Below are 56,088 nucleotides of genomic sequence, written 5' to 3'. Positions count from 1 at the left end.
GGAGACGTAGCAGCGGCGGGTGTTCGTCATCACCAACACCTCGGCGACGGCTGCCTGGTCGATGTCGGGAAACTCGAACAACCGCAACTCGCCCGGGGTCAACAGGGCTCGTTGAGATCGGTCGTTGCCGGCCTTCGTCCGGACCAGAACGGTCACGGGCGCGGTGTCGTCGCTCCAATGCGTCACGAGGATGCCTGTGCCGAACGGGTTCTTGCCCCAGGCATCGGCGATCGGGCACTGGGGGTCGCCGTCGGCGTTGGGCAGCGCCGCGGGCGCGGCGGGCGCGGCGGGCGCGGCGGGCGCGGCAATGGGTGCGGCAACCGCGACGGAGCTGGGTTTCGATGCTTTGGTCGCGACAGTCGGCGCGGACTCCTGCGCCACCCCGCAGGCCACTGCGGCGGCGGTGGCAGCGCCTGCCGCGAACGCAGATATCCAGACGTGCACAAGGCCCCCCTCGCATCCGTCCCCGACACGAGCTAGTTACCCTTTTACACCGCCGTCAACCCGCTCAGCCCTATTTTTCGCCACGAGTTTCGATGACGCGTTCCGCGACGTCGATCAGCCGGGTATTGCTGTCCTGTGAGAGCCTGCGCAGCATCTCGAAAGCCTGCAAGTCGTCGACGTTGAACCGCTCCATGATGATGCCCTTGGCCTGGCCGATGCGGTCCCTGGTGGACAGCGCCGACTGCAGCTGCTCGCCGTGGCTGCTGGCCATGATCGCCGCCGCCGCGTGCGCGGCGAGGACGACGCCCGTGGTCTCGTCATCGGCGGTGAACGCGTGTGCGCTCTTGGCGAACAAGTTCAGGGCGCCCGCGGTGCGCTCGGTGGTGTAGAGCTTGAGCGACAAGCCGCTCAACACCCCGAGTTCCACCGCCGCGACGGAGTACTTCGGCCAGCGTTCCTCGCTGCGGAAATCCCCCGTCCGCACGATCACTTCCTCGAGAGCCGCGTCCCTGCACGGTCCCTCGTTGAACCTCATCTGCAACTCGTCCAGCTGAACGGGCAGCTCAGAGGTGTCGGCGACGGATCGGAACGTGCCACCCTTTCCGATCAGCAGGATCCCGGCGGCGTCCGCCCCTGGCATCAATTCCAACGCCGTGGCCGTCACGCCGTTGAGCACCTCGTCGACGCTTCGTGGCGCCGCGGACGCACGCGCGAGCTCAGCCATCCGGTGGGCCAGGTCGTAGTTTCGCGGCGTACTCATTCGTTCAGTGTTCCCGTTGCCTACTTGGCCTACGCATTCACGTTTGTCATGCCGCCCAGTGGGCAATGTCCCAGTGCAGGCGGGCGCAATGGTCGACCATGGTGCTCGCTGAGGTCTCGTCGGTTCAGACCGGAGCCGGCGGGGCCGCCTCGCTGCCAGAAGTGGTGCAGTCACTCTCTTAGTTGTAGTACGGTCCGGGTATGGGTACTCCCGACGTCTGGATCCTTGGCGGCCACCAAACCGACTTCGCCCGCAATTGGACACGCGAAGGGCGCGACTTCGCCGATCTGACCACCGACGTCGTGGAGCACACGCTCGCCTCGGCCAAGATCGACGCCGGTGATATCGAAGTCGTCCATGTCGCCAACGCATTCGGCGAGATGTTCGCCCGGCAGGGCCACCTCGGCGCGATGCCCGCCAGCGTCAACGACGCCTTGTGGGACACGCCGGCGTCCCGTCACGAGGCGGCATGCGCGTCCGGGAGTGTCGCGACCCTGGCCGCGATGGCGGATCTGCGGTCCGGCGCCTACCGCACCGCACTCGTGGTCGGCGTCGAACTGGAGAAGACCGTGCCCGGTGACACCGCAGCCCAACATCTCGGCGCCGCCGCGTGGACCAATCATGAGGGTGGCGACGCAAAGTTCATGTGGCCGTTCATGTTCGACCGCGTCGCCGACGAATACGACCGTCGGTACGGCCTCGACGACGCGCATCTGCGCGCCATCGCGACGCTGAACTGCGGCAACGCGCGCACCAACCCCAATGCGCAGACGCGCGATTGGACGGGGCCGCCCCCGTTGGCCGCCGACGACGCCACCCCGCCGGTGGAGGGGCGCCTGCGCCGGTTCGACTGCAGTCAGATGACCGACGGTGGGGCTGGCATCGTCCTGGTCACCGACGACTACCTGCGCGACCATCCCGATGCGCGGCCGATCGGCCGGATCGACGGTTGGGGGCACCGCACCGTGGGACTCGGCCTGCAGCAAAAACTCGACCGCGCGGCCGATGACCCCTACGTCCTTCCCCACGTGCGGGCGGCGGTGCTCGACGCGTTCCGCCGCGCTCACGTCACGCTCGACGACGTCGACGGTTTCGAGGTGCACGACTGCTTCACGCCCAGCGAGTACCTGGCCATCGACCACATCGGGCTGACCGGGCCCGGTGAATCGTGGAAAGCCATCGAGAACAACGAGATCGAACTGGGCGGGCGACTGCCGATCAACCCGAGCGGCGGCCTGATCGGCGGCGGGCATCCGGTCGGCGCATCCGGGATACGCATGCTCGTCGACGCGGCCAAACAGGTCAGCGGCGGCGCCGGCGACTACCAAGTCGAGGGCGCAAAGACGTTCGGCACTCTGAACTTCGGCGGCAGCACCGCAACCACCGTCAGCTTCGTCGTGACCGGAGGCCCGCGATGAACACGGAGATCGTCGGCAAGTTCCTGTCGACGTTGCCGGAGGACGACGACCACCCCTACCGCACCGGCCCCTGGCGCCCGCAGACCACCGAATGGGACGCCGACGATCTGAGGGTGGTCCAGGGCGAACTCCCGGCGGACCTCGACGGGGTCTACCTGCGCAACACCGAGAACCCGCTGCATCCCGCTCTGAAGGCATATCACCCATTCGACGGCGACGGCATGCTGCACGTCGTCGGGTTCCGCGACGGAAAGGCGTTCTACCGCAACCGGTTTGTCCGCACCGACGGCTTCATCGCGGAGAACGAGGCGGGCGGCCCGCTGTGGCCCGGCCTGGCCGAGCCGGTGTCCCTGTCGAAGCGCGATCAAGGCTGGGGCGCGCGCGGGTTGATGAAGGACGCGTCGAGCACCGACGTCACCGTGCACCGCGGCGTCGCATTGACGAGCTTCTATCAATGCGGCGATCTGTACCGCCTCGACCCGTACACCGGCGACACGCTCGGCAAGGAGCAGTGGAACGGCGCGTTCCCGTTCGATTGGGGCGTGTCGGCGCATCCCAAGGTCGACGACGCCACCGGCGAACTGCTGTTCTTCAACTACAGCAAGCAGGCGCCGTACATGCACTACGGCGTTGTCGACGAGAACAACGACCTCGTGCACTACGTCGACGTGCCACTGCCAGGCCCACGACTCCCCCACGACATGGCGTTCACCGAGAACTACGTGATACTTAACGACTTTCCGTTGTTCTGGGATCCCGCCCTGCTGGAGCGCAACGCGCACGTGGCGCGGTTCCACCGCGACATGCCGTCGCGGTTCGCGATCGTTCCCCGTCGCGGCGACACTATCCGGTGGTTCGAGGCGGAGCCGACGTTCGTGCTGCACTTCACCAACGCCTACGAGGACGGCGACTGGGTCGTGCTGGACGGCTTCTTCCAGGGCGACCCGGAACCGACCGACAACGGCATGGGCAACAATTCCCCGCAAGCGGGAGGTGCCCCCAGGGAGCGGGCGTTTCGCTTCCTCGCGCTGGACCGGCTGCAGGCGCGGCTGCACCGGTGGCGCTTCAACCTCGTCACAGGGCAGGTGTCCGAAGAGCAACTCTCGGACAGCATCACCGAGTTCGGCATGATCAACTCCGGTTACGCCGGAACGCCGTATCGCTACGCGTATGCGGCGACCGGCAAGCCGTCCTGGTTCCTGTTCGACGGCCTGGTCAAACACGATCTGCACACCGGCGCCGAAGAGCGGTTCGCGTTCGACGACGGCGTCTACGGCAGCGAAACCGCGATGGCGCCTCGACTCGGCAGCACAGGTGAGGACGACGGCTACCTGGTCACGCTGACCACCGACATGACCGCCGACGCCTCGTACTGCCTGGTGTTCGACGCCGCCAGGGTCAGCGACGGCCCGGTGTGCAAACTGGCGCTGCCGGAGCGCATTTCGAGTGGCACGCACTCCACGTGGGTGGCCGGTTCGGAGTTGCGGCGATGGCGGGACACCGACACGGCGGCGGCCGCGATCGGGCTGTAGTGACGGAGCCCAATGCGGTCGCCCGCATGCTCGGGCTGCTCGGCGACGAGTGGACGCTGCTGGTGGTTCAGCAGGCGTTGCTCGGTGCGACACGGTTCGCGGAATTCAAGGCGCGGCTCCCGATCTCTAATTCGGTGCTGACGCGCCGACTGCAGGCGCTCACCCGCGACGGCCTGCTGGACCGCCGCGAGTACCAAACCAATCCCACCCGCGCCGAGTACCTGGTCACGCCGCGTAGCCGTTCGCTGTGGCCGGTGCTGGTGTCGATCTGGGAGTGGGAGCGCCGCTGGGTACCCGATCACGCCGACACGCTGCCCAGCATGCGGCACCTGGCCTGCGGAGCAGACTTCAGCCCGCTGATCGTCTGCCGCGCATGCGGTCAGGGCGTCAGCGACAAAGACGTTGTCGCGCAATGGGGTCCGAGCGGTTCATGGCCGCGGTCGATCCCCGTCGCGTCGACACGGCGCCGGTCCGATCAGCGCGACGCCGCAGGCTTGTTTCCACAGACGATGAGCGTGCTGGGCAACCGCTGGGGGTTCGCGCTTCTGGTCGCGGCGTTCGTCGGGATGAGCCGGTTCACGGACTTCCAGAGCCAACTCGGCGCCCCGCCGGGATCGATCGCCGACCGGCTGTCGATCTTCACGGCGAACGGCGTGCTGGTCGGCGCACAGGGCCGCTACCGGCTCACCGAAAAGGGCCGCGCGTTGTTTGCTGTGCTGGTGCTGGCGCTGCAGTGGGCGCAACGGTGGTTCCCGTCGCAAGAGGGTCCGGCGGTGGTGGTGACGCACACCGGCTGCGGCGGCCGGTTCACCGGGGTGCTCGTCTGCGACCAGTGTGCGGAGCGATTGACAGGTGCGCAGGTCGAAGCCATTTAGGTGCTAGCACTCTCGCACTGAGAGTGCTAGTCTGGGAGTGCACAGTGATTTGGCTGCCCGCCAGGGTGGCGGGCTCTGAGGCGACATAGGAGGTGAATTACTGTGCTCCGCTTCGATCCTTTCAGTGACCTTGATGCCTTGACCCGAGGCTTGCTGACGAACCAGGCCGGGTCAACTCGTACCCCACGGTTCATGCCGATGGATCTGTGCAAGATCGACGATCACTACCTGCTGACGGCCGACCTGCCCGGCGTTGACCCCGGTTCGGTCGACGTGAGCGTCGACAACGGCACGCTGACCATCACCGCACACCGCACCGCCCGATCCGAGGACTCCGTGCAGTGGCTGGCCAACGAGAGGTTCTTCGGCTCGTACCGCAGGCAGTTGTCCCTCGGTGAAGGCATCGACGCCTCAGCGATCTCGGCGACCTACGAGAACGGCGTGCTGAGCGTCACGATCCCGCTGGCCGAACGCGCCAAGCCGCGCAAGATCGAGGTCGCCCACGGTGCCGACCAGAAGTCGATCGAGCCGACCACCGTCGAATCCGAATAGTCAACGGCCGCCTCGAGACTGCGGACAGATCGCGATTCAGCGCCCGACTGCGATCTGTCCGCAGTTTCGGCGCGTCCGCCTGATCTACGCACGCCTCCGCCCGGATCTACGCGCTTGCGCTGATGTTTGCCGCCCGCGGCCCCCGCAGGCTGGTTAACATGAGCGAACTTGACGCGCCCGCATTGAACTGGAGCGATCTTGGCGTGAGTGAGCTGGTACCCACCGGGACGGTGACGTTGCTGTTGGCTGACGTCGAGGGGTCGACGCGGCTGTGGGAGACCCAGCCCGCCGACATGACAGCGGCGTTCGCCACCTTGGATCGCACCCTCGCCGAAGTGGTCGCCGCGCACGGCGGTGTGCGGCCGGTCGAACAAGGCGAAGGAGACAGCTTTGTCATCGCGTTCGGCCGAGCCAGTGATGCAGTGGCGTGCGCGCTAGCTTTGCAACGGGCGCCGCTGGCCCCGATCCGGCTGCGAATCGGGGTGCACACCGGTGAAGTCCAATTGCGTGACGAGTCGAACTACATCGGCCCCACGATCAACCGCACCGCACGCCTGCGTGATCTCGGGCATGGCGGACAGACGGTATTGTCCGGCACGACCACGGATCTGGTGTGCGACAGGCTGCCGGACGGCGCGTGGCTGGCCGACCTCGGCACGCACCCTGTCCGCGACTTGCCGCGACCAGAGCGTGTCGTACAACTCTGCCACCCTGACGTCCGCAACGAATTCCCGCCGCTGCGCACCGCGAAAACCGGTAGCACTCAGAACCTTCCAGCTCAATTCACCACGTTTGTCGGCCGCGTCGGACAGGTCGACGAGGTACGTCGGCTGGTGCGCCAGAACCGTCTCGTAACGCTGACCGGAGCCGGCGGCGCAGGCAAGACCCGTCTCGCGGTGGAGGCCGCGGCCGAACTGCCCGACGACTTCGAAGATGGCGTTTGGTGGATCGACCTGGCCCCAGTCGCCGACCCCGCCGTCGTCACGCTGACGGTGGCCCGCACTCTCGATCTGCCCGACCAGCCAGGACGATCTCCGCTGGAGACGATCCAGCGATTCATCGCCGATCGGAAAATACTTCTGCTGCTGGACAATTGTGAGCATCTTCTGGACGCGTGCGGGGACGCCATCACCCAGCTGTTGAGTGCATGTGCGTACTTGACGATCTTGACCACCAGCCGTGAACCGATCGCCGTCTCCGGCGAGGTGACGTGGCGCGTTCCCTCGCTGTCGTTGCAGGACGAGGCCATCGCGCTGTTCACCGACAGAGCCCAGCGCGCGCGGCCCACCTTTCACGCCGCGGGCGGCGACGAAGAACTGGTCGCCGACATCTGCCGACGGCTCGACGGGATGCCGCTGGCCATCGAGCTGGCTGCAGCGCGGGTGCGGGCGCTGTCGCTGGCCCAGATCGCCGACAGCCTCAACGACAGATTCCGCCTGCTGACCGGCGGCGCTCGGAACGCATTGCGCCGCCAGCAGACCCTGCGCGCCTCGGTGGACTGGTCACACGCCCTGCTGACGGACGCCGAACAAACACTGTTCCGCAGACTCGGCGTCTTCATGGACGGGTTCGATCTCGACGCCGCGCGCGCCGTCGCCGCCGCCAACGAGGTCGAGCAGTTCCAGAGTCTCGATCAACTCACCCTCCTCGTGGACAAGTCGCTGGTCATCGCCGACGAAGAGGAAGGCGCCATGCGTTACCGCCTCCTGGAGACGGTCCGCCAGTACGCGCTCGAAAAACTGGCAGAGTCCGGCGAGGCCAACCAGACACGCGATCGACATCGCGATCACTACATCGCCACAGCGGAGGCACTCGAGGGCGATGAGCGACTCGTCGACTGGGCTGAGAGGGAAACCGGAAATCTTCGTGCCGCGCACACGTGGAGCATCGACTGCGGCGACTTCGAGTCCGCTCTTCGTCTGATGTCATCGCTGCAGCGGGTATGGGAAACACGCGGCAGGATGGGCGAGGGAATCGCAGGATTCGATCTCGTTTTCCAGGACAAGCGTTATCGGGACGACGGCGTTTCGCCGGACGTCTGGGTGCGAGCGGTCGCCGACATGAGCATCTTGGCGGCGTGGACCGCCACGCCGGCCAGCCTGGAACGGGGCGAACAGGCACTGACCGCTGCCAGGGAACTGGGCGACCCGACGCTGATCGCGTCGTGTCTCGCGGCTTGCGGTGCACTCGCCTACTACAGCCCCGAGGTCTCCAAGACGTATCTGGCCGACGCCATCGATCTCCTGCGGGCGACCGGCAATCTGTCCAGGCTGTGCCACATCCTCAGTTATCTGGCTTTCGCGAACAACGTTGCAGGTCAACCGATTGCATCACGAGCCGCCGCTGAAGAGGGGCGAAAAGTCGCCGAGGCTGTGGGTGACGGATTCGTGTCGCGCCATTGCCGGGTGTGGGCCGCCATCGCCGTCGGATGGCGCGGCGGTGTGACGGCGGCCGAACCGGTGCTGCGGGACCTGACGGCAGAGGCACACGCGGCGGGCGAACGCATGCTCGAGTTGTTGGCACTCATCTGCGAGACCAACCTGTTGGCCAACGCGGGGGATTTCGAATCGGCTCGCGCCAGCGTGAAGGAAGCCCGTGAAGTCTCGGCAGCCATGGGCGGATTCCACGAGGACGCGGTGTACACGGTGTCTGCTTACGCGTCGCTGTCCGCCGGTGATGGCGCCGAAGCAAGAGAGGCATGCGAATCGGCGGTAGCGCATACCGTTCCGCAGCGGATGCCATATGTTCGTGCCACGGCTCCGATGATCGAGGCGTTGTTGTCGTGCGGCGAAGTCACCGCAGCGCGCCGGTGGGCCGATGACGGCATCCTCACGGCGGTGGGCAACTATCGGATGCTTGCGTTGGTCGGGCGCGCTTACGTCGCGCTGGCACAGGATGAAAGCGAACAGGCCGAACGCGACGCTCACGACGCATTGGCACTCGCAACTGAGACAGGTGCATTCCTGCGTGCGCCCGAGGCGCTCGAAGTGGTCGCGCGGACGGCGTGCGCAAGCGGTGAGTTCCGTCACGCCGCGCGGCTGTTCGGAGCGGCTGTTGCCATGCGCGCCACGCTGGGCATCGTCCGCTGGCCGGTCTACTCGGTCGGTTACGAGGCATCGGTTGACGCCACCCGAGAAGCGTTGGGAGACACGGATTTCGATGCGTCTTGGCAGGAGGGGGCCACGCTATCGCCCGAAGAGGCCATTGCTTACGCGCAGCGCGGACGCGGGGAACGCAGACGACCTGCCAGCGGGTGGGAGTCGTTGACCCCGACCGAATTGGACGTCGTGCGGCACGCCACCGAGGGGCTGGGCAACAGAGACATCGCGGCACGGCTGTTCATCTCACCGCGCACCGTACAAACCCATCTCACACACGTGTACGCCAAGCTCGGACTGACGTCCAGGATCCAGCTCATCCAGGAGGCCGGTCGTCACGTGTAGCGGTCCAAGCGGTATCGCAGGTTGTTGCGTACCGCGGGCCATTCGATGTCGAGGATCGAATACACCACGGTGTCGCGGCGTGAGCCGTCGGGCAGCACCTGATGGCTGCGCAGCACGCCGTCGAGCTTCGCACCCAGCCGCTCGATGGCCGCACGGCTGGTGAAGTTGAAGAAGTGCGTGCGGAATTCGACTGCGACACAGTTCAATTCGTCGAAGGCGTGGCCGAGCATGAGCAGCTTGGTTTCGGAGTTCACCCCGCTTCGCCGCGCCGAAGCCACGTACCACGTGTTGCCGATCTCCAACCGCCGGTTCGACGCGTCGACGTTGAGGTAGCTCGACGACCCGAGGAGGCTGCCGTCGAGGCCACGCACCACGAACGTCAACCCGGTATCGGGCCGCTGCGCCGCCAACCGCATCTCGAGCCACTGCTCGGCGATCCCCGCCTTCGGCGCCGAAGTGAACCACAGCCGACCCAACTCGCCGTCGGCGGCGGCTGCGGCGATCTCCGGAAGATGTTCGCGGGCAAGCGGTTCCAGCGTCACCCACCGCTGGCCGGCCAACGAGACCGGTTCGACGAACCCGCTCAAGACGCCGCCGCCGACCACGACGCGACCATCGCCCACACCGACAACACCATCGCGCACACCGCAGCCGCCCCGCCCAGGTACAAGCCATAGCCCGCCGACACCGGCGCGTACACGTACAACCGGTAGTACCACGCGGTCAGCACCACCAGTAGCACGGAGATGGTCAGCGCCGCGGACGACGCCAGTCGGCCGAACAACCCGCGCGCGGCCATCGCGCCCGCGACGATCAACGTCGACGCCAACAGCACGATCAGCTGACCGACACCGAATCCCGGCGGAGGCACCGGCATGCTGCCGACAATGCCGCCGATCGCATTCGCCCGCCCACCGCCGTCGGCTCGGCTGGTCAACCACGGCAACCAGACACTGACCGCCAGCACCGCCGCACACAACACCACCAGCCAACCGGGGCGCAGGCGTGCCATTCGCTCAGACTATCGGCTGCGGGCCGCCGTCCACGTCAACGCGTAGTCGGCCACGTCGCTCCAACCGTCCAGCGCTGCTGTCAAATGCGGCCGGTGCTCGAACAACTTGAAATCGGTCGCCGCGGGTGACCGGCGATAGCGGTTGAAGTTCTCGTACACCACCGACGCGGGCACGATGTGATCACGGCCGCCGGCGATCAGCAACAACGGTGCCCGGTCTCTACGGAAGTCGACCGTCGTCGCCGCCTTGTCCCTGGCGGTGAAGTTGGCCATCGCCGCCTGGAACAGCGGCCGGCCCGGCGCCGGGATCGCCAGCTTCTCGCGCCAGGAGTCCGACTCCTCGCGCGACACGGTGTTCGCGAACGCATAGTGGAACTGCGCGGGGGTGAGAGGCACTGCGCGACGGATGTTTCCCGGGCTGCGGAACACCGGGAACGTCGATCGCAATACCGACAGCGGCAACCGGTACACGCCGCGGGGCGCGGCGGGATGAATCGCCACGCCCGCCACGCCCAACCCCTCGCAGAGCAACATCTGGGTGATCAGTCCGCCGAAGGAATGACCCATCAGAATCGGCGGTTCGGGCAGTCCGCGCACGAATGCGGCATAGTGCTTGACCACCTCAGCGACACCGATATCGGCGGGCGCCTTGGTGTGGTCGAGTGGCTCGTCGTATGCGGACACCCCTGGCCATGCAGGTGCATGCACCGTGTGTCCTGCCGCTGTGTAACGCTCGATCCATCCCCGCCAACTGTGCGGCGACATCCACAAGCCGTGGATCAGGACGATAGGTGCCGTGTCGGTTGCCATCGTCTCTATTGTGGAGTGCCTGCACCTATTAATGGGGGAATTGCATGAGCGACCTTCCGGAGTGGGCTCGCCGGCTTGACCTGTCCCCTCACCCCGAGGGCGGCTGGTTCAAGGAAACCTGGCGCAGCGAACTGGCGATGCCGCAGTCCGCGCTGCCACCCGACTACACCGGACCGCGCAGCGCAGGCACGGCAATCTTGTTCCTGCTCATGCCCGGTCAGCAGTCCGCATGGCACACCGTGCGCAGCGCGGAACTGTGGCTCTATCACCTCGGCGGTCCGCTGGTGTTGCAGATCGGCGCCGAACAAGAAACGGCCACAACGCATCTGCTCGGCACCGACATCGTCGCCGGAGAGCAGCCGCAGATCATCGTGCCGCCGGGACACTGGCAGCGGGCCCGGCCTCAAGGCGACCAGCCGTGCCTGGTCAGCTGTGTGGTGGTTCCGGGGTTCGACTTCGCCGACTTCGCGATGGCCGCGCCTACCGACTGAGCAGCTGCACCGCGGCAGACACCAGCGCCTCGTTGTCGGGCGCGGTCGAACCGTCGGGCAGCCGCAGCGTGTCCTCCAATCCGATCCGGGTTTGCACGCCGCATTTCCCCGCGTGTTCCAGTAGCGGCCAACAACTTTCGTCTAGTCCGTGTAATAGCACCGGCGCGGGCGACCCAGCCGCCGCCACCTGGCTGAGCAACTCGTCGGCGGTGGCAGTATCGCCGTCGCCCTGCAGTTCGATCATCACCCGCATGCAATGCCCGGCGATCTCGGAGGCCGCCCATGATTCGGCCGCCTCCGCGTGGAAGATGCCGACCTCGACGCCGAGCCCCTTGCTCAGCAGCAGCCCAGCGAGGTCTGCTGAGCCCGGCTCGTGCCAGTTGACCGATGCGAAGTCGGGAAGCACGGTCCATCCGTCGACCGCGCGCAGTCGCGCCTCGACGTCGGGCAGCGCCCAGTATCCCGTCGTCACGCCCAACGGCAGGCCTGGCACCGCGTGCCGGACCGCGGCCACCGCGGCGTCGACATGCTCGGGCGCCAGCGAGTCGACGCCGTCGGCGTTCTTGGGGTGCATGTGCACCGCCTTGGCGCCCGCGCCGTGTGCCGCGAGCGCGGCGCTCGCCAGCTGTTCGGGCGTCACCGGCAGGTTCGGATGCGCGTCCGGTGTGCGGGCACCGTTGATACAGGCCTTGACGTAGATCTTGGTGGGCATGTGACCATCTTCGCCCCTCGACCACTACCTTATCGTTACCTTATCTTCGCCTTATTTTTCTTAAGAACTGGTGTACTGTGAGGGCTCGCAGCGACAGAAGGAAGCCGATATGCATCACTCACCCGCACGGATAGTCCTGGTCACCGGTGGTTCCAGGGGCATCGGCGCCGACGTCGCGCTGCAACTCGCCGGCTCCGACACGCACGTCATCGTCAACTACCGGGAGAACGCCGCGGATGCCGAGACCACGGCGCGGACCATCCGCTTCGCGGGCGGCCACGCGTCGACGTGGCGCGCCGATCTGTCCGACGAGGGCGAGTGCGCGGCGATGATCGACGCCGTGCGGGCCGACTTCGGGCGGCTGGACGCGCTGATCCTCAACGCGTCGGTCGGCGCCGAGCCTGGCGCCAATCCCGGTTACGCGCAGCGTCGCAACCGGGACGCCCAGCGCCGCCTCGCGTTGATGGCGCTTCCGCTGATGCCCGCCGGCGGCCGCATCGTCTTCGTCACCAGCCACCAGGCCCACTTCTACCCGTACAAGGCGGTGCCGAAGGGGTACACCGCCGTCGCGGCGAGCAAGCGCGCCGGCGAGGCCACCCTGAACGCGATGCGGCCCGAATTCCGGCGTGCGGGTGTGCATTTGACGGTCGTCGCCGGCAGGGACGATGACTTCGCCGGCGCGATCGTCAACGCGGCCAACACCGCGAACCCGTCCGGAATCGTCTACGTCGCGGCCTGATTCACTGCAGCGATGACAGGTTGAAGCCCGCCCCTGTCGGGTCGGCGACAGCGGCGAGCCGGCCGTAGGGGGTGTCCTCGGCGTCGCGGATCACACTGCCGCCGTTGTCCTTGATCAACTGGACGGTCTTGTCGACGTCGTCGGCGCCGAGGAAGAAGGACCAGGTCGCCGCGTCTTCTGACATCACGCCCAACAACGCTTCACCGTCGAAATTAGCTGTGCTGTAGCGGAATTCGTCGGTATCGGAGACGACCTCGGTCTGCCAGCCGAACACCTCGCGGTAGAAGTCGAGAGCCTTGACGTAGTCGCGGGTGGTCAGCTGGTGATAGACCGGCGCGCCCGCCTCGTTGACGACGGTGTAGCCGCGGTGATCGATCGGCTGCCACAGCCCGATAGCGGCGCCGGTGGGATCGGTGAGCATGGCCATGTGGCCTTTGGCCGGCACTTCCATCGGCGGGACTGAGGTGGTGGCGCCCGCGGCGGTGGCGGCGCGCACCGTTGCCGCGATGTCCGAAGTGTGCAGATAGGTGGTCCAGCCGTCGGGCGACCGGAATTGCGGATCGTTGGCCATCAGCCCTGCCACCGGCTGGCCGCCCTTGGTTGCGTTGACGTAGCCGCCGTACTCCGGGCCTGCCGATTCGAACGTCCAACCGAACACGTTGCCGTAGAACTCTTTGGCTCGCTCGAGGTCAGATGTGAGCAGGTCGATCCAGCATGGGGCGCCGAGCGGTGCGCGATGGCGGATGGGCACGGTGGTCTCCTTCAGGTGGTGAGGTTCGGTCGTCAGTGCAGACCGCGGCCGCGCGCAGAACTCATCGCCTGACCCCCAGCACCCGTAGCGCGTTGTCCTTGAAGATCAGCGGCGCCAGCGCCGGGTCGATGTTCAACTCCGCGAAATCTCTGCGCCAGCGGTCGATCTTGATGTAGGGGTAGTCGGTCCCGAACAGCACCTTGGTGCGCAGTTGGCGGCTGATCGCGTGCACGAGTTGCGGCGGGAAGTACTTGGGCGACCAACCGCTCAAGTCGACGTAGACGTTGGTCTTGTGCGACGCGATCGCGATCTGCGAGTCCACCCACGGCACGGCCGGATGCGCCATCACGATGGTCAACTCGGGGAAGTCGGCCGCCACATCGTCGAGCAGCATCGGGTCGGAGTAGCGCAGCTTGATCCGGTGACCGCCGGGCAGCCCCGACCCGAGGCCCGTCTGCCCGGTGTGGAACAACGCGGGCACGCCCGCCTCGGTGATGGCCTCGTAAATCGGATAGAAGCGACGGTCGTTGGGCTCGAACGCCTGGATGCTGGGGTGGAACTTGAAGCCTTTGACGCCGTAGTCGCGGACCAGTTCGTGCACGCGGTGTACCGCGCGCCGCTCATGCCAAGGGTCGACGCTGCCGAACGGGATCAGCACGTCGTTGTTGCGGATCGTGCCTGCGATCAGGTCCTCGATCGAATTCGGCGCGTGCCGCGCACCTGTCCGCGCGTCGATGGTGAACACCACCGCGGCCGTGTTGTGCCTGCGGTATTCGTCGGCCAGCGCATCCACGCTCGACAGCGCCTCTGGCCCCCGCCTGAAGTACTTGCCGACGGCGTCGACCAGTTCGTCGTCGTAGGCCTTGTGGCCGTGGCCGTCGACCTCCACGTGGGTGTGGATGTCGACGGCCGCGACGCGCTCGAAATCGATACCGTATTCGTACTTTTCGCTGGGCATTGCCGCAGTGTATTGCGGCTACTCCGGCGCGTAGCCCAGGGCCGCCTTGGTCTCCAGATACTCGTCGAACGCGAACTGGCCCCACTCGCGCCCGTTTCCGCTGCGCTTGTAGCCGCCGAACGGCGCGTTCATGTCGAAGCCGTGGTTGATCGCGACGGACCCCGCGCGGATCTTGCGGGCGACCGCGCGGGCCTGGTCGAGGTCGGCGCCCGAAACATAACCGGCCAGACCGTATTCGGTGTCGTTGGCGATCTCCAGCGCCTGATCGAGATCGTCGTAGCCGAGGATGCACAGCACCGGCCCGAAGATCTCCTCGCGTGCGATGGTCATGTCGTTGCGGACATCCGCGAACACCGTGGGCTTGACGTAGTAGCCGGTGTCGATGCCGTCCGGCCTGCCGAGGCCGCCGACGACGACCGTCGCACCCTCGTCGATGCCCTTCTGGATCAGGCCCTGGATCTTGTCGAACTGCGCCTTGGACGCCACCGGGCCGATCGCCGTCTTCTCGCTGGGGTCGCCGACCTTCACCTGTTCGGCGACGGCCTTGGCCACGGCGACGGCTTCGTCCTTGCGCGAGTTCGGCACCAGCATGCGCGACGGGGCGTTGCAGCTCTGCCCGCTGTTCATCATCATCACCGTCACGCCCGCGGTCACGCTCTTGGCGAAGGCGTCGTCGTCGAGCACGATGTTCGGGCTTTTACCGCCGAGTTCCTGGCTGACCCGCTTCACGGTCGGGGCCGCGTTCCGCGCGACCTCGATGCCCGCGCGGGTGGACCCGGTGAACGACACCATGTCGACGTCGGAATGGCTGGACAGCGCGGCGCCGACGCCGGGGCCGTCGCCGTAGACCAGGTTGTACACCCCGGCGGGAACGCCTGCCGCGTCGAGGATTTCGGTGAAGATCTGCGCCGAGTACGGCGCCACCTCCGACGGCTTGAGCACCATCGTGCATCCGGTCGCCAGGGCGGGGTACACCTTGACCGCGATCTGGTTGATCGGCCAGTTCCACGGCGTGATCAGCCCGCACACCCCGATCGGCTCCTTGACCACAAGTGTGCTGCCGTGCTGCTCTTCGAACTCGTAGTTCTTCAGCACATCGATGGCCGTCGCCAGATGCCCGAGGCCCAGGTTGACCTGTGGGCCTGCCGCCAACGACGGTGGCGCACCCATCTCCTCACTCACCGCTGCGGCCAGATCGGACGCGCGCTTCTGGTATTCGGCCAGCATCGCCTGCAGCACGTCGAGGCGCTCCTCGCGGGTGCTCTGCGACCAACTGGCGAAGGCCTTGCGTGCGGCCTTGACCGCTTTGTCGACGTCGGCGGCCGCGCCGAGTGCGATCCTGCCGGAGACCTGCTCGGTGGTCGGGTTGTCGACGTCCAGCGTGTTCGCCTCGACCGGGTCGACCCACTTGCCGTCGATGTAGAACTTCAGATATTCGCGCATACCTGCACCTTTCCTCATTCGCGGTTCGACCGCGGTCGCTTACTGCGTGCCTTCGGCGTACCAAGTTCTGAATTCGTCGTACTTCGGCATCTCCTCGGAGTTGGCCTTCGGGTCGATGCAGACGTGCACGACGGCCGTCTTACCACTGGCGTACGCCCTTTCGATGGCCGGACCGATCTCGTCTTCCTTCTCCACATATTCACCGTGGCAGCCGAAGCCCTCGGCGATCTTGTCGAACCGCACGTCCTTGCTCCAGTGCACACCGGGCTGCGGTGACGGTTGCTCGAACGTGCGCTTGTACACGCCGACCTCGAGGCCCCACTGGTGATCGACGCCGACCACGCACACCAGCGGCAAGTTGTGCCTGGCCGCGGTCTCGAGTTCGGCGATGTGGAACAGGAAGGCGGAGTCGCTGGTGAGCAGCATGACCGGGCGCTTGCCGCCGTCGGCCACCGATGCCCCGACCGCGTACGGCAACCCGGTGCCGAGGTGGCCGAAGTTCTGGTTCCAGATCACGTCGCGCGGTTTGGCCTGCGAGTAGGTCCACTGGAAGATCACGGTGGCACCGCCGTCGCGAACCAGGATGCCATCCTGCGGGAACGCCTTGGTCGCTTCCACGACGTAGCGGGCGGGATGTATCGGGGTCCTGCCGGTCGGCGCGTTCTCGGCGAGCTGCGCGAGTTCCTCGGCGTCCTTCCTGATCAGCTCGTCGAGGGTCGGTGACGGCTGGCGCGGAGTGTCCTTCAGCGCCTCGACCAATTGTGGCACCACGCCGCGCAGGTCCCCGACCAGCGGCACGTCGATCGGCCGGTTGACGCCGATGGCGAACGGGTCCTGTTCGACCAGGATCCACTTGCGAATGTCGTTGCGCTGCACCCAATGTCGCGTCTTGCCGTAGTGCACCGGCTCGCCGAGTTCGGTGCCAAGCGCGACGCACAGATCCGAATTGACCACCGCCTCGACCGCCGACGGCGAGAAGCCGTAGGCGAACGTCCGGTCTTCCAGGCCAGGAATGAACGACGTACCACCGGACGTCTGGATCACTGGGCAGGCCATCAGGTCGGCCAGTTCTTTGACCGCCGCCTGGCTGCGCGACGTGTGAACGGCGTGGCCCACCAACAGGATCGGGCTCTCGGCCGCGCGGATCAGCTTCGCGGCCTCGGCCACCTCAGGCGCGCCCGCGCCCTGGTTGACCAGCCGGTACCGATGCGGCGGCAGCGGGTCACCGACGTCGAGTTCCGCGAGCAGCACATGCGCCGGGTACTCGACGTAGGACGGGCCCGGGGTGCCCGACATCGAGCGGCGAATCGCCTCACGGATGATCTCATCGGTCTGATCGGGATATTCGATCGACGCGCTGTACTTCACCGACGGCGCGAAAAGCGGTTCCTGACGCACGAATTGGATGCGGCCGCGACGAACCCGGCGTTCGGTGATGCGGGCCCGCTGGCCGCCGAGGAAGATCACCGGCGAGTTCTCGACCTTCGCGCATTGGATCGCACCCGCGATGTTGGCCATCCCCGGGCCCAGGGTGCCGATGCACAGGCCGGGCCCGCCGGTCATCCGGGAGACCGCCTCTGCCATGAAACCGGCGCTCAGTTCGTGGTGTGGCGCCACGACCGACCATCCGCGCGCATCGGCCTCGGCGAACATGTGCACGAAGTTTGGATCGGGTATGCCGAACAGGGTTTTGACACCCTCCGCCTCGAACAGGTCGAGGATGCGCTTGTAGACGGGGACAGCCATTTATCGAAACTCCTTCTACCGATACCGTTTAGCGAGTTGCCTGCGGTGCTCCGCCGGTGAGCCGAACAGCGACCGATTCAGCGCGGCGCGTTTGAGATAGACGTGGATGCCGCTTTCCCACGTGTAGCCGATACCGCCGTGCAGTTGCATGGCCTTACCTGCGACGTCGACGGCGGTGCTGCAGACGTAGGACTTCGCCATGGCGGCGGCCACGCCTGCATCCGTTTGGTCGTCGACGATCGCCTGCACCGCCGCGTCGACGAGTTGGCGTGCGACCGCGATGTCGACCGCCATATCCGCGCAGGCATGCTTGACGGCCTGGAAAGACCCGATGGGACGGCCGAACTGGTGACGCACCTTCGCATAGCCGACGGTGGCGGAGAGCATTGCCTCGGAAAGTCCGAGGCTGTCGCAGGCAACGGCGACGGCGGCGCGCTGGCGCAACCGCTGGATGTCCCCGGCGAGCCTGAGTCGCTCCGAGATCTCCGTGTCACCGATGGAGGCAAGGCGTCGCGTCTCGTCGAGGACCGGTTGCGGTGTGACCGTCGCGGTCGCCACGGCGACGCACTCGTCTGCGATCAGCAGGATGTGATCGGCACCTTCGGCGTCCGGCACGAACTCCGATTCGAATGCCACCGCGACCCGGACGGCGCCGGACGCCACATCCACCAGCAACCGGTCACGAGTGGTGCTGGGCTGCAGGGAGTTCAGCACGCCCACCGCCAACACCGCGCTGCCAAGGTAGTTGTTGGCGCTGGCGGCCCGACCCATCTCCTCGCAGACGACCGCAACCTCGGCGAACGTCGCACCCGCACCGCCGAACTGTTCCGGCACCTCCAGCCCGACCCAGCCCGCGTCGACCAGCGACGCCCAGTCGACGGTCCGATCCTTCGCGAGCAGATCGCCTGCCACCGAACGCAATTCAGCGTGGAACTCCGCGAACTCGTGTGCCGTCACAGCACGCTCGGTTCCCGCGGCAGTCCCAGCCCGCGCTCACCGATGATCGTGCGCTGGATCTCGCTCGAACCACCGGGGATCGTCCACTCCCACGACCCGATGAAGTCCAGCATCCACGAACCGGATTCCCAGCCACTGGACATCGGTTTCGTCAGTCGGGTATGCGCGGCCATCCCGCCGATCTCTGCCCCGAAGTCGGTGAGCCGCTGTAGCAGTTCGCTGTAGTACAGCTTGACGATCGAGGCTTCCGCGGGGCCGGCGGTACCGTTCTCGTTGTCGTCGACCACCTTTCGGCACAGCGCACGCAGCCCGGTGATCTCGATTTCGAACTGCGCCAACCGGTCGGCCACAATCGGATCGTCGACCGGGGCAGCCTGCACCAGCCAGCGGAAGCCCGCATTGCCGAGACGCTCGGCCAGCTCGAGCATGGTCAGGCCACGCTCGGCTCCCAGGGTCGCCTGCGCCACCTGCCATCCGGCGTTCTCTTCGCCGACGAGGTTGGCTGCCGGAATCTCGACGTCGTTGAGGAAGATCTCGCAGAAGTGGGAGTCGCCGATGGCGTTGCGGATCGGTCGTACTTCGACGCCAGGGGTGGTCATGTCGAGCAGGAAGTACGAAATGCCTTTGCGTTTGGCCGCATGCGGGTCGGTGCGGGCGAGCAGCAGGCACCAGTCGGCGTGCTTGCCGCCGCTGGCCCACAGCTTCTGCCCGTTGACGATGTACAAGTCGCCGACGCGCCGCGCCGACGTTCTCAGGCTGGCGAGGTCGGAACCGGCCTCCGGTTCGGAGAACCCCTGCACCCAGATCTCGCCGTCCAGGATCGCAGGCAGGTGGCGCTGACGTTGCTCCTCGGTGCCCGCCGCGAGCAGCGTCGCCGCGGCGTGGTGTATGCCGACGAAAGCCAACACCAGTCGCGGTGCGTCGTGCGCGGCGAGTTCCTGGTACAGCACCACCTGCTCGAAAACCGAGAGCCCACCGCCCCATTCGCGCGGCCAGTGCGGCACCGCGTAGCCGGCGCTGTGCAGTTCGGCGAACCAGAATTTCTGGAAGCGGACGAACTCCTCGTCGTCGACGCCGGTCTGGTTCTGCCGCCAGTCGGGCGGGATGTGCTGTTCACACCAGGTGCGGACGGTCGCGCGGAATCCGTCGAGATCGGCGGTCACGTGAACAAGCCCGTCAGACCGGTGCGTCCGGCGCGGTGGGTCAGTTCGTCGCGGGTGGCCGACAGGCCGAGCGGCAGCCTGCGCAGTGGTTGACTGTAGCGGGACAGCCACGACAGCGTCGTCTCGTCGCAGAACCCGACCGCACCGTGCAATTGGTGGCAGACGCGGAAGACGACCTCGGCGGCCTCTAATGCCGACATCCGCAGCGCCAGCGCATCATCCAGGGCTTCCGGACGGTCGGCGCCGATGCTCCACAGCGCATACTTGGCCAGCATGTCCAGGCCGCTGCGCTCGACCTCGGCGTCGGTCAACTGGAACTGCACACCTTGGAACGCCGACAACGTCTGACCGAACTGCTTGCGCAGGCTGACATGGGAGATGGTGAGCTCGAGAGCCCGGTCCAGCATGCCGAGCAGCGTCCAGCACGGCAACACGAGGCCAAGCGCGAGGTCGCCCGCGCCCTCGGTGTCGATCGCCGACAGGTCCAGCTCGACCACGAACCCGGCGCCGGTAGGCCGTTGACCAGTGACCCGGCTGCGGGTGCCGCCCAATGAAACTGCCGCCCAATTCAATTCCACCCCCGCCAGCGCACCCGACGGCCGGTTCTCGGCCACAACGAGCAGCCCGTCGACGTCCAGGTCGGTCGGCTTGGCCAGCCGCTCGGCGACCGGGTACGGCAACGCCCAGTATCCGGCGCTGCGACACAAGGCCGCGGCCGCCTCGAGGCCGTCGGCGTCGGTGTGGGGATCAAGCTCCCATGCGCCGAGTTCGTTGAGCACCGGACCCGCGAGCGATTCCCGCAGAGCCGGATTGGCTTCGGCTTGCTGCACCAGTTGGTCGCCACCCGCGGCTTCGAACGCCCGAAGCGCTTCTCGGCCATATCCTTTGGCGTCGTCGCCGAGGTCGAGGATCACTTCGCACCCGCCAGTAGGGCCCGCGACAACAGGATCCGCTGCATCTCGATACTGCCGGACGACACGGTCGACGCCTGCGAGTAGCGCCAGTGGTCCTCGACCTCACCGAGGAACCATTCCGCGTGTGCGTCGTCGTGCGACACCTCCGCCGCCCCATCTTCGCGCGACACTTGTGCCGCTATGTCCATCAGCACCTCGGCGCTGTCCTGGTCGAGCTTGGTGACCGCGATCCGATACGCCGCCGCGTCGCCCGGCCGGATGCGGCCGCTGCTCTGCAGATCCACCACGCGGTAAGCCATCAGGCGCGCGCGCCGGCAGTGCGTCAGCATGCGCACCCACCTGGCCCGCAGTTCGGCGGGCAGGTCCTCCCAGCGGTCGCCGAGAACCGCGGGCGCCGCGGACAACAACCGTTCGCAGCGCGCGTAACGGGCGATGCCGACGCGTTCGAACGACATCACATCCTGGACGATCGACCAGCCTTGGTCCACGGTGCCGAGCACATCGGCCTCGGTCACCCGCAGGTCGTCGAAGAAGACCTCGTTGAGGTGGTGCGGACCCATCATGCAGCGGATCGGTCGCACCTGGATCGCCGGATCATCCATCGGGACAAGGAAAATCGTCAGGCCCTGCTGCTTCTTCTCCCCCTTGGACGTGCGCGCCAGCAGGAAGCACCACTGCGCCATGGTCGCATACGACGTCCAGATCTTCTGGCCGTTGACCAGCCAACCGTCGCCGTCACGTCGCGCGGTGGTGCGCAGCGATGCGAGATCTGAACCGGCTTCGGGTTCCGAAAAACCCTGGCACCAGATGACTTCGCCGCGCGCGATCGGTGGCAGGTGTTTGCGCTGCTGCTCCTGCGTGCCGTGCCGCATGATGATCGGCCCGACCCAGTTCACCCCCATGTACTGCGCCCCGCGGGGTTCGTGGTGCGCCCACATCTCCTCACGCACCACGGTCTGCTCCCACACCGAGGCCCCGCGGCCCCCGAACTCCTCCGGCCACGCCAGGCACAGCAGGTTGCGGTCGGCGAGCGTGCGGCAGAACCGCTGGGCCGTCTCGAGGTCGGCGGGGTTGTCGGTGAATGCCCCCAGATAGTGTTCGGGCACATGGGTTTTCACCAGTTCCCGCAGTTCTCGACGCAGCTCGGCGGCCTGCTGACCCATCTCGAAGTCCATCGGCTACCCCTGCCCCACCGCGTCGGCGCTACGGTTTATGACGGAATCCGGCCGATTTTCGTCAGAAACCGTAGTCTCGGCGCTCCCGGCGTTGAGACCGAGTTCGCCCAACACCGCGTCGGTGTCCGCACCCAACAGCGGCGCCGGGCCTGCGACCTTGCCCGGAGTGCGTGAAAACCACGTCGGCACACCGGGAAACCGGACCGGCCCGTGCGGCGTATCGACGGTTTCGAACAGGCCGACCGCATTCAGGTGGGGATGGTCGAACAGCGAGTCGGGGGTGTTCAGCGGCGCCGCGGGAATCTGGAGTTCACGGAACAGCGCCAGCCATTCCTCGGTGGTGCGTTCGGCCATCGTTTCGGCCAGCAGGCCGTACACGGTGTCGATGTCGCGGGCCCGCTGCTCGAGTGTGGCGTAGATGTCGGTGGCCCACGCAGGCCGCACCGCGTCGACGAACGCCTTCCAGTGCCTGTCGTTGTAGATCAGCGCGGCGATGTGGCCGTCCTTGGTGCGGTACGGCTTGCGGTTCGGCGCCACCGTCCTCGGATAGACGGCCGGCCCGAGCGGGGGATCGAACATCGCCCCATTAGCATGCTCGACCAGCATGAACGACGCCATCGTTTCGAACATGCTGACCTCGACTTCTTGGCCCTCCCCGGTGCGTTCCCGGTGGAACAGGGCCATCATCGTGGCGTACAGCGCCGTCAGCCCTGCGACCTTGTCCGCCATGATGGTGCCGACGAAGGTGGCCTCGCCGGTCAGTTGTTCCTGTACGGCGGGTATTCCGCACTCGGCCTGGATGGTGTCGTCGTAGGCGGGCAGGTCGCGTTCGGGTCCGCGCCTGCCGTAGCCGTAGCAGTTGGTGTAGACGATCCGGGGGTTGAGCGCCGCCACCTCGTCGTAGCCGAAGCCGAGTTTGGCGATCGCCTTGGCCCGCATGGAGTGGATGAAGACGTCGGCCTCACGGACGAGCGCCTCGAGCGCCGTCTTGCCCGCCTCCGTGCGCAGATCGAGCACGACGCTGCGCTTGCCGCGGTTCACGTTGACGAACACGCCGCTCATGCCCGAGGCCGGCCCCACCGAGATGAAGCGGGTGTTGTCTCCTTCCGGGGGCTCGATTTTGATCACGTCTGCGCCCATGTCCGCCATGATCTGCGTGCAGTACGGCCCCATCACCATCGCGGTGAGGTCGACCACCGACACACCTGCAAGTGGCCCGCTAGACACTTTGAGCCGCCCTTTCGAAGCTGTACCGGATGTGGTCGCCGTGGCCGTCAGGCACGACAGGAAACACGATCGGTGTGGACGCGTCGCGGATCGCGGTGATGTGGTCCGCGACGTCCGCGATCGACCATGACGGCCGATACACGCCCGGCGTCTCCGCGACCACCGCCCTGGCCACTCTACCCGCCAGTGCGATGAACATCTCCCCTGTGACAGAACAGGATTCGTGTGCCAGCCAGCCCACCACGGGCGCCACCAATTCCGGGCCCATCGGCGGATAAGCCGAGGTGTCGATGCCCTCGGCCATCCGGGTCACCGCGGCGGGCACGATCACGTTGCTCTTGACGCCGTGCGCGGCGCCTTCGAGCGCGGCGACATTCGAAAGACCGATCACCCCCGCCTTTGCCACCGCATAGTTCGCCACCTCGTGGTTTCCGTACAACCCCCCGATCGACGACGTGAGCACAATGCGGCCGTAACCCGCGTCGCACATCAACGGAAACGCAGGCCGGACAACATGGAACGCGCCGCGCAGGTGTACATCCACGACGGCCTCGAAGTCGGCGTAGGACATCTCCTTCAGCGATGCCCGCAGCACGTTGCCCGCGTTGTGCACCAGGATGTCGATGCGTCCATAGCGATCCGTGGCGGCGTCGATGATCGCCTGCCCGCCCTCGGGGAACGCCACCGAGCCGACGGAGGCCACGGCATCACCACCGGCACTGGTGATTTCACTGACGACGTCCTCGGCCGGGGCGGCATCGACGTCATTGACGACGACCTTGGCGCCCTGCTCGGCGAGCAAGAGGGCATACGAGCGACCCAGTCCCCTGCCGCCGCCGGTGACGACCGCGACACGGTCGTCGAATCTCAGTTCAGTCATCTAGGTTCCGAGCACGATGCCATCTAGATCACCCTTTGCGCGCCACTGGCTCAACAGGTCGTCGAAGGCGTAGAAGCCGGGCGCGTACGGCTCACCGAGGAACGATCGGATGCCTTGGCCGCCACCGCCGCCCTCGTTGTTGTAATAGCCAGGCGTGCAGGACACTTCGAACGCGGAGTTGTCGATCGAGAGCTCTCGAATGGTCCGCACCCACTGGTCCTGCGCCTGTAGGCTCGGCTCGACAGTCGTGGCCTTGCGCTGCACGGCCTCGGCGATGATGTAGGCGATGTGCTCGGCCTGCTGTTCGAACATCGCGGTGGTGTTGGCCGACACCCCGCCCTGGATGAAACCGGTGTGGAACTGGTTGGGGAAGCCGTGGCTGGTGATCCCGTGCAGCGTCTTGAAGCTGTCGGCCCAGTGCTCGAACAGCGACACTCCGTCGCGGCCTTCGATCACATCGATCGCATAGCGGCGGCTGATCGCCGTGGAGATCTCGAAACCGCTCGCGAAGATGATACAGTCGACCTGGTACTCGACGCCGTTGGCGACGATCCCGTTCTCCGTGAGCCGCTCGACCCCCTTGCACTCCGAGACGTCGACCAGCGTGACGTTCGGCCGGTTGAACGCGGGCAGGTACTCATCGCTGGAACATGGCCGCTTGCAGAGGAATCGGTAATACGGTTTGAGCGCCTCCGCGGTGTCCGGGTCGTCGACGATCTCGCCGATGCGGCGGCGCAGCCGCTCCATGATCTTGTAGTCTTCCTCTTCCCGGATCGCCATGATCTGCTCGATGCTGAGCGAGGCGGGATCCGCACTGGCCGCGATCCGCGCCGTCATGTTGCGGCCCAGCTCGGTCCAGAAGTCGCAGACCTGGTCGGCCGCGTCGAAGACCACGCCCTCGAACGGCGACCACCGGTGGAAGTTGCGTTTGCGCTCGGCCTGCCAGCCGGGCTGCAGCGACGCGGCCCACTGCGGGTCCGTCGGCGGGTTTCCGCGCTCGTCGACTGAGGAGGGGGTGCGCTGAAAGACAAACAGCTGCTGGGCATCCCGCGCGAGGTGCGGCACCAACTGCACGCCGGTGGCTCCCGTCCCGACCAGCGCGACTCGCTTGTCGTGCAATTTGTGCAGACCGCCGCTGGCGTCGCCGCCGGTGTACTCGTAGTCCCACCGCGCGGAATGGAACATGTGCCCCTTGAAGTCCTTGATCCCGGGGATGCCCGGCAACTTCGGCCGGTTGTAGGAGCCCTGCGTCATCACCACGAAGCGGGCGCGGATGTCGTCGCCGCGGTTGGTGCTCAACCGCCACCGCTGGATGGACTCGTCCCACCGCATCGCGCGCACCTGGGTGGACAGGATCGCGCCGTCGTAGAGGCCGAAATGCTTTGCGATGCGGCGGCAGTGCTCGTAGATCTCGGCGCCGTCGGCGAACTTCTTCGACGGCATGAAATCAAGCTCTTCCAGCATCGGGATGTAGCAGTAGGCGTCGTTGTCGCATTGGATGCCGGGGAACCGGTTCCAGTACCAGACACCGCCGAAGTCGCCGCCCATCTCGACGATGTGGACGTCGTCGACGCCTGCCTTCTTCAGGTAGGCGCCCGCCAGCAGTCCGGCGATGCCGCCGCCGAGCACGGCCACCTCGACGTCCTCGTTGATGGGTGCGCGCGGGCTGACGGGGGTGTGCGGATCGACCTCCGCGAACTCCGCGTAATCGTCTTTCAGTTCCAGGTATTGCGTCGAACCGTCTGCGCGCAACCGCTTGTCGCGTTCATACAGGTACTTCTCGCGCAGCGCGTCGATGTCGATGTCGTCGGGCGTCCGCGTCGGTCCGCAGGTGTCGAACAGCGTCATCGCAGCTCCTGTGGTTCGCCCGTGCCCATGTACTTGCTCAGCTGGTAGTGCAGGTTGACCGTGCTGCGCTCGCGGTACGGGTTGGGTTTGGTTCCGGGGAAGCCCGCCGATTTCATGCCCTGCTGCACGGCGGCCATGTTCGAGAAGTCCTGCGGCAGTACGGACAGCCAGTTCGGGCTCTCCTTGGGCGTGTACTGCCACTCCGTCTGCGGCTCTTGCCCTTTCGGGAACAACTCGTAAGTCGCGACTTCGAAGATGCATTTGTTCGGGTCGTAGCTGGGGTGCGGCCGTGCACTGTAGCAAAGTGCGCTGGTGAGGCCCTGGCCGATCTGGAAGTTCGGGAAGATCTGCCATGCGGTGCCGCTCTGGCCGAGGATGTCGGCCCCAATGGTGGGCCAGATGACGCCCCTGGCTTCGTCGTCGCGGCGCGCCGAGGACAGCCAGTGCTCGAGCACCTTGTCCGCCGGGGTGCCCTCCGGCAGTTCGTCGACGAGTCGCTTCGCCGCGTTCACCAGCGTCTGCGTGGTGGTGGCATTCGTCTCTTCCATTGTGTAGACCTGCATCTCGGCGGTCGAGATGCGTGGGTCTCCGGTGCCGAGCCGGATCTTGGACTTGGTCTCGTCCAAGCCTTTCGGCGCGTCGTAGCCGATGTTGCTGTGCTTACCCTGCGCTTTGGCCCAGCCCTTGAACTCGCCGAACTTGTTGAACTCCGGATGCGTGGTGAACACGTGGTAGGTCTCGTTGAAGGCCTCCATCGCGACCTTCCAGTTGCAGTCGAAGTACAACCACTTGCGCCACTTGTAACGCATGTTCTCCAGCCCGAACGGATCCAGGATCTTCGCCGCGGGAAACAGGAAGTCCGCCAACGGTTCACAGTCCGGGTCCATGTTCACGAACAGCCAGCCGCCCCAGGTGTCGACCCGGACCGGCGCGAGGTGGGTGTTTTCCGGAGTCAGCGCACCTTTCCAGTCGTCCTGTTCGCGGATGTGCGTGCAGGCACCGTCGAGCCCATAGGTCCAGCCGTGGAAACCGCAGACGAACGACTTGCGGGCACGCCCGCACGCGTTCGTGGCGCCGTCGGGGGTGTCGACGAGTCGGCGGCCGCGGTGCATGCAGACGTTGTGGTGCGCAGCGAACTCGTTCGGACCGGTGCGCACCACCAGGATCGAGTCGTCGAGGATGTCGTAGGTGAGGTAGTTGCCCACCTCGGGAATCTCCTCGACGCGGCCGACCTGCTGCCACACCTTGCGCCACAGCTTGTCGCGTTCGGCGCGGGCGTACTCCTCCGAGATGTATGCGTCCACCCCGATGGTCATTGGCTCGCAGAGCTCTTCGGTCATCGCATCCTCCTAGAACCGCCTGATGGCGTTGCGGAAGTCGTCGTCTTTGAGGAACAGGGAAGTGTTGTCGGCGCCGAGGTGTGTCCACTTCAGGTTCAGCCCGCCGTCGACGAGCAGGGTCTGCCCGGTGATGTAGCTGGACAGGTCCGACAGCAAAAACAGGATGGCGCCCGCCTGCTCCTCAGGTCGGCCCCGCCGTCCCATCGCGATGGCTTGCCGGTCGCGCTCCGGATCGTCACCGGTATAGGTGCGCGACGCCTCCGTCGCCGTCACGCCGGGTGCGACCGCGTTGACCCGAATGTTGTCCAGCGCCAACTCAACTGCCATGGTGCGGGTCATCGCGGCCACCGCCGCCTTTGCCGTTCCGTATGCGATGTGAAACGGTGCGGTGTTCATTCCGCTGATCGACGAGATCGAGACGATCGACCCCGGGTTGCCCTGCTGTCGGATCTCGCGGGCCACCGCCTGGCTCATGAAGAACGCCGTCTCCAGGTTCCTGGTGAACAACTCGCGCCAGTCCTGCCGCGTCACCCGCGTCGACGGCATCCACGTCGAGGGCTCCGCGCCGCCTGCCACGTTGACGAGTCCGTAGAGCGTCCCGTCGGTGGTGCGGACCCGGTCGATGACCGTCGCGATGCCGTCGTCGGTGGACGCGTCGGCGGCGACCGGGACGACCGACAGGCCCTGCTGCGCCAGCGGGGCCACATGCTCGTCGAGGTTGTCCTTCGACCGACTGACCGCGACGACGGTGGCACCGGACTGCGCGGCCAGTCGCGTCACGGTGGTGCCGATGCCGCCGCCACCGGCGCCGGATACGACGACGATGCGGCCGTCCAACCTCAACGAATCGCCCACGCTCACGCTATTTGTCCGGACAACATATGGTGCTCTGCATATTGCAGAACACTATTCCGCAGCACGAATCGCGCCGTCAAGGCCGATCTAGCTCGGCTTAGAACTATTGTCTGGACTATTCGAGCTTGATAGCGTCCGGGATCATGAGCTCGTCCGTGCTGGCCGCCCGCTATACCGCCGAGGACCCCACCGCCGCCGACGGATGGCGGCTCGAGCGGCTGACCGCGCCCAGTCGGCTGTTCGGCGCCAACGGCCTGCGCACCGGTCCCGACGGACGCGTCTACGTCGCGCAGGTGACCGGCAGCCAGATCAGCGCGCTGGACCTCGACACCGGCCTGCTGGACACGGTCAGCTCGAAGGGCGGAGACATCGTCGCGCCCGACGACGTCGCGTTCGATGCGCGAGGCAACCTGTACGCGACCGAGGTGATGGACGGCCGGGTCAGCGTGCGGGAGGCGGTCGGGGCCACCCGTGTGCTGCGCGACGACCTGCCCTGCGCCAACGGCATCACCGTGCACCGGGACCGGCTGTTCATCAACGAGTGCCGCGACGGCGGCCGGCTGCTCGAGCTCGACGCCACCGGGTCGATCGTGCGGACCCTTGCCGAGAACCTGCCCTCCCCCAACGCGATGGAGGTCGGTCCCGACGGGATGCTTTATTACCCGCTGATGACCGCGAATGAGATCTGGCGCATCGACCTCAATGGCGGTGAGCCGCAACGTGTTACCGGTGACCTCGGGGTGCCCGACGCGGTGAAGTTCGACTCGGCGGGCTTTATCGTGTCGACCCAGGTGGCCAGCGGTCAGGTGCTGCGGATCGACCCGCGGACCGGGACGCAGACCGTGCTGGCCCAGCTGACGCCCGGCCTGGACAACCTGACGTTCGTCGGTGACCGGTTGTTCGTCTCGAACTTCACCGGTCAGATCACCGAAATCCGCCCCGACGGACAAACCGACACCGTGTTGCCGGGCGGCCTGAACTGGCCACTGGATCTGGCCGTCGACGCCGACGGGAAGCTGCACGTCGCCGACGGCACCTACTTCTACGTCGTAGCCGACGACGGCGCGCTGCAGACCGCGGGCATGCTGTTCTCGCCGGGCTATCCCGGATTCCTCCGCGGCGTCGCGGCGACCGGTCCCGGCGAGTTCGTGGTGACGACGTCCGGCGGCCAGGTGGCGAAGTATCGGCCTGCGGCCGGCGAAACCGATTTCCTGGCAACGGACTTCGACCAACTCTACGGGGTGGCGGTCGGTCCGGACTCCTCGGTCGTCTTCGCCGAACTCGGCGCCGGGCGGGTGCACGCTCTGCGGTCGGGCGCTGTCGAGACACTGGCATCCGATCTGCAGGACCCGGTCGGCGTCGCCTTCGACCCGGCAGGCAATCCCCTTGTCGCGGAGGTCGGCCGGGTGTCTCGGCTGACGGGCTCACGCGCCGAAACCGTCGTCGACGGACTGCAGCGGCCACAGGGCATCGTCGCCGTCGGCAACACGCTGTACATCGTCGACGCGGGCGCCAGGGAAGTGGTGGCGGTCGAACTCGACAGCGGTGAGCGCGACACCATCGCCTCCGGACTGCCGGTCGGGCCTCCGCCCGGCGTCGAACCCAAGCCGCTGAAGGGGATGCCGCCGTTTTCCGGTCCGCAGGGACCGTTCGCGGGCATCACCGCGGGACCCGATGGGACGCTTTACCTCTCGGCTGACGGTGACGGCAGCGTGCTGACGCTGCGGCGGTCGGCGACATGACGGTATCGTCGGCCGACCACCGCTACCTTCAGGTCGCCCGGACCTTGCGCAAGGAGATCGTCGACGGGGTGTATCCGGTCGGCTCACAACTGCCCACCGAACACGAATTGTGCGAACGGTTCGCGGTGAGCCGATACACGATCCGCGAGGCGCTGCGCAGGCTGCGCGAAGACAATCTGGTCGCGTCGCGGCCAAGGGCGGGCACCCTCGTCGTACCGAGGCCCGCGGCGAATTCCTATGCCCAGGACGTGATGTCGATCAACGACCTGCTCGAGTTCGCGACCGGCGCGCCGTTCACCATCGAGTCCAACGCGATGGTCACCATCGACGACAGCCTCGCCGCCCGCACCGGCCTGCAGGCCGGATCGGAATGGCTGGCGGTACGCGGCTACCGGCAGGCCGACGGCGCCGAGACACCTGTCTGCCGGACCGAGATCTACATCAACCGTGCGTTCGCGGCGGTGGGCAGGCTGCTGCAACGGCATTCGGGCCCGATCTTCCCGCTCATCGAGGACCTGTTCGGGGTCAGCGTCGTCGAGGTACACCAGCAGATCGCCGCGGTGGTGGTGACGCCGGAGCTCGCAGACTTGCTCAAGATCGAATCCGGCAGTGCCGCACTCGAAATGCAGCGCACATACACGACATCCGACGGTGAGATCGCCCAGGTGACCGTCAACACCCATCCGTCGGCGCGGTATCGCCATTCCATGACGATGCGCAGGGTCAAGGGTTAGGTTCACCGTCGTGAGGGTCGACGACGATCGCGCGGTCGAGGCGTACCGCCAGGGACTGTGGGTTCGCTCGACGCTCGCCGACGCCTTACGCGACGCAGCGCGCAGCACCCCGGATCGAACGGCGTTGATCGACGGTGAGGTTCGCCTGGACTGCGGGACACTGCACGAGCGGGCCACCGCGCTGGCGCGCGCGTTGATGGACCGGATGCCGCCGGGCAGCGTCGTGTCCTTCATGCTGCCGAACTGGTATGAGGCCGCGGTCATCTACCTCGCGGCGACGTTGGCGGGCATGGTGGTCAACCCGATACTGCCGTCGCTGCGGGATCGCGAGTTGGGATTCATCCTCTCCGATGCGAACAGTCGCGCGGTGTTCATCCCCGCCGGCTTCGGCAACCACGATTACGTCGCGATGCTTGACCGCGTCACCACCGACATGACCGCACCGCCCGAGGTCGTCGTGCTCAGGGGTGACGCGGGACGACACACCGCATACGAACCGTTGTTCACCGGGAGTGACACGGTCGGCCTCCCGGTGCTCAATCCCGATGCCGTGCGGATGATCCTGTACACGTCGGGCACCACCGGCAGGCCGAAGGGCGTTCTGCACACCCACAATTCGATCCATGCCCTGATCGCGCAGATCGGCGACCAGTGGATGGTCGACGCAGGCGACGTGTTCCTGGTGCCGTCGCCCATCGCGCATATCGGTGGCTCCATCTACGCATTCGAATGTCCGCTGCTGCTGGGCACGACAGCGGTGTTGATGCAGCGGTGGGATCCGGATGCGGCGGTGCAGATGATGCAGACCGAGGGCTGCACGCACATGGCAGGGGCCACGCCGTTTCTGGTCAGCCTGCTCGCCGCTGCCGAGAAGGCCGCGACGCGGTTGCCGGATCTGAAGGTGTTCATCTGCGGAGGGGCTTCCGTTCCGCCGTCGCTGATCCGCAGCGCCGCAGCCTATTTCGAACGTGCGGCGGTGAGCCGGGTGTACGGGTCGACGGAAGTGCCGGTGACGACGGTGGGCGCGTTGGGCGACGTCGGCGGCGCCGCGGACACCGACGGTCGAGCGGGTATCGCCGAGATCAAACTCGTCGACGGTGAGATTCGCGCCCGCGGGCCGCAGATGCTGGTCGGCTATCTGCATGCAGACGACGAGACCGACGCGTTCGACGACCAGGGGTACTTCCGCACCGGCGACCTCGGCCGCTGGGTCGACGACACGTTTCTGGTGGTGACCGGCAGAGCAAAGGACATCATCATTCGCAACGGAGAGAACATCTCCCCCAAGGAGATCGAGGACATCCTGATCGCTCATCCGGGTATCGCGGAGATCGCCGTTGTCGGGGTGCCCGACGCGCGCACAGGCGAACGTGCCTGCGCGGTGATCGTGGCCGCCGATCAGCCCGCGCCCGATGTGGCCGAGTTGGGCCAACTGCTCACCGGCGAAGGGGTCGCGAAGTTCAAAATCCCTGAGCGGGTTGAGGTCTGGGAAGCGCTGCCGAAGAACGATGCAGGCAAGGTGCTCAAACACCGGATCCGGGAGAGGCTGATGACATGCGAGTAGCGATCGTGACGGGGGCGAGCAGTGGCATCGGCTACGGGTGCGCCACCAAACTTGCCTCACAAGGCATGGCGGTCCTCGGTACCGGCCGGGATGCGGGCAGGCTGGCCGACCTGGAGAAGGCTATCGGCGACAGCGACCGCGTAGCCACGGTTGCCGTCGACCTGACCGCCGACGACGCCCCGCGCCGAATCGTCGACCTGGCGCTGCAGCGGTGGGGCCGGATCGACTTCCTGGTCAACAACGCAGGCGTGGGCAGCCCCAAGCCGCTGCACGAGACCGACGACGAAAGCCTGGACTATTTCCTGGGGTTGATGTTGCGGGCGCCGTTCCGGTTGGCACGCGAGGTGATCGGCCACATGCAGGCCGGTTCGGCGATCATCAACATCACGTCGACGTTCGCGGTCGTCGGCGGTCTACGCGGCGGCGCGTATTCGGCGGCCAAGGGCGGGCTGACGGCGCTGACCACCCACATCGCGTGTCAGTACGGCAGGCAAGGCATCCGCTGCAACGCGGTGGCGCCCGGTGTCACGCTCACCCCGATGGTGGCGACCCGCTTGGAGGACGAGCGGTTCCGCAAGATGAACACCGAGATGACGCCCTATCCCCGGCTGGGCGAGGTCGACGACATCGCCAGCACGGTCGCGTTCCTGTGTTCCGACGGCGCTGGTTTCATCAACGGCCAGACGATCGTGGTCGACGGCGGATGGACGTCCACGAAGTATCTGTCGGACTTCGCGCTCAACTCCGAATGGGTTGCGCGTTGAACCTGTTCGCGCTGCTCGATCAGGCCGCCGCCCGGTTCGGCGACCGCGGTGCGGTGTATTCCGGTGAGCAGCAACGACATACCTGGGCACAGTTGCGCGACCGGGCGCTGCGGTTGGCCGCCTCGTTCGGCGGACTGTCAGCGCCGGGGGCGCGCATCGCGGTCACCAGCGAGAACTGTCCCGAGATCGTCGAGTTGATGTTCGCGATCTGGGCCGCCGAGCGGGTGTTCGTCCCGATCAACTACAAGCTGCATCCACGCGAGATGGCGCAGGTCCTCGACGACTCCGGCGCGACCCGGGTGTTCGCGTCGGCGAAGATCGCCGAGGGGCTCACCCCCGTGGCCGGTGTTCCCATCGAAGTGATCGCGGCGGCGACCTACGAAAGCCGGTTGCAGACAACGGCATCGACGCCACCGGCGAACACCGATCCGTCGGCGTTGGCGTGGTTGTTCTACACCAGTGGAACCACCGGCCGGTCCAAGGGCGCGATGCTGTCACATCGCAACCTGATGGCGATGACCGTGGCCCACCTCGCGGACTTCGACGACCCCGACCAGAACTGCAGCCTCATCCACGGCGCGCCGATGTCACACGGGTCCGGCCTCTACGTGCCCCCGTACGTGCTGCGCGGGGCCCGGCAGGTGGTGCCCGCGTCGGGCGCGTTCGAACCTGACGAATTCCTCGACCTGTGCGAATACCACCCTGGCTGCAGTGCTTTTCTCGCGCCGACGATGGTGCAGCGGCTGGTGCAGACCGGCCGGTCCTGCCCCCGCAATTTGAAGACCGTGGTGTACGGCGGCGGTCCGATGTATGTCGACAGCCTGAAGAAGGCGATGGCCGCGTTCGGTCCGATCTTCGTGCAGTTGTACGGACAGGGCGAAGCCCCGATGACGATCACCGGTCTGCGTCGGGCCGACCATCTGGACACCGACGACGCCACCCTTGGCTCCGTCGGGTATGCGCGCTCCGGCGTCGACGTCGCAGTGCTGGGCGCCGACGGTCAGCCCGCCGCGGTCGGCGAGATCGGCGAGATCGTCTGCCGCGGCGACGTGGTGATGTCCGGTTACTGGCAGAACCCGGATGCCACCGCGGCCACGCTGAAGGACGGCTGGTTGCACACCGGCGACATGGGATCGTTCGACGCCAACGGATTTCTGACGTTGCGCGACCGCTCGAAGGACGTGGTGATCAGCGGCGGCAGCAACATCTACCCGCGCGAGGTCGAAGAGGTGCTCATCGAACATCCGGGCGTGACCGAGGCGTGCGTCGTCGGCGCACCCGACGAGGAGTGGGGAGAGACCGTGGTGGCCTTCATCGTCGGTTCGGCCTCGGCCGCCGAACTCGACGGGCATCTGCTTGAGCGCATCGCGCGGTTCAAGCGGCCCAAGCGCTACGAATTCGTCGACGAGATCCCGAAGAACAGCTACGGCAAGGTGCTCAAACGCGAGTTGCGAGAACGGCTCGCATGAACCGTCACAGGATGGGCCGCCCGCCCGTCACGGCGACCCTGGCCCCGCTGATGTAGCTGCCGTCGTCGGAGGCGAGCAGCACGTAGGTGGGCGCCAGTTCGGCGGGCTGTCCTGCGCGGCCCAACGGTGTGTCGTCGCCGAAGTTCTGCACCTTCTCCGACGGCATGGTGGCGGGGATCAGCGGCGTCCAGATCGGGCCGGGCGCGACGCTGTTGGCCCGTATTCCCTTCTCGCCCAACAGCTGCGCCATGCTGGCCGAGAAGTTCGCGATGGCCGCCTTGGTGGCCGCATACGGTGCCAAGGTGGGCGACGGCATGTCGGAGTTGACCGACGAGCTGCCGATCACCGAGGAGCCGGCAGGCATATGCGGAAGCGCCGCCTTCAGCAGGTAGAAGTACGCGCCGACGTTCAGCCGGAACGTGTAGTCCCATTCCTCGTCGGAGATCTCGTCCAAGCTCTGGTGCGTCATCTGGTAGGCCGCGTTGTTGACAAGGATGTCGATGCGCCCGAACTCGTCGACGGCTCTGCTGATCACCTCGCGACAGTGGCCCGGATCGGACAGGTCGCCGGCCATCAGCACACACTTGCGGCCCGCGTCCTCGACCAGGCGGGCGACTTCTGCGGCGTCCTCGTCCTCGTTGAGGTAGGCGATCAGCACGTCGGCGCCCTCGCGTGCGAACGCGATGGCCACCGCACGGCCGATGCCGCTGTCGCCCCCGGTGATCACCGCCTTGCGGCCGGTCAGCTTGCCTGACCCGCGGTAGGACTGCTCACCGCAGTCCGGTACGGGATCCATCTGCGCCTGAATGCCTGGCACCGGCTGGTGTTGGTCGGGAAAACCCATGGTCAAGCCTCTCTGGTCGGCGGCTGGCGGACTCACCTAGGTCTAGCCACTCCTGTCCGGCGGAAACGTGCCGCTGCCGCGCAGGTCACTGGGAGGTTTGGCGTTATCGCGGGTGGGTACAGAAGGGCCTGCATCGCAGCGAGTGAATTGGGAAGTGATGACCGAAAAGAGTTCCGCCGCCGGTAGTCGGCCGGCAACCGATGGGGTGGCCACCGTGGCGCTCGTCGTCAACGTGATGGCCGTGCTCGCCTCGGTGCTGTGCCTGGCCGCGTTCGTCGTCGTCGACGGGGCCTTCGCCCTTGGCGTCGGAGCCATCGCGCTGGTCTTCACGGCCGTGATGGCGGTGCTGGCCGCGTGGCAGCGAGAAGAGGTCGGCCGACCGTAGCATCGCCACATGACCGTTCTCGACTCCCCCATCCCGCGCTTCCACCTGGCCATGCCGGTCGACGACCTGACCGCCGCCCGGCACTTCTACGGCCAGGTGCTCGGCCTGCCGCAGGGCCGCAGCGCCGACACGTGGATCGACTGGAACCTGCACGGACATCAAGTGGTCACGCACCTCGCGCCAGAGCGGGCACGGCCCGTTCGCAATCCGGTCGACGGGCACGACGTGCCGGTCCCGCACTTCGGCCTGATCCTGACCGTGCCGGAGTTCCACGCGCTGGCCGAGCGACTCGAGGCGGCCGCCGTCGATTTCGTCATCGAACCGTACGTGCGCTTCGCCGGTGAGACCGGCGAACAGTGGACGATGTTCCTGCTCGATCCCGCAGGCAACGCCCTGGAATTCAAGGCGTTCGCCGATGACTCACAGGTGTTCGCAGCCTGATGCGCGTCGTCATCGCCGGCGGCCACGGCAAGATCGCAGTGATCCTCGAACGGTTGCTCACCCAACGGGGCGACTCCGTCGCCGCACTGATCCGCAATCCCGACCATGCCGCCGATGTGCAAGCGGCCGGGGCCGAGCCCGTCGTGCTCGACCTCGAGAACGCGTCGGTCGACCAGTTGGCACCACATCTCGACGGTGCCGACGCCGTGGTGTTCGCCGCAGGCGCCGGGCCCGGCAGCGGAGCGGCACGTAAAGAGTCGGTCGACCGCGCCGCGGCGGTGCTCCTGGCCGACGCCGCAGAAGCCGCGAAAGTCCGTCGCTACGTGATGATCTCGTCGATGGGCGCCGACGCCGAAGCGCCCGACGACGTCGGCGACCCGGTGTTCGTCGCGTATCTACGGGCCAAGGGTGCCGCGGACGACGACATCCGGGCGCGCACCGCACTCGACTCCACCATCGTCCGGCCAGGAGTGCTCACAGATGAGCCCGGCACCGGACGCGTGCAGATCGCAGCGCACACCGGCCGCGGCAGCATCCCGCGCGCCGACGTCGCCGCGGTGCTGTTGGCAGTGCTGGATACGCCGGGCACCGCGGGTCAGACGTTCGAGGTGATCTCCGGTGACACGCCGATCGCCGACGCGGTCACCACATCAGCCCGCGGATGATCTCGGCCTGCGGGATATCCTCCACCGCAATCAATCCCGCGGGCGCCCGGCAGATCCAGTCGATCGCATTGACGACCCGCGCGGCGGTCGACAGGCAGCCGGCCTCGGTGAGTTCGAGAGCCGGATGCGACACGTGGGTGTTGAGTTCGACGCGGGGTTCACCTTCCACCACCACCCGGTGCACGCCGTCCTTCCCGTCGGGCGGATACTCCCAATCCGGCGCCGCGGCGGCCGTCAGTCGATTGATGTGCTCCATGGTGATCACCGGGACTCCGTCGCGGATGCCCTCGACCGCGAACCGTGCAGCGGCCAGTCCGCCGGGCTCCACCGTTGTCATCTTGCATTCGATCCGGTTGTCCGTGTACCACGCCTCAGTGCGCTGACGCACCTCGTCGAGTTCGATTCCCAGCTGGGCGGCGAGGTTGCGGACTGGGCCGCCCCACATCGTGGTCACGACCCCCGGCAGGAACAGCATCGGCGTTTCGTCACCGGCGGTGGTCCCGAAACCCATTGACTTGCCGGTGAATTCGTAGTCGTCGTGGCTTCCGTAGTCGAAGATCTCCTGCACGGTGATCGACGTGGCGCGGGTGACGAGGCTCAGCGCACTGTGCACTTCGGTGTCGCCGGAGTAGCCGGGATCGATCCCGTTCACGTACAACGAGGCGCCACCTGATGCGCAGGCTTGCTCCAAGGGCACCCGTAGCCAGTCGTCGGCCTGGCGGGGAGCCACCAGCCACACCATGGACGTAGCCGCGACGTTGATCCCTGCCGCGAGGAACTCGGACATCTGGGCGATGGCTTCCATCGGCCGCGTTTCGCCTTGCGCGGTATAGACGACGCAGTCCGGCTTCAACGCGATCAGCGCGTCGATGTCGTCGGTTGCGACGATCCCGGTCGGTTGGTCCAGCCCGCACAGTTCGGCAGCATCGCGCCCGATCTTGGCCGCACCCGCCGCGTGCACCCCGACCAACTCGAGGTCGGGTCTGCCGATGATCGCCCGCAGGGAATGGCGGCCGACGTTGCCGGTGGAAAACTGGACGACCCTGCGCGCCATCTGTCCTCGCTTCGCGAAATTGACTGCAGTCAATCACATGTGTCAAGACCCGGCGCGGGTTGCTATCGTCGGAGCATGGCCGTGGTGGACAAACCCTCAGCGCGCGAAGCGAAACGGCTGCAGACGCGCGAACGGTTGATGGGCGCCGCCGTCGCCGAGTTCAAGCGCGCAGGCATCGCCGAGGCCGACGTCGGCGCGATCGTCGCCGCCGCGGGCGTCGCGCACGGCACCTTCTTCTTCCACTTCCCGACCAAACAACACGTCCTGCTCGAACTCGAACGGCGTGAGGAGGAGCGGATCGCCAAGCAGCTGAGCCGGTACGCCGACTCGCACCGCAACATCGAGTCGATTCTGAACGAGGCCGTTCGGCTGGTGCTCGGACTGGAACGCCGACTGGGTGCGATGTTGTTCAAGGACTTTCTCGCCCTGCACTTCTCGCAGTCGCGTCCCGCCGACGAGAGCAACGAACACCCCGTCATCGTCAGGGTTGCCCAGGAGATCGAGCGCGCCAAGCAATCCGGGCGAGTCGCACCGGACGTGAACCCGATGAACAGTGCGGTGTTCTTTCTGCTCGGCATCTACGCCCTGTTGACCACCACACACAACTGGCCCAACCAGAGCGCGATGCTCGACGACTATGTCGCCAGGACGTTACGAGGCATAGAAGCACGCTGACTGGTTGACTATAGTCAGTTTCACTGCGAGGCTCTGGCTACCGATTGCAGGAGGAGCCGCCGTGAATCCCCCATCGTTGACCGTGAGCGCCAGCGGCCTGGACGAACACATGGAGCAGTCGCGCCAGGCGCAACGGCGGGCCGACAAGTGGCTGATCTCGGGCAGCCTGCTGATCGGTACCGCGGCACTCGGCGTATTCGGCCTCCCCCTCTTCCTGCGGGGAGTGTGGTTACTGCGCAAAGCGCAACGCGAAGGGCTCACCGTCCGGCCGATGTTGGTGACGCTGATCGGATATCTGGTCATCATCGACGCCGCGATCAACACCGTGGGCTGGGCCCTCGACCTGGTCGCCAACCATACGATCCTGGCCCGAATCCTGTTGAACGGTTGGGGCGCAATGTTCGACGCCGGGTACTTCTGGCACTACAACGAGCTGTGGCTTGGTGGTGCTGCGGGGCCCGGCGAGAAAGCCATGGAAGTCGGGATGATCCTCACGGTGTTCACCATGCGGATCGCCGCGGCCATCGGCTTCCTGCAGATGAAGCGCTGGGGTCACCAGTGGATGATGGTCACCTGCTGGATGGGTGTGCTGATCTGGTGCCTGTACGTGTTCAACATGACCATGTACGCCGACGTGCGCTACGCGGGCGTCGTGCTACCCGTGGTCGGATGGTGGCTGTACGACATCTTCTACATCACGCCGTTCCTCGCCATCCCGTACCTGCATTCGGTCAACAGGGAGATCTTTTCCGATTGACTGCACTCATTGACTTAAGTCAGTGTGTGGGTTACAAAAGGCTGATGGACTGGGTTTGGGAGATACTGCGCTACGTCGCGGCGTGGGGCGGTACCGGACTGATCATCTGGTTCTGGTACTGGATGTTCTCCAATATCGGCACCTTCTGACGCGTCGATGACCGACTTGTCCGATGGGCACGCGATGGCGACCGAACGCAGTTGCGCTGTCACGGCCGTTGCATTGAGTAGCCAACGCCGTCACGGCGTCCGACTGGTCACCGGCGAACACCGCGCCTTCAGCCTGACCTCCGGCCTGGACTACGTCCACGTGCCGTACCCGCCGATCGGCGGCGACTGGACCCGCAGGACATTGACTTGCGGTGTGGCGCTGCAATGTTCGCCGTCCAAGGACCTGCTCGGCGGTTATCGGTTGAACGAACTGTCCACCCGCGAACTGCGAGCGCTTCACCTGGTCGAGGCGGCCGTCGCCCTCGGGTGGATCACCGACAACTGGCCGGGACTGGTCGACGAAACGCGGCGGGTGCTGCCCGATCTGGAGGCGCTGCCCGGCGACCTGGATGCCGCGGAGATGTTGAACAGGGCGCTTTCGTTGGCCCGCTCGGGGCAGCCCCTGAACATTGACCCGCTGATCGGCAGGTTGCCCTCGGCCTTCACCACGCCGCAGGGTTTCTCGGACAGGCTGCGTCGCACCTTCGGCAGAATGCCTTGGACCACAACGCAGAAGCGTCTTCCTCGGCCATATTCGGTGCCTGTCGGCGGTGACGGCGGTGTGCGCAACTCCAATCTGCCGCCGCCGAGCCGGCCACACGACAACGATCTCGACATCACCCCGCAGCACCGGCCGGGAATCCCGTATCCGGAATGGAATGCGTGGACCAACAGCTTCATGCCGAACCACGTCGCGGTTCTCGAGCGCCAGCACACCAGCCACACCCGCGAGCCGGGCATGGTGTCCGCCGACCTCCGAAAGTGGTTCGAGGAGCACACACATCGGGCCATGAAGAACCGCCAGGAGGACGGGTCCGATCTCGACGTCGAGCAGTACGTCAGCCATTACATCGACCTAACGACGGGCGAGGCCTTCGAACCGCGGATCTTCCGCGAACTGCTGCCCGCCAGCCGCGACGTCACCACGGCGCTGCTGCTCGACGGCAGCTCGTCGCTGGGGGTGCACGGCGGACGGATGTTCAAATTGGAGCTGGCGTGTGCCGACGCGCTGTCGCGGGCGATGACGCATGCGCGCGAGCGGCACGGCATCTTCGCGTTCACCGGCAACACGCGGCATCGTGTCGAGGTCAACTGCCTCAAGGACTTTCACGATCGCCGCTTCGTGCCGCCGAGCCGGCTTGGCCTCGTGACAGGCGGCTACACCCGGCTCGGCGCGCCGTTGCGTCACCTGACCAGCCGACTTCTCGCGCAGCCGTCCGAACGGCGACTGCTCATCGTGATCGGCGACGGCCTGATCTCCGACGAAGGCTATGAGGGTCGTTACGCCTGGGCCGACGCCGCGCACGCAGTCGAAGAAGCCAACGACGCGGGCGTCTCGATCTACTACGTCGGGGTCGGGCCGACGCGGGTCGACCCGCTGCCCGATGTGTTCGGGCCCCGCCGCTCGCAACGCATTCGGCGGGTCGAAGATCTGCCGCGGGTGCTCGCCCACGTGCACAGGGAGTTGGTGGCCGCATGACGCCCAGCGAGAAGCGGAGCGGATCGCGCATGACCGAGACGTATTTCTCGAACGGTGACGAAGTCCAGTTGTTCGAGCAGGCGTACCGGCAGCGACTGCCGGTGATGCTCACCGGGCCCACCGGATGCGGTAAGACGCGGCTTGTCGAGCACATGGGTGTGCTGCTGCGCAGGTCCGTCGTCACGATCAGCTGTCACGACGATCTGACGAGTTCGGACTTGGTCGGCCGGTTCATGGTGACCGGCGGCGACGTCGTGTGGACCGACGGCCCGCTCACCCGAGCCGTCAAGGCCGGCGCCATCTGCTACCTCGACGAAGTCGTCGAAGCACGCCACGACTCGCTGGCCATCCTGCATTCCCTGACCGACCACCGGCGCGCACTGTATCTCGACCGCGCAGGCGAAGTCGTCAAGGCGCCGGACGAATTCATGCTCGTCTGCTCGTACAACCCCGCATACCGAAGCTCACTGAAGGAGCTGAAGCCGTCATTCCGGCAGCGGTTCGTCACGCTGCCGATGCGATACCTTCCCGCAGACCGCGAAGCAGAGGTCATCGTCGCCGAGGCCGGTGTCGATCCCGCGACGGCCAGGCGCCTCGTCGGCTGTGCCACCGCCATCCGCACGGCCGACGAGGCGTTCCACTTCGAACCGCCGTCGACCAGGGTGTTGGTCACCGCCGCGCAGCTGATCGCCGCCGGCGCAACTGAATTGGAGGCCGCCGAGGCGTGCATCCTGGCGCCGCTGTCGACCGACGGAGCCATCACCGACGGCTTACGCGAAGTGGCGGTGGCCAGCCTGGCGACCGCTGAGGGTTAGAAGGGGTTCTCGAGATGGATCAAAAGGAGCGCAAGCGCAAGAGAGCGCTCATCGTCCTGCAGATCGTGATCTACGGCTACCTGTTGACGATGTTCGGAATCCAGCTCTACATGTCCTTCGCGCGAGGGTGGTGGGATCTGTGAGCCTGGACGTGCGGACCGGCGGTGCGGTCAGCCTCGAGCAGCACGACGAGCAATCGCGGCTGGCGCAACGCCGAGCGGACAAGTCGATGATCGTCGGCGCCGCCCTGATGGGGATGTGGGCGCCGGGGATCTTCGGGTTGCCGATCTTCCTGCGCGGGGTTTGGCTGCAGCGGCAGGCCGCCCGCGCCGGTCTGTCGATGCGGCCGATGATCGTCACACTGATCGGATATCTGGTGCTGATCGACGGAATGCTCAACAGTTTGGGTTGGGCGCTGGATCTGGTGGCCAACCACACGCTGATCAACCGGGTGCTGATGGTCGGCTGGGGCGCCATGTTCGATGCCGGCTATTTCTGGCATTACAACGAACTGTGGGTCGGCGGCGCCGCCGGGCCGGGCGAGAAGTCCATGGTGTTCGGGATGATCCTGACCGTCTTCGCGATGCGGTGCGCCGCCGCGATCGGGTTCCTGCAGATGAAGCGCTGGGGTCACCAATGGATGATCATCACCTGCTGGATGGGCGTGCTGATCTGGTGTCTGTACGTGTTCAACATGACCATGTATGCCGACGTGCGATACGCCGGTGTGGTGTTCCCGGTCATCGGCTGGTGGCTCTACGACATCTTCTACATCACGCCGTTCCTCGCCATCCCCTATCTGCACACGGTCAACCGCGAAATCTTCTCCGACTGAAGGAGTTCCGATCATGACGACAGCAGCCGAAGAGAAGACTGCGGACCTGCCGCCCGGCACCACGCCGTACTACGCGAACATGCACAAGTGGATCAAACGCGCGGTGCTGGTCTGCCTGGTGGCGCTCGTGATCGAGGGTGCGTTCACGCTGCCGTTCATGGCGGTGTACTACGGCTATCCGACGTTGAGCCTGACCGAGATCTGCAGCGAACTGCTGAAGGTCCGCTATTCCGACGACACGTTGGAGTGCAAGGTGCCCTACCCGCCGCTCGGCCCACCTGAGGGCGCCGAAGGCAAGGACACCGCCCGTGACGATTGGGGCATCCAACCGGTGCCGAAGTACCACCGGATCGGCTTCCGCGAGCTCGTCCGCATCCACGACGAGCGCATCGCGAGACAGGGTGGCGCCCCGTGACTTTCAGATGGCCACCGTCTCGATGACCGCGAACTGCCCAGCTTGGCCGACGGATTTGCGACGTAGTCCGGCGGCGTCGAAGAGGTCGTCGAACTCGTCGATGCTGCGTTCTCTGCCGCCGGTGATGGCGAGCATGTTCATATCCATCAGTGGTGGCAGCCCCGGTGTACCCAGTTCCCCAACGAGGTAGTCGATAACGACGATGCGCCCGCCCTTTTGGAGGGCAGCGCGGCAGTTGTTCAGGATCCGTACGCACTCATCGTCGTCCCAGTCGTGCAGGATGTACTTGAGCAGGTACAAGTCGGCCGGCGATACAGATGCGAAGAAGTCGCCGGCCACCGCGACGAAGCGGTCGTTCAGGCCGTCCTTGCGAGCAGCCGCCTCGGCCTCCGGCACGACGTGCGGCAGGTCGAAGACGCCGCCGCGTAGGTCGGGGTTCGCACGCATCATCGCACGGACGACTTCGCCGTTGGCTCCTCCAACGTCCAGCGCGAAGTCCACACCGCGGGTATCGACCATTGCCGCGATCTCGTTCGCCACGGTGGCGGTGAGGTTCGACATGGCTTCGGTGAAAAGACTGGACTCGTCGGGGTGCGCGGCGAAGTAATCAAAGATCGTGTCGGCCTCGCCGTGTGCGGCCCTGATCTGCCTTTCACCACTGCGCACAGCGTCCGGGAAGCGTCCCCAGCTCAACCAATGCCCGGGTGCGGCCTGCGCAAGTGCCATGCCCCGCATCGAGTTTGGATCGTCCTTGCGCAGTGTGCTCAGCAACGACGTTCCGGTGAAGTGCACCCCATCGGCGGACGTCACCATCCCCAACGAGGCGCACGTGCGGAGCAAACGCCGGGTGGCGTCCACGTTGATGGATTCCGCGGCCGCGATCGCTTCCGGGGTGTCGATACCCGCCGCGAGATGATCTGCCAGATTGAAGATGGCCGCCGCACGGACGATCTGAGTCACCCAGAATCCGGTCACCATGGTCGTCATGCGCGAATAGTCCTGGGCTCCTGCGGGCACGGATCTCGTCATCAATTCTCCAATGATCGTTGTTTGCGGCCGGGCCTCGATGCTCCGGTTGTGCACGCGCGGAAAGCTTTTGAGTGCAACCGACGGCCAGCATAGACAAGATGCCAGCCATATTCGCAAGGGATGAAACAGGCTGTCGCGTTCGTTAGTAACAAGGTGAGACCCGGCGTGGCGTGTTTGCGATCCAGCGAGGAGATACGACTGTGAGTGTTTTGGACGGAATCCTCGAAGGGGTTCGCGAAGACCTCGAGGACCGCAAACGCCAAGTCTCGCAGGCGGAATTGCGATCACGTGTTGCCGACAAAGGCCCCGCGCTCGATCCGATGCCTGCCTTTCGCTCACCGGGGGTATCGATCATCGCCGAGGTGAAGCGCAAGAGTCCGAGCAAGGGCGCGCTTTCCGACATCCCCGATCCTGGATTGCTGGCGACCCAGTACGCGGCGGGTGGCGCGGCAGCCATCAGCGTGCTCACCGAGCGCCGTCGCTTCGGTGGGTCGTTGGCCGACATGGACGAGGTGCGCTCGCGCGTCGACATCCCGATCCTGCGCAAGGATTTCATCGTCGACCCGTATCAACTGTGGGAAGCACGCGCCCACGGCGCGGATCTCGCACTGTTGATGGTCGTGTCGCTAAGCGATACGCAATTGGCCGACCTGTTGGGGCTGTGTGCCGAGTTGGGGCTCACCGCTCTCGTCGAGTCGCACACGGCCCAGGAAGTCGGTCGGGCAGTCGATTCCGGCGCGAAACTCCTCGGCATCAATGCCCGGGATTTGACCACCCTGGAGGTGAATCGCTCCGTCTTCGCCGAACTCGCGCCGCTTCTCCCGGAAGGCGTTGTGCGCGTGGCAGAGTCGGGGGTCGCCGGCCCGCAGGACGTGGCGGAGTATCGGAGCTGGGGCGCCGATGTGGTGCTGGTCGGCGAGGCGCTGGTCCGGTCAAGAGACCCTCGGACGGCTGTCCGCGAGTTCAGCCAGACGCCTGTGGCCGGCTCGCCGAAAAACTAAGCCGGCGCGAAGACCGACTTGAACCTGTTCAGCGATTCGCGGATATCGCTTTTCAGCGCGCCCGCCACCACCATGCCGATGGGGCCGAACAACGCCGGACCGCCGAGGTGGACGTCGAAGGTGACCGTCGAACCCTCGCCCGCCGGTTTCACCTTGCCGATCAGCTTGACCTTCACGCCACCCTTGCCGTCGCCGTTCAGCGTCATGGCCTCCGGCGGCCGGTAGTGCACGATGGTCCATTGGATCCGGTTCGGCATGCCCTTGACCTCGACGATGGAATCCAGGGTGGTGCCCTTCTCCAGCGTCTCGGGCAGCTTGGAGCGCCACACCCGGTGGATCGACAGCCAGTCCTTGTACCGGGACAGGTCAGACGCGCACTGCCATGCCTTCTCCGGCGGTAGCGGGACGTCGACGGAGACGGAAAGTTTGGCCATAACTCAGTTCTGTTGAGGAGGGGTCTTGTCGACGGCCTTCTTGGCCGCTTCCTGCGCCTTGTCGACCTGACTCGCGTACTTGCCCTGCGTCTTCTGGTCGACGATGTCTCCGGCCTTGTCGATGGCGGTGTCCACTGCACCCTTGTTCTTCGAGGCCAGGTCTTTCAGCTTGTCCAGAAATCCCATGTGCCCACCCTACCGCTGCTTCCACAACGTGCGGCGCTCACCTAGAACCCGCCCCTGCACCCACCAGATCACCTCGATCCCCACCGCTGCGACCAGGCCGATGCCCACCGCAATCGAGGTGATCTTGACGTTGGACGGGTCGAGCATGAATGTCTTCTGCGCCAGCGGAAGCGAGAAGATCACCACGTAGGCCAGGCCGGACACCCCGACCAGCAGCACGCGCCACCACTCATACGGGCGTGCGATCACCGCCAACACCCACACCGCGGCGATCAGCAGCGTGATCAACGCGGCCGTCGAGGCCTGCGTCTGCTCGACCGCCGACGCCTCGCGGCCCTGATACGCGGCCAGATACGACGTGAACGTCGCGATGCCGACCACCAGGCCCGACGGCAGCGCCGCCGTCATCACCCGGCGCACGAAGCCGGGGTGGGCCCGCTCGTTGTTCGGGGCCAACGACAGGATGAACGCCGGGATGCCGATGGTGAACCACGCCGCGATCGTCACGTGAATCGGCTGGAACGGAAACAGCAGCGGATCGGACCCGATGACCTTGGACGCCAGGCCCGCCAGCCCCACGCAGATGGCGAGCAGCACCGAGTACACCGTCTTGGTCAGGAACAGATTCGAGACCCGTTCGATGTTGCCGATCACCCGCCTGCCCTCGGCAACCACATGCGGCAGCGTCGCGAACTTGTTGTCCAGCAACACGATCTGGGCCACCGCACGCGAGGCCGAACTGCCCGACCCCATCGCCACACCGATGTCGGCGTCCTTGAGCGCGAGCACGTCGTTGACGCCGTCGCCGGTCATCGCGACGGTGTGCCCGCGGGACTGCAGCGCGTGCACCATCGCGCGCTTCTGGTCCGGCCGCACCCGACCGAACGTCGTGCACTCCTCGAGAGTGTCGGCAAGCCTGTCGTTCTCGTCGGGAAGTTCGCGGGCGTCCATCGTCTCGCCCTCCAGGCCGAGGGATCCCGCCACCGCGCCGACCGAGACCGCGTTGTCGCCGGAGATGACCTTGACGGAAACCTTCTGCGAGGCAAAGTATTCGAGCGTGTCACGGGCGTCCGGGCGGACCCGCTGCTCGAGTACCACCAGGGCCACCGGCGTGACGACGCCAGGCGCGTCGGGATGGTCGACGGGCAGGTCGCTCGAGCCGAGCAGCAGCACCCGCAAGCCCAACGACCCGATCTGCTCGGCCTGCTCGGCCACCGGCGACCCCGGCGCGAGCAGGACGTCGGGCGCCCCGATCACCCAGTTGCCGTGTTCGCCGTAGGATGCGCCGCTCCATTTGGTCGCCGACTTGAACGGCGCTGTCGCCGTCGCGCTCCAGCCCGGCGGCATCTTGTAGGCCTCGCCGATGGCCGCCATGCTGGCGTTGGGGCGGGGATCGTCGGCGGCCAGCTGCGCCAGCACATCACCCACTCCAGCCTCGCTCAACGGCTTGAGATCCGCTACCCGCATACCGTTCTCGGTCAGTGTCCCGGTCTTGTCCGCGCACACCACGTCGACGCGGGCCAGCCCCTCGATGGCGGGCAATTCGTTGACAAGGCACTGCCGACGTCCCAGCCGGACCACGCCGACGGCGAACGCGATGGACGTCATCAGCACCAGGCCCTCGGGCACCATCGGGACCAGCGCGCCAACCATCGCGAGCACCGCCCGCCGCCAACCCACATCGGTGGTGAACAGTTGCGTGTAGATGGTCAGCAGGCCTGCAGGCCAGAGCAGGTAGGTGATGAACTGCAGGATTTTGTTGATGCCGCTGCGTAATTCGGAGTTCACCAGCGTGAACTTGCTGGCCTCCTCGGCCAGTTTCGCCGCGTACGCCTCACGACCCACCTTGGTGGCCCGGTACGCGCCTGTGCCCGCGACGACGAAGCTGCCCGACATCACGGGGTCGCCTGCGTCTTTCGCGATCGGGTCGGCCTCACCGGTCAGCAGCGATTCGTCGATCTCGAGGTTGGTCTCCTCCAGGATCTCGCCGTCGACGACGATCTGATCGCCGGGACCGATCTCGATGACGTCGTCGAGGACCACCTCGCCGGGCAACCGCGCGACGGTACCGGATTGCCTGCGCACCAACGGCTTCGCCTGACCGACGATGGCGAGTTTGTCGAGCGTCTGCTTGGCCCGTAACTCCTGGACGATGCCGATGGCGCTGTTGGCGATGATCAGTAGTCCGAACAACCCGTTGATCACCGACCCGGTGGCCAGCACGATGACCAGCAGCACACCGAGGATCGCGTTGATGCGGGTGAAGACGTTGGCCCGCACGATGTCCGACACACTGCGTGCGGCGCGGGTCGGCACGTCGTTGGTCTTGCCCTCGGCGATCCGCTGGGCCACCTCGGCGTCGCTGAGGCCTGCTGCGACGATGGTGGTCACCGGGTGAACGTCCCCTGCTCGAACGCGTCGTAGTACTCCAGTGTGAGCTTGTCGCCGTCGAACGTCGCCTTTGACACCGTCCCCGGCGGCGAGTTCTCCGACACCCATGTGTAACTGAACACGTTTCCGTCCCAATGGGTCAGCGGCACATCGAGTTTGGTACCCAATGCGAGATGCAGCGCGCCGTCGGACTCGGTGACGCGGGCAGGCCCCCAATAGTCGTTACGGTAGGTGCCGACGTAAGCGGACAGCGGTGCGGCGGGCGCGGGATTCGGCGGCGGTGTCTTGCCGACCAGCGAACCCGTCGGCTGCTCCATCTCGGCGAAGACATCGCTGTACAGCTTGTACCAGTCCTCGCGCACCTCGCCGAACTGGACCAGGTCGGCGAACTCGGCCGTCAGCGATTCGGGCACGCCCGACGGCGTCGCGTTGGTGAGCGCGACGATCGCCACGTCCGCCGACGGCAGGATCAGGAAGTTGGTGCCCGCGCCCAATTCGAATGCCCCGGAATGGCTCAGCGCCATCCGCGCCGCGGACGTCGAGCCCACATTGAAGCCGAAGCCGTAGAACCCCGATCGCATCGCGGGCTCCGACGCCGGACTCGACACGATCTGCGGTGTGACGGCGGGCAGCAACGCCTTGGAGTCGACGATCTGCTTACCGTCGTGGCTGCCGTCGGCCAGCACCATCGCCAGCCAGCGTGTTACGTCGTTGAGCGACGAACTGGCGCCGCCCGCCGGCGACTGGGGATCGGCGTCACGGACGTAGCGCGGTTCGTATTTTCCGTCGACGTGGATGTGGCCGACGGCGCGATCGGGCTTGGCTTCGTAGTCCGCGAACCGGAAGCTCGTCGACGTCATGCCCAGCGGGCGAAACAGCGCCTCGTCGGCGAGGTCCTCCCACGGCTTACCTGCGGCCGCGGCCACCGCTTCGGCGCCCGCGGTCAGCCCGAAATTGGTGTAGGCGTATGAGATTCGGAACGGGTCGAGCCGCAGTCGGCGAAGTTGCTCGAGCACATGGCGTCGGTCGTAGCCAAGGTCTTCGAGCATGTCGCCCGCGTGGTCGGGCAGCCCTGAGCGGTGCGAGAACATGTCCCCGACGGTGACCATCTGGGTGACGGCCGGATCTGAGAGCGCAAACCAGGGCAACTTCGACACGATCGGGGTATCCCAGCCGATCGCGTTGACGCCGACCTGATGAGCGACGACGGTTGCACTCAGCGACTTCGACAGCGACGCAAGCTGAAACACCGTGTCGGGGTCGACCCGGTTCTTCGGCTCATCCGCTGCGCTCGCATCCTTGACCCCGAAGCCCTTGGCGTACACGGTCTTCCCCTTGTGCACCACCGCGACGGCCATCCCGGGGATGCCGGACTTCCTCATCAGTGAGCCTGCGATGCCGTCGAGTTTGGCCACCGCGTCGTCGACGGCGTTCTCGGGCAGCGGCATCGCAGGCACCAACGGCGGCGGTTGATCGGACAGCGACTGTGCCGTCGGCGGCGGTGCATGTTCGACCGGTTTGGTGCAGCCCGTTGCCAACGCGAGCACCAGCATGGCTACGGTCGCCCGAGCCAATGCGTTCATGTCGTGAACGGTAGCCCAGCGAATGCCCGAAAGTTGTACGACTGACGGTCAGGTGGGGCTGCGGGCGAAGATGACGGCTCCCGGGACGTCCTCATCGGGCCTCATGACCAGTTCGGCGTCGATCGTGAACCCCGCATCTCGAAGCCAGTCCGCGACCTTGCCCGGCGGGCGGCGATAACTGTCGACGTTGATCCGGCGACCCGTGTACCCCTGCGACGCGTGGTCTGTTTCGTCACCGACGTGAAACCCGACCAGTAACGGACCCGCTGGACGCAACACGCGGCGGAACTCCGCGAACACACCGGGCACGGTGCGGTCGGGCACATGGATCACAGACCAGAACGCCACCAACCCGGCAACAGAGCCGTCGGCCAGGTCGAGGTCGGTCATCGTCCCTACCTCGAAACGTAGGTCGGGGTAGCTGCGCCGCGCGAGCGCGATCATCTCGGGCGAGAGATCGATGCCGAACGCGTCAACTCCAGCGTCGTGGAGGTAGCGGGTGACGTACCCCGGCCCGCAGCCGACATCGGCCACTGGTCCGCCTCCGGCACCGCGCACCAGATCGGCGAACAACGCCAGGCTTCCGCGCAGGAAAGGCCTCTCGTCGAGCAACCCGCGTACCTGCTCGGCGTAGCCGGAGGCGTCGGCGTCGTACGAGGAGCGGGTATCGGACAGCCAGGTGTCAGGCATGGGCGAGCTGCCACCACGGTTCAGCTGACGCGGTGTCCGAATCGACACGCTGCCCTGGCTTGGGCACCACCAAATGCACACCCGCGGGGTCGGCGGCGCGCAGCAGCCGCTCGACGGGCTCCGCCCACGGATGCGGGGCCAGCCGGAACGTCGCCCAGTGAATCGGCACCAGCAGTCCGGAGTCGGCCTCGGCGACGTCCAGATGGGCGCGCACCGCTTCTTCGGGATTCATGTGGATGTCCGGCCACGCCGGGTGATACGCCCCGATCGGCAACAGCGTCAGGTCGAAAGGCCCGTGATCCATGCCGATTTCGGCGAAGCTCTTGGTGTAGCCGGTGTCGCCGCCGAAGAACGCACGGTGCCGCGGCCCTGCGATCACCCATGACGCCCACAGCGTGGTGTCGCGGCTGAACAGTCGGCCGGAGAAGTGCCGGGCGGGGGTGCACACCAGCGTCAGATCGGCGATCTGATGGCTTTCGTTCCAGTCGAGTTCGACGATGCGGCTGTCCGGGATCCCCCACTTGCGCAGATGTGCGCCCACTCCGAGTGGCACCACGAACGGCGCCCGCTGGGTGCGCGCCAGACCCAGCACCGTCTCCATGTCGAGATGGTCGTAGTGGTCGTGGCTGATGATGACGGCGTCGACGGCGGACAGCGCCTCCAACGGCACAGGCACCTCGTGCAACCGCTCGGGACCCACCGTCTGGGACGGTGAACAGCGGCGACTCCAGATCGGATCGGCCAGCACGCGGTAGCCGTCGACCTCGATGAGCGCCGAGGAGTGCCCGAACCAGCGCACCGCCAGACGCGATGCGGCCGTTTCGCCTGGCGCGGGTTCGACCACGGGGATCGGTCCGGACGGCCGCGACTGTCCCCGCGAGCCGACCAGGTCCCAGATGATCCGCCGCTGTTCCTCGCGGTCGAGGCTGATGCCGGACGCGGGATCGACATTGACGAAGGTTCCGTCGGAGAAGTTCGGCGATCGCCGGGCGACCTCCGCGATCTCGGCGGGCGAGGCCCCCAGCGCGGCGGGGGCGCCGTGCAGCGCGCGCAACACCCAACTTCCGGCCAGCAGGGATGCCGTGCCGAAACCGAAGCGCAAGGCGGCGCGCACCACCATCAGGCGCCCTGGAACCTCGGTGGCCGCTTCTCGATGCGCGCGACCTGGGCCTCGATGACGTCCTGCGATGCCCACGCCTTGTCGAACAGTTCCTGGTGCTCGGGCCACGGGTCTTCATAGGCGCCGTCGTCGTTGAGCACCCGCTTGGCGTGCGCAAGCGCCAGCGGTGCGTACCCGGCGATCTCGGTGGCCCATGCCTGCGCGTCGGCCAGCGTGCCGATCCGGTTGGCCATCCCCGTCTGCAGTGCGACGTCGGCGGTGAGTCGTTCCGCGGCCAACAGCATGCCCCTGGCCCGGCCGGCGCCGACCAGCGACGTCAACCGCCGGATGCTCCAGTTGTCAAGCGCCAGACCGTATTTCGCGACCGGGAACTGGAAGTAGGCGTCGGGCGCAACGACGCGCAGGTCGCAGATCATCGACAGGATGACGCCTGCGCCGATCGCGGGCCCGTTGATCGCGCCGATGACCGGCACCGGTGCGGCGTCGATGGCGAGGTTGAGCGCCTTGGCCTTGTCCGGCAGCTCGTCGGCCACGCCCTGGGCGTCGGACAGGTCCGCCCCGGAGCTGAAGACGTGCCCTTGGCCGGTCAGCACGATGGCTCGGACGTCCTCGGTCGCGGCCTTCTCGATCGCTTCGCGCAGGCTGTCGACCAGCTCACCGTTCAGCGCGTTGCGCCGTTCGGCACGCTGCATCTCGAGGGTCAGCACGTTGCCGTCGCGGGTCACACCAATCATGGCGCCACCCTAGCGGCCCTGTTTTTCGGCTTCCGCGGTGACCAACTCCCAGCCGTCGGGCACACCGGTGACCTTCACCTCTTGCTCTTCGGCCTGAATGTGCACGGTGGCGCTGCCCAACCGCAGATCCGTGAGCGCCACGCGGCCCCACCCCTTGGGAAGCCGCGGCGCCACCGTGAGCCGGCGGTGCGGCACGTGCGGCTCCAACCCCAAAAACGACCGGACCAGCAGCAGCGGGGCCGCGCTCGCCCATGCCTGCGGCGAACACGACGTCGGATAGGGCACCGGCGACCGGAATTGGGACCGTGGGAAGCCGCAGTACAACTCCGGGAGCCGGCCGCCGAAGGACTGCGCGGCGTCCAGCAACCCGGTCGAGAGCCGTTCGGCCAGTGCGACCGCGTTCGGCAGGTGCCGGTATCGCAGCAGTCCCGCGACCGCGATCGCCGTGTCGTGCGGCCATACGGAGCCGTTGTGGTAGCTCATCGGGTTGAACGCGCCCATGGCGGCCGACAGCGTCCGCAGCCCGAAGCCGGAGTCCATGTCCTCCCCCGACAGCCGCTCGACGATCACCTCGGCGTGCTCGTCGGTGGCGATGCCGGTCCACAGACAATGCCCGACGTTGCTTGTCAGCGCGTCGACCGGGCGTTTGCGGCCGTCCAGCGCGACGGCGTACCACCCCTTGGACGGCAGCCAGAAGGCGTCGTTGAACCTGTCGCGAAGTGCGCACGCCCGGTCGCGCAGACGCGCGGCGGTCGCGGGTTCACCGAAGGCCTCGGCCAGTTCTGCCCGCGCCAACAGCGCGGCGTACTGGTAGCCCTGCACCTCGCACAGCGCTATCGGGGTCTCGGCCGTCCGGCCGCTCGCGTCGTTGATGCCGTCGAAGCTGTCCTTCCAGCCCTGGTTGATCAGGCCGCGGTCGGTCGCGCGCTGGTACTCGATGAAGCCGTCGCCGTCGCGGTCGCCGTATCGGGCCGCCCACGCCAGCGCGGCGTCGGCGGCGGGAAGCAGACCGCGGATGAACGACTCGTCGGCGCCCCACCGCCAACACTCGGCCAGCAGCATCACGAACAACGGGGTGGCGTCGATCGCGCCGTAGTACACGGTGCCGCCGAGGACGTGCGTGCTGGCGGGTCCGCGTCGGATCTCGTGCAGGATGCGGCCGGGCTGCTCTTCGGTGATGGGGTCGACGCGGCGCCCCTGCATCTCGGCCAACTGGTGCAAGGTGCCCAAGGCCAGCTCGCAGTCCAGTGGCAGCGCCATCCACGCCGTCAGCAGGCTGTCGCGTCCGAACAGCGTCATGTACCACGGTGCCCCGGCCGCGACGAACGGCCGACCGTCGTCGGCCTCGTCGTGGATCTGCAGGGCGCCGAGGTCACTTTCGGTGCGGTGCAACACTTCTGACAGGTCCAGATGGCCGGCTTCAACCTTGGTGGTGGTGACCCGCCAGGCTTCGATCTTCTGCGCGGGGGCGCTGGACTCGAAGTCCTCGCCGCTGCGGAACCGGCTCTTCACGCTGACGTTGGCCCATGTCGGCTGCACGACGATCTCGACCTGCCAGCGTTGCCGCGGCGGCACCACCACCCGCCAGGTGAACGAGCCCGGCATCACCGTCGGCTCGCCCGATGCGCTCACCGTCAGCCCCCTGACCCGGTCACTGCGGTCGTGCAGGACGAGTTCGTTGTTGACGACCGTCATATCGGCGCTGCCGATGAGCGCGCGGCCCTCCTTGACCGTGAACAGGTCGGCGAAGTCGGCGTCGGCGTGCAACTCGAGCGTCACCACCGTCGCCTCGCCCGCCAGGTTGTGCATCGAGATGGTCTCGTGCAGGCCGTCGGCGACCAGCCGTTCCCTGACCACCAGCAACGTGCTGTCGGCCAGGCCGGCTCGCGGTGCTCGCCGCAGGATGAACTGCGCGGCAAAGGCTTCCGGCGTCTGGACCGACAACGGCTCCGGCGGTCGCCCGTCCACCAGCAGTTCCCATTTGGACAGCACGCGGGCGTCGCGGAAGAACATGCCGTGCGAGCGGCCCGGCACCACGTCGCCGTTGCGGTCGGACAGGCAGAACGTCGACCCCTCCACCAAAGTCACTGTGTCCCCGCCGAACCCGATGCTGGCGGGTTCGCCGCTGTTGAGGGTGGCGGGGGTGCTCACGCGCTGGCTCGCTCGTCAGGACGGATCACGCGTCGGATCGCCATCGTTCGATGCCCAACCGTGGCGGCTTCGACGACGGAGCGGTAGATCTGCTCGTATCCCGAACCGAACCGGCCGACACCGAAATTCGCGGCCACGTGCCGTCGGCAGGCGGCCGGGTCGAGGGTCTGTGCCTTGGCGATCGCCGCGGGCAGTTCGTCGGGGCGGTCGCACACGATGCCGGTGACCCCGTCGACGAGCACCTCCTGCACGGCGCCACCCCGCAGCGCGACCACCGGGGTGCCGCACGCCATCGCCTCGATCATCACCATCCCGAACGGCTCCTCCCACTGGATCGGGAACAGCAGGCAGCGGGCCTCGGCGAGCAGTTTGCGCTTGCTGACCGCGTCGGCTTGCCCGAAGTCATGATCGTCTTCGGTGAGCAACGGGCGCACCTGTTCGTCGAAGTAGACCTGTTCGGCGGGCTCGCTGCATTTGCCTGCCAATACCAGCGGCAGGCCGGCCTGATGTGCGGCCTGCAGAGCGAGGTGAGCGCCCTTGTACGGCGCGTACCGGCCGAGGAACAGCGCGTAGTCGCCCTTCTCGGCGCGGAACGGCCAGTCGTCGATGGCCAGCGAGTTGTGGACGCGGCCAACCCAATTCAGGTCCGGAGCGAGCTCCCGCTGCCGGTCGCTGATCGCGATCAGCCCGACGTCGTCACCCAACTCGCGGTAGTAGGGGTACAGATCCTCGTCGATGGGACCGTGCACGGTGACGACCGTCGGCAGGCCCAACGTCTTGTACAACGGGATGTTCAGCGGGCCTGCGAATGTGTGATCGTGCACGATGTCGACGCCGTCGGTGTCCACCAGTCGCTCGATGGCCCGCCGCACCCGCAGGGCGTGCATGATCTCGGGGTAGGGCTGGCCGAGTCGTTCGGAGACCGGCCGGTCCCAGAGCGGGACGAACCGGGCGGCCGTGCCCGGCGCACCCGCCCCGAGCAGGGTGACCCGGTGCCCGCGCTTGACGAGCGCGTTGGCCAGATCGGCGACGACGGCCTCAGTGCCCCCGTACCCCTTGGGCGGAATGTCGAAGTAAGGCGGCGCGACAAGCGCGATTCGCAGCGGTTCGATGGCTTCGGTGTCGACATTTTCGATGTTGAAGTCATTGAAATCCTTGCCGCTCACAGGTTTCCCTCCTCAAAAATCTCTCGCAGCGGCGTTAGCACTCTTATCCGACGACTGCCAATTATGGCGGCGGTTCGGCCGCTTCGCCATTCACATCGGGAACGTCACGCGAGATAGCCTCGTGCAGTGAGTCGCATCGGCGCCCTTCAGCTGCGCGACGCCGTGCTGGACCGCGGTTCGTTCCGCAGCTGGGACACCGCGCCGGTGGCGGTGGCCGCCGACGACCAATACCGTCGCGAGCTGGCCGACGCGGCGGCGCGCACCGGGCTCGACGAGGCCGTGGTGACCGGCGAAGGTACGGTGTTCGGCCGCAGGGTCGCAGTGGTGTTGTGCGAGTTCGACTTCCTGGCGGGCTCGATCGGGGTGGCCGCCGCCGAACGCATCACCACCGCGGTGCAGCGGGCGACGGCCGAGCGGCTGCCGCTGCTGGCGTCGCCGAGTTCGGGCGGCACCCGGATGCAGGAGGGCACCGTCGCGTTCCTGCAGATGGTCAAGATCGCCGCGGCCGTCGAACTACACAAACAACAGCACCTGCCCTACCTCGTCTACCTGCGCCACCCGACCACGGGCGGCGTGTTCGCGTCGTGGGGGTCGCTCGGTCACGTCACGGCAGCCGAACCCGGCGCACTGGTCGGCTTCCTCGGCCCGCGGGTGTACGAGCACCTGTACGGCGAACCGTTCCCTGCGGGTGTGCAGACCGCGGAGAACCT

55 protein-coding genes (2 of these 55 only partly in view) are annotated in these 56,088 nt (G+C 66.6%); 24 read left to right on the top strand and 31 right to left on the bottom strand.

All coding sequences use genetic code 11. The features are described 5' to 3' along the window. Positions 1–444: the 5' portion of a hypothetical protein gene (locus C1A30_RS31385; protein ID WP_101952115.1), read on the bottom strand. The gene continues 24 nt to the left of window position 1, outside the view; 444 of the gene's 468 nt are visible here — the first part of the coding sequence; it begins with the start codon at positions 442–444; its stop codon lies off the left edge, out of view. A 70-nt stretch (positions 445–514) separates the two neighbouring features. Further along, a complete protein-coding gene (locus tag C1A30_RS31380) occupies positions 515–1,204 on the bottom strand; it encodes a GAF and ANTAR domain-containing protein (RefSeq protein WP_101952114.1) in 690 nt (229 codons plus the stop codon). 200 nt (positions 1,205–1,404) lie between these two features. On the opposite strand from C1A30_RS31380, the gene C1A30_RS31375 reads away from it, so the two are divergent. The 5 genes from C1A30_RS31375 to C1A30_RS31355 all read left to right on the top strand — a co-directional run bounded on the left by C1A30_RS31375 (position 1,405) and on the right by C1A30_RS31355 (position 9,024). Then, complete coding sequence (locus tag C1A30_RS31375; protein ID WP_101952113.1) at positions 1,405–2,622, top strand: acetyl-CoA acetyltransferase; 1,218 nt, start codon at positions 1,405–1,407, stop codon at positions 2,620–2,622. After that, positions 2,619–4,154, top strand: coding sequence for a carotenoid oxygenase family protein (locus tag C1A30_RS31370; RefSeq protein WP_101952112.1), 1,536 nt, complete (start codon positions 2,619–2,621; stop codon positions 4,152–4,154). The genes C1A30_RS31375 and C1A30_RS31370 overlap by 4 nt, the downstream gene beginning before the upstream one ends. A 26-nt stretch (positions 4,155–4,180) precedes the next feature. Then, positions 4,181–5,029, top strand: coding sequence for a helix-turn-helix domain-containing protein (locus C1A30_RS31365; protein WP_101953019.1), 849 nt, complete (start codon positions 4,181–4,183; stop codon positions 5,027–5,029). Positions 5,030–5,131: 102 nt separating this feature from the next. Further along, complete coding sequence (locus tag C1A30_RS31360) at positions 5,132–5,581, top strand: Hsp20/alpha crystallin family protein (protein WP_101952111.1); 450 nt, start codon at positions 5,132–5,134, stop codon at positions 5,579–5,581. Between the two features lie 158 nt (positions 5,582–5,739). Next, entirely contained in the window at positions 5,740–9,024 is a 3,285-nt protein-coding gene (locus tag C1A30_RS31355) for a LuxR family transcriptional regulator (RefSeq protein WP_101952110.1), read from the top strand. On the opposite strand, the gene C1A30_RS31350 is transcribed toward C1A30_RS31355, so the two are convergent. The 3 genes from C1A30_RS31350 to C1A30_RS31340 are packed head-to-tail and all read right to left on the bottom strand — an operon-like array spanning position 9,015 to position 10,846. Then, a complete protein-coding gene (locus C1A30_RS31350; RefSeq protein WP_101953018.1) occupies positions 9,015–9,611 on the bottom strand; it encodes a GNAT family N-acetyltransferase in 597 nt (198 codons plus the stop codon). The genes C1A30_RS31355 and C1A30_RS31350 overlap by 10 nt on opposite strands. After that, complete coding sequence (locus C1A30_RS31345; RefSeq protein ID WP_101952109.1) at positions 9,608–10,036, bottom strand: hypothetical protein; 429 nt, start codon at positions 10,034–10,036, stop codon at positions 9,608–9,610. The genes C1A30_RS31350 and C1A30_RS31345 overlap by 4 nt, the downstream gene beginning before the upstream one ends. Before the next feature lie 9 nt (positions 10,037–10,045). Beyond that, positions 10,046–10,846 carry an alpha/beta hydrolase gene (locus C1A30_RS31340; protein ID WP_101952108.1) on the bottom strand — a complete coding sequence of 267 codons (801 nt, stop codon included), beginning with the start codon at positions 10,844–10,846 and terminating at the stop codon, positions 10,046–10,048. A 44-nt stretch (positions 10,847–10,890) separates the two neighbouring features. Here C1A30_RS31340 and C1A30_RS31335 point away from each other — a divergent pair, with 44 nt between their 5' ends. Then, positions 10,891–11,337 (top strand): cupin domain-containing protein, encoded by a 447-nt coding sequence (locus C1A30_RS31335; protein WP_101952107.1) that lies wholly within the window; start codon positions 10,891–10,893, stop codon positions 11,335–11,337. On the opposite strand, the gene C1A30_RS31330 is transcribed toward C1A30_RS31335, so the two are convergent. Then, the gene (locus C1A30_RS31330) at positions 11,327–12,049 is read right to left on the bottom strand and encodes a 3-keto-5-aminohexanoate cleavage protein (protein ID WP_101952106.1); all 723 of its coding nucleotides are present in this window, start codon (positions 12,047–12,049) and stop codon (positions 11,327–11,329) included. The two genes, C1A30_RS31335 and C1A30_RS31330, sit on opposite strands and share 11 nt — an antisense overlap. Positions 12,050–12,158: 109 nt before the next feature. On the opposite strand from C1A30_RS31330, the gene C1A30_RS31325 reads away from it, so the two are divergent. Continuing rightward, positions 12,159–12,788: an SDR family oxidoreductase gene (locus tag C1A30_RS31325; protein WP_101953017.1), complete on the top strand. Its 630-nt coding sequence runs from the start codon at positions 12,159–12,161 to the stop codon at positions 12,786–12,788. 1 nt (position 12,789) lies between these two features. Here the strand turns inward: C1A30_RS31325 and C1A30_RS31320 are convergent, their stop codons facing one another. The 13 genes from C1A30_RS31320 to C1A30_RS31260 form a co-directional block, all read right to left on the bottom strand. Next, positions 12,790–13,539, bottom strand: coding sequence for a VOC family protein (locus C1A30_RS31320; RefSeq protein WP_101952105.1), 750 nt, complete (start codon positions 13,537–13,539; stop codon positions 12,790–12,792). Between the two features lie 61 nt (positions 13,540–13,600). Continuing rightward, positions 13,601–14,497, bottom strand: coding sequence for an amidohydrolase family protein (locus tag C1A30_RS31315; protein WP_101952104.1), 897 nt, complete (start codon positions 14,495–14,497; stop codon positions 13,601–13,603). Positions 14,498–14,515: 18 nt separating this feature from the next. After that, the gene (locus C1A30_RS31310; protein ID WP_101952103.1) at positions 14,516–15,940 is read right to left on the bottom strand and encodes an aldehyde dehydrogenase family protein; all 1,425 of its coding nucleotides are present in this window, start codon (positions 15,938–15,940) and stop codon (positions 14,516–14,518) included. A 39-nt stretch (positions 15,941–15,979) separates the two neighbouring features. Beyond that, positions 15,980–17,686, bottom strand: a complete 1,707-nt coding sequence (locus tag C1A30_RS31305) for a thiamine pyrophosphate-binding protein (RefSeq protein WP_101952102.1) — start codon at positions 17,684–17,686, stop codon at positions 15,980–15,982. A 15-nt stretch (positions 17,687–17,701) separates the two neighbouring features. Then, positions 17,702–18,643: an acyl-CoA dehydrogenase family protein gene (locus tag C1A30_RS31300; RefSeq protein WP_101952101.1), complete on the bottom strand. Its 942-nt coding sequence runs from the start codon at positions 18,641–18,643 to the stop codon at positions 17,702–17,704. Continuing rightward, on the bottom strand, positions 18,640–19,806 hold the full coding sequence (locus C1A30_RS31295) for an acyl-CoA dehydrogenase family protein (protein WP_101952100.1): 1,167 nt from the start codon (positions 19,804–19,806) through the stop codon (positions 18,640–18,642). The genes C1A30_RS31300 and C1A30_RS31295 overlap by 4 nt, the downstream gene beginning before the upstream one ends. Further along, positions 19,803–20,720, bottom strand: coding sequence for an acyl-CoA dehydrogenase family protein (locus C1A30_RS31290; RefSeq protein ID WP_101952099.1), 918 nt, complete (start codon positions 20,718–20,720; stop codon positions 19,803–19,805). The genes C1A30_RS31295 and C1A30_RS31290 overlap by 4 nt, the downstream gene beginning before the upstream one ends. Continuing rightward, positions 20,717–21,895 carry an acyl-CoA dehydrogenase family protein gene (locus C1A30_RS31285; RefSeq protein ID WP_101952098.1) on the bottom strand — a complete coding sequence of 393 codons (1,179 nt, stop codon included), beginning with the start codon at positions 21,893–21,895 and terminating at the stop codon, positions 20,717–20,719. Before C1A30_RS31285 ends, C1A30_RS31290 begins: the two co-directional genes overlap by 4 nt. 3 nt (positions 21,896–21,898) lie before the next feature. Further along, on the bottom strand, positions 21,899–23,122 hold the full coding sequence (locus tag C1A30_RS31280) for a CaiB/BaiF CoA-transferase family protein (RefSeq protein ID WP_101952097.1): 1,224 nt from the start codon (positions 23,120–23,122) through the stop codon (positions 21,899–21,901). Next, positions 23,115–24,002, bottom strand: a complete 888-nt coding sequence (locus tag C1A30_RS31275; protein WP_101952096.1) for an SDR family NAD(P)-dependent oxidoreductase — start codon at positions 24,000–24,002, stop codon at positions 23,115–23,117. The genes C1A30_RS31280 and C1A30_RS31275 overlap by 8 nt, the downstream gene beginning before the upstream one ends. After that, positions 24,003–25,850, bottom strand: coding sequence for an NAD(P)/FAD-dependent oxidoreductase (locus tag C1A30_RS31270; protein ID WP_101952095.1), 1,848 nt, complete (start codon positions 25,848–25,850; stop codon positions 24,003–24,005). Then, on the bottom strand, positions 25,847–27,190 hold the full coding sequence (locus tag C1A30_RS31265; protein WP_101952094.1) for an SRPBCC family protein: 1,344 nt from the start codon (positions 27,188–27,190) through the stop codon (positions 25,847–25,849). The genes C1A30_RS31270 and C1A30_RS31265 overlap by 4 nt, the downstream gene beginning before the upstream one ends. Before the next feature lie 9 nt (positions 27,191–27,199). Continuing rightward, positions 27,200–28,045, bottom strand: coding sequence for an SDR family NAD(P)-dependent oxidoreductase (locus tag C1A30_RS31260; RefSeq protein WP_200828573.1), 846 nt, complete (start codon positions 28,043–28,045; stop codon positions 27,200–27,202). A 143-nt stretch (positions 28,046–28,188) separates the two neighbouring features. Here C1A30_RS31260 and C1A30_RS31255 point away from each other — a divergent pair, with 143 nt between their 5' ends. The 5 genes from C1A30_RS31255 to C1A30_RS31235 are packed head-to-tail and all read left to right on the top strand — an operon-like array spanning position 28,189 to position 34,318. Further along, the gene (locus C1A30_RS31255) at positions 28,189–29,787 is read left to right on the top strand and encodes an SMP-30/gluconolactonase/LRE family protein (RefSeq protein ID WP_101952092.1); all 1,599 of its coding nucleotides are present in this window, start codon (positions 28,189–28,191) and stop codon (positions 29,785–29,787) included. Then, entirely contained in the window at positions 29,784–30,521 is a 738-nt protein-coding gene (locus C1A30_RS31250; protein ID WP_101952091.1) for a GntR family transcriptional regulator, read from the top strand. Before C1A30_RS31255 ends, C1A30_RS31250 begins: the two co-directional genes overlap by 4 nt. A gap of 10 nt (positions 30,522–30,531) precedes the next feature. After that, on the top strand, positions 30,532–32,085 hold the full coding sequence (locus C1A30_RS31245; RefSeq protein WP_101952090.1) for an AMP-binding protein: 1,554 nt from the start codon (positions 30,532–30,534) through the stop codon (positions 32,083–32,085). Continuing rightward, complete coding sequence (locus C1A30_RS31240) at positions 32,076–32,849, top strand: SDR family NAD(P)-dependent oxidoreductase (RefSeq protein WP_101952089.1); 774 nt, start codon at positions 32,076–32,078, stop codon at positions 32,847–32,849. Before C1A30_RS31245 ends, C1A30_RS31240 begins: the two co-directional genes overlap by 10 nt. Then, positions 32,846–34,318 carry a long-chain fatty acid--CoA ligase gene (locus C1A30_RS31235; RefSeq protein ID WP_101953016.1) on the top strand — a complete coding sequence of 491 codons (1,473 nt, stop codon included), beginning with the start codon at positions 32,846–32,848 and terminating at the stop codon, positions 34,316–34,318. Before C1A30_RS31240 ends, C1A30_RS31235 begins: the two co-directional genes overlap by 4 nt. Before the next feature lie 4 nt (positions 34,319–34,322). Here the strand turns inward: C1A30_RS31235 and C1A30_RS31230 are convergent, their stop codons facing one another. After that, positions 34,323–35,162 (bottom strand): SDR family oxidoreductase, encoded by an 840-nt coding sequence (locus C1A30_RS31230; protein ID WP_101952088.1) that lies wholly within the window; start codon positions 35,160–35,162, stop codon positions 34,323–34,325. A gap of 157 nt (positions 35,163–35,319) precedes the next feature. Here C1A30_RS31230 and C1A30_RS31225 point away from each other — a divergent pair, with 157 nt between their 5' ends. The 3 genes from C1A30_RS31225 to C1A30_RS31215 are packed head-to-tail and all read left to right on the top strand — an operon-like array spanning position 35,320 to position 36,653. Next, the gene (locus tag C1A30_RS31225; protein WP_101952087.1) at positions 35,320–35,547 is read left to right on the top strand and encodes a hypothetical protein; all 228 of its coding nucleotides are present in this window, start codon (positions 35,320–35,322) and stop codon (positions 35,545–35,547) included. A 9-nt stretch (positions 35,548–35,556) separates the two neighbouring features. Beyond that, entirely contained in the window at positions 35,557–35,988 is a 432-nt protein-coding gene (locus C1A30_RS31220) for a VOC family protein (RefSeq protein ID WP_101952086.1), read from the top strand. Next, entirely contained in the window at positions 35,988–36,653 is a 666-nt protein-coding gene (locus C1A30_RS31215; protein ID WP_101952085.1) for an SDR family oxidoreductase, read from the top strand. The genes C1A30_RS31220 and C1A30_RS31215 overlap by 1 nt, the downstream gene beginning before the upstream one ends. Here the strand turns inward: C1A30_RS31215 and C1A30_RS31210 are convergent. Continuing rightward, entirely contained in the window at positions 36,631–37,707 is a 1,077-nt protein-coding gene (locus tag C1A30_RS31210; protein WP_101952084.1) for a dihydrodipicolinate reductase, read from the bottom strand. The genes C1A30_RS31215 and C1A30_RS31210 overlap by 23 nt on opposite strands. Positions 37,708–37,782: 75 nt before the next feature. On the opposite strand from C1A30_RS31210, the gene C1A30_RS31205 reads away from it, so the two are divergent. The 7 genes from C1A30_RS31205 to C1A30_RS31180 all read left to right on the top strand — a co-directional run bounded on the left by C1A30_RS31205 (position 37,783) and on the right by C1A30_RS31180 (position 42,893). Continuing rightward, positions 37,783–38,382, top strand: a complete 600-nt coding sequence (locus C1A30_RS31205) for a TetR family transcriptional regulator (RefSeq protein ID WP_101952083.1) — start codon at positions 37,783–37,785, stop codon at positions 38,380–38,382. 109 nt (positions 38,383–38,491) lie between these two features. Next, positions 38,492–39,139 (top strand): hypothetical protein, encoded by a 648-nt coding sequence (locus C1A30_RS31200; RefSeq protein WP_235010403.1) that lies wholly within the window; start codon positions 38,492–38,494, stop codon positions 39,137–39,139. A gap of 156 nt (positions 39,140–39,295) precedes the next feature. Further along, positions 39,296–40,828, top strand: a complete 1,533-nt coding sequence (locus tag C1A30_RS31195; protein ID WP_101952082.1) for a nitric oxide reductase activation protein NorD — start codon at positions 39,296–39,298, stop codon at positions 40,826–40,828. A 29-nt stretch (positions 40,829–40,857) separates the two neighbouring features. After that, positions 40,858–41,643 (top strand): CbbQ/NirQ/NorQ/GpvN family protein, encoded by a 786-nt coding sequence (locus C1A30_RS31190; RefSeq protein ID WP_101953014.1) that lies wholly within the window; start codon positions 40,858–40,860, stop codon positions 41,641–41,643. Positions 41,644–41,657: 14 nt separating this feature from the next. Next, positions 41,658–41,786, top strand: coding sequence for a hypothetical protein (locus C1A30_RS36390; RefSeq protein WP_255397307.1), 129 nt, complete (start codon positions 41,658–41,660; stop codon positions 41,784–41,786). Beyond that, positions 41,783–42,478, top strand: coding sequence for a hypothetical protein (locus C1A30_RS31185; RefSeq protein ID WP_101952081.1), 696 nt, complete (start codon positions 41,783–41,785; stop codon positions 42,476–42,478). The genes C1A30_RS36390 and C1A30_RS31185 overlap by 4 nt, the downstream gene beginning before the upstream one ends. A gap of 13 nt (positions 42,479–42,491) precedes the next feature. Then, positions 42,492–42,893, top strand: coding sequence for a hypothetical protein (locus tag C1A30_RS31180; RefSeq protein ID WP_101952080.1), 402 nt, complete (start codon positions 42,492–42,494; stop codon positions 42,891–42,893). A 3-nt stretch (positions 42,894–42,896) separates the two neighbouring features. On the opposite strand, the gene C1A30_RS31175 is transcribed toward C1A30_RS31180, so the two are convergent. After that, entirely contained in the window at positions 42,897–43,922 is a 1,026-nt protein-coding gene (locus C1A30_RS31175; protein ID WP_235010279.1) for an acetylserotonin O-methyltransferase, read from the bottom strand. 200 nt (positions 43,923–44,122) lie between these two features. On the opposite strand from C1A30_RS31175, the gene trpC reads away from it, so the two are divergent. Continuing rightward, a complete protein-coding gene (gene trpC, locus C1A30_RS31170) occupies positions 44,123–44,923 on the top strand; it encodes an indole-3-glycerol phosphate synthase TrpC (RefSeq protein ID WP_101952078.1) in 801 nt (266 codons plus the stop codon). On the opposite strand, the gene C1A30_RS31165 is transcribed toward trpC, so the two are convergent. Genes C1A30_RS31165 through C1A30_RS31125 form a run of 9 tightly spaced genes read right to left on the bottom strand, consistent with a single transcriptional unit; the run spans position 44,920 to position 55,378 of the window. Beyond that, positions 44,920–45,357 (bottom strand): SRPBCC family protein, encoded by a 438-nt coding sequence (locus C1A30_RS31165; RefSeq protein WP_101952077.1) that lies wholly within the window; start codon positions 45,355–45,357, stop codon positions 44,920–44,922. The genes trpC and C1A30_RS31165 overlap by 4 nt on opposite strands. A 3-nt stretch (positions 45,358–45,360) precedes the next feature. Next, positions 45,361–45,543 carry an antitoxin gene (locus C1A30_RS31160; RefSeq protein ID WP_101952076.1) on the bottom strand — a complete coding sequence of 61 codons (183 nt, stop codon included), beginning with the start codon at positions 45,541–45,543 and terminating at the stop codon, positions 45,361–45,363. 9 nt (positions 45,544–45,552) lie between these two features. Further along, on the bottom strand, positions 45,553–47,934 hold the full coding sequence (locus C1A30_RS31155) for a cation-translocating P-type ATPase (protein ID WP_101952075.1): 2,382 nt from the start codon (positions 47,932–47,934) through the stop codon (positions 45,553–45,555). Continuing rightward, positions 47,931–49,517, bottom strand: a complete 1,587-nt coding sequence (locus tag C1A30_RS31150; protein WP_101952074.1) for a serine hydrolase — start codon at positions 49,515–49,517, stop codon at positions 47,931–47,933. The genes C1A30_RS31155 and C1A30_RS31150 overlap by 4 nt, the downstream gene beginning before the upstream one ends. Before the next feature lie 48 nt (positions 49,518–49,565). Continuing rightward, a complete protein-coding gene (locus tag C1A30_RS31145) occupies positions 49,566–50,207 on the bottom strand; it encodes a class I SAM-dependent methyltransferase (RefSeq protein WP_101952073.1) in 642 nt (213 codons plus the stop codon). After that, entirely contained in the window at positions 50,200–51,324 is a 1,125-nt protein-coding gene (locus tag C1A30_RS31140) for an MBL fold metallo-hydrolase (protein WP_101953013.1), read from the bottom strand. Before C1A30_RS31140 ends, C1A30_RS31145 begins: the two co-directional genes overlap by 8 nt. Positions 51,325–51,326: 2 nt before the next feature. Continuing rightward, positions 51,327–52,061 (bottom strand): enoyl-CoA hydratase, encoded by a 735-nt coding sequence (locus C1A30_RS31135; RefSeq protein WP_101952072.1) that lies wholly within the window; start codon positions 52,059–52,061, stop codon positions 51,327–51,329. A 9-nt stretch (positions 52,062–52,070) separates the two neighbouring features. Beyond that, positions 52,071–54,212: a glycogen debranching N-terminal domain-containing protein gene (locus tag C1A30_RS31130; RefSeq protein WP_101952071.1), complete on the bottom strand. Its 2,142-nt coding sequence runs from the start codon at positions 54,210–54,212 to the stop codon at positions 52,071–52,073. After that, positions 54,209–55,378 (bottom strand): glycosyltransferase family 4 protein, encoded by a 1,170-nt coding sequence (locus C1A30_RS31125; RefSeq protein ID WP_235010278.1) that lies wholly within the window; start codon positions 55,376–55,378, stop codon positions 54,209–54,211. The genes C1A30_RS31130 and C1A30_RS31125 overlap by 4 nt, the downstream gene beginning before the upstream one ends. Positions 55,379–55,504: 126 nt before the next feature. Between C1A30_RS31125 and C1A30_RS31120 the strand changes: the two genes are divergently transcribed. Beyond that, positions 55,505–56,088, top strand: the beginning of a protein-coding gene (locus C1A30_RS31120; RefSeq protein WP_101952070.1) for a carboxyl transferase domain-containing protein. It continues 886 nt past the right edge of the window; the window shows 584 of its 1,470 coding nt (coding positions 1–584); the start codon lies at positions 55,505–55,507; its stop codon lies off the right edge, out of view.

Origin of the sequence: Mycobacterium sp. 3519A, from assembly GCF_900240945.1 — a bacterium.
Taxonomy (GTDB): Bacteria; Actinomycetota; Actinomycetes; order Mycobacteriales; family Mycobacteriaceae; genus Mycobacterium.
Note: the sequence above shows the minus strand (reverse complement) of the source record. Positions and strands in the feature narration are given on the sequence as shown.

What these genes read in the sequence shown, in the direction of transcription:
- C1A30_RS31380 (WP_101952114.1), bottom strand. Translation starts at nt 1,204, where the DNA reads ATGAGTACGCCGCGAAACTACGACCTGGCCCACCGGATGGCTGAGCTC.
- C1A30_RS31375 (WP_101952113.1), top strand. Translation starts at nt 1,405, where the DNA reads ATGGGTACTCCCGACGTCTGGATCCTTGGCGGCCACCAAACCGACTTC.
- C1A30_RS31370 (WP_101952112.1), top strand. Translation starts at nt 2,619, where the DNA reads ATGAACACGGAGATCGTCGGCAAGTTCCTGTCGACGTTGCCGGAGGAC.
- C1A30_RS31365 (WP_101953019.1), top strand. Translation starts at nt 4,181, where the DNA reads ATGCTCGGGCTGCTCGGCGACGAGTGGACGCTGCTGGTGGTTCAGCAG.
- C1A30_RS31355 (WP_101952110.1), top strand. Translation starts at nt 5,740, where the DNA reads ATGAGCGAACTTGACGCGCCCGCATTGAACTGGAGCGATCTTGGCGTG.
- C1A30_RS31345 (WP_101952109.1), bottom strand. Translation starts at nt 10,036, where the DNA reads ATGGCACGCCTGCGCCCCGGTTGGCTGGTGGTGTTGTGTGCGGCGGTG.
- C1A30_RS31340 (WP_101952108.1), bottom strand. Translation starts at nt 10,846, where the DNA reads ATGGCAACCGACACGGCACCTATCGTCCTGATCCACGGCTTGTGGATG.
- C1A30_RS31335 (WP_101952107.1), top strand. Translation starts at nt 10,891, where the DNA reads ATGAGCGACCTTCCGGAGTGGGCTCGCCGGCTTGACCTGTCCCCTCAC.
- C1A30_RS31330 (WP_101952106.1), bottom strand. Translation starts at nt 12,049, where the DNA reads ATGCCCACCAAGATCTACGTCAAGGCCTGTATCAACGGTGCCCGCACA.
- C1A30_RS31325 (WP_101953017.1), top strand. Translation starts at nt 12,159, where the DNA reads ATGCATCACTCACCCGCACGGATAGTCCTGGTCACCGGTGGTTCCAGG.
- C1A30_RS31315 (WP_101952104.1), bottom strand. Translation starts at nt 14,497, where the DNA reads ATGCCCAGCGAAAAGTACGAATACGGTATCGATTTCGAGCGCGTCGCG.
- C1A30_RS31310 (WP_101952103.1), bottom strand. Translation starts at nt 15,940, where the DNA reads ATGCGCGAATATCTGAAGTTCTACATCGACGGCAAGTGGGTCGACCCG.
- C1A30_RS31305 (WP_101952102.1), bottom strand. Translation starts at nt 17,686, where the DNA reads ATGGCTGTCCCCGTCTACAAGCGCATCCTCGACCTGTTCGAGGCGGAG.
- C1A30_RS31285 (WP_101952098.1), bottom strand. Translation starts at nt 21,895, where the DNA reads ATGGACTTCGAGATGGGTCAGCAGGCCGCCGAGCTGCGTCGAGAACTG.
- C1A30_RS31275 (WP_101952096.1), bottom strand. Translation starts at nt 24,002, where the DNA reads ATGACTGAACTGAGATTCGACGACCGTGTCGCGGTCGTCACCGGCGGC.
- C1A30_RS31270 (WP_101952095.1), bottom strand. Translation starts at nt 25,850, where the DNA reads ATGACGCTGTTCGACACCTGCGGACCGACGCGGACGCCCGACGACATC.
- C1A30_RS31265 (WP_101952094.1), bottom strand. Translation starts at nt 27,190, where the DNA reads ATGACCGAAGAGCTCTGCGAGCCAATGACCATCGGGGTGGACGCATAC.
- C1A30_RS31255 (WP_101952092.1), top strand. Translation starts at nt 28,189, where the DNA reads ATGAGCTCGTCCGTGCTGGCCGCCCGCTATACCGCCGAGGACCCCACC.
- C1A30_RS31250 (WP_101952091.1), top strand. Translation starts at nt 29,784, where the DNA reads ATGACGGTATCGTCGGCCGACCACCGCTACCTTCAGGTCGCCCGGACC.
- C1A30_RS31240 (WP_101952089.1), top strand. Translation starts at nt 32,076, where the DNA reads ATGCGAGTAGCGATCGTGACGGGGGCGAGCAGTGGCATCGGCTACGGG.
- C1A30_RS31230 (WP_101952088.1), bottom strand. Translation starts at nt 35,162, where the DNA reads ATGGGTTTTCCCGACCAACACCAGCCGGTGCCAGGCATTCAGGCGCAG.
- C1A30_RS31225 (WP_101952087.1), top strand. Translation starts at nt 35,320, where the DNA reads ATGACCGAAAAGAGTTCCGCCGCCGGTAGTCGGCCGGCAACCGATGGG.
- C1A30_RS31220 (WP_101952086.1), top strand. Translation starts at nt 35,557, where the DNA reads ATGACCGTTCTCGACTCCCCCATCCCGCGCTTCCACCTGGCCATGCCG.
- C1A30_RS31215 (WP_101952085.1), top strand. Translation starts at nt 35,988, where the DNA reads ATGCGCGTCGTCATCGCCGGCGGCCACGGCAAGATCGCAGTGATCCTC.
- C1A30_RS31210 (WP_101952084.1), bottom strand. Translation starts at nt 37,707, where the DNA reads ATGGCGCGCAGGGTCGTCCAGTTTTCCACCGGCAACGTCGGCCGCCAT.
- C1A30_RS31205 (WP_101952083.1), top strand. Translation starts at nt 37,783, where the DNA reads ATGGCCGTGGTGGACAAACCCTCAGCGCGCGAAGCGAAACGGCTGCAG.
- C1A30_RS31200 (WP_235010403.1), top strand. Translation starts at nt 38,492, where the DNA reads ATGGAGCAGTCGCGCCAGGCGCAACGGCGGGCCGACAAGTGGCTGATC.
- C1A30_RS31195 (WP_101952082.1), top strand. Translation starts at nt 39,296, where the DNA reads ATGACCGACTTGTCCGATGGGCACGCGATGGCGACCGAACGCAGTTGC.
- C1A30_RS31190 (WP_101953014.1), top strand. Translation starts at nt 40,858, where the DNA reads ATGACCGAGACGTATTTCTCGAACGGTGACGAAGTCCAGTTGTTCGAG.
- C1A30_RS36390 (WP_255397307.1), top strand. Translation starts at nt 41,658, where the DNA reads ATGGATCAAAAGGAGCGCAAGCGCAAGAGAGCGCTCATCGTCCTGCAG.
- C1A30_RS31180 (WP_101952080.1), top strand. Translation starts at nt 42,492, where the DNA reads ATGACGACAGCAGCCGAAGAGAAGACTGCGGACCTGCCGCCCGGCACC.
- C1A30_RS31175 (WP_235010279.1), bottom strand. Translation starts at nt 43,922, where the DNA reads ATGACGAGATCCGTGCCCGCAGGAGCCCAGGACTATTCGCGCATGACG.
- C1A30_RS31165 (WP_101952077.1), bottom strand. Translation starts at nt 45,357, where the DNA reads ATGGCCAAACTTTCCGTCTCCGTCGACGTCCCGCTACCGCCGGAGAAG.
- C1A30_RS31160 (WP_101952076.1), bottom strand. Translation starts at nt 45,543, where the DNA reads ATGGGATTTCTGGACAAGCTGAAAGACCTGGCCTCGAAGAACAAGGGT.
- C1A30_RS31150 (WP_101952074.1), bottom strand. Translation starts at nt 49,517, where the DNA reads ATGAACGCATTGGCTCGGGCGACCGTAGCCATGCTGGTGCTCGCGTTG.
- C1A30_RS31145 (WP_101952073.1), bottom strand. Translation starts at nt 50,207, where the DNA reads ATGCCTGACACCTGGCTGTCCGATACCCGCTCCTCGTACGACGCCGAC.
- C1A30_RS31135 (WP_101952072.1), bottom strand. Translation starts at nt 52,061, where the DNA reads ATGATTGGTGTGACCCGCGACGGCAACGTGCTGACCCTCGAGATGCAG.